The sequence below is a fragment of the Pelistega indica genome (assembly GCF_000506865.1).
Lineage (GTDB): Bacteria > Pseudomonadota > Gammaproteobacteria > Burkholderiales > Burkholderiaceae_B > Taylorella > Taylorella indica.
On sequence record NZ_AYSV01000091.1, the window covers coordinates 1 to 57,671 of the forward strand.

Here is a 57,671-nt window from a genome sequence, read left to right on the forward strand (position 1 = left end):
CCATAACGTTCTCGCCATTTGTAGAGAATGTGGCAGAAGAAATGCCATGTTGACGGCATAACTCTTGAACAGGGGTGCCTGCCTCGGCTTGTTTAAGAATGTTGATAATTTGGCTTTCGCTAGTACGTTTACTCATGGTAAAACTCCTTTGAAATAAGTTTACGGTAACGTTCAAAAAAGTTCTACTTTCTTGTTGTCTTAATTTAGGGGATGGTTACACTTCTTCAACGTCAAAATAGAGAATATTGGGGTATTTATCACAAATTTCTTTTGCTATCTCAAAGGATTTATAGCTACGTGTAAAGTTTTCTTTAGATAATGATCTTAATGCTATTCCCTCACGAATTTTTTGTTGAATATCATGAACCATAGCTATAATTTTTCAGTGTATTGGTGTTTATCAAAAATTAAACTTAATTGAATATTTTCCGTGAAGTTTTCTAGTCTAATAATATCTTCGTAATCGTTTATATTCAGAGTCAATGCAGTAGAAGTATTTGTACTAGATATAATTATAAACCCTGTGATACCAACATCTTCAGGGTCATCGCATTCACAAGTTAAGATATATAGCTCTCCTTTATTTGTGAGACTATTTAAAATAGTATTTAAACGAATAACACACAATCATCCTTAACATCATTGTTTGTTATACGTAGTAAAGTCAGGTGTACAAGCAATGTATACATATGGAGAATTACCATCGTCGATAAGCATTGCGACATGAACGTTGTAATTAAAAAAGCCTTCTTTTTAATAGCTATCATTTATTTTTTATCACCCTTTACTTTATTAGAAAAAACAGTATTATTTTTTATTAGATTCAAATAAAGTATAGAATGAAGATAGGATTTATGCTGAAGATAAGTATTGTTATAAAACAGTAGAAATTTTCTAAAATAAAAAGAATAAAAATTGATTAGCAGTGTTTTATTACTTTATTATGAGTACAAAAATATCATTATTCAAAAGGTGATTTCATATATCTAAGTTAAAAAATCATAAACAATAAAAAAACAGGGATATACAGTAATAAATACCACCAAGTGAATATTATCCCTAAATAAAGTGGTAGACCAAGAAGTGCCATGATGATTAGAAGATATAATAGCGGGGGAAGTAAAAAAAATAAAAATAACAGCCCTATAAGGACTAACATTCCACAACCTATTATTAAGAAAAAAGTGTCCATTTTAATAAAATCCTAGGCAGCCTTTACGGTTTTAAACATAAGATTTCTTACTCGTTCTTCTATTTTTCAGTTTATCATAGAAAAGCCAGACCCTAAGGTCTGGCTCATGTGCTAATTGCTAAGGGAATATGACAATATCAACGATGAGTTAATATCTCTTCATTAGCCGCTTTATTTAAATTACGAGTAATAAACCATTGTTGAATAATTGATAAGATGTTATTTACTACCCAGTATAGAACTAAACCTGCTGGGAACATAAACATCATAGCACCAAATACTAATGGCATAATCATCATAATACGTGCTTGCATTGGATCTGGTGGCGTAGGATTCATCTTCATTTGGAAGAACATAGTCGCCATCATAATAGCAGGTAAGATGTAATATGGGTCATGTACTGAAAGGTCAGTAATCCAACCAATCCAAGGAGCTCCGCGCATTTCTACGCTTGCTAATAGCACGCGATATAAGGTCAAGAATACTGGTATCTGTAATAGGATTGGTAAACAACCCCCAAGAGGATTAATCTTCTCGGTTCTATACATTTCCATCATGGCAGCATTTAATTTTTGGCGATCATCACCGTATTGCTCACGTAAAGCTTGCATACGTGGGCTAATATTTTTCATTTTCGCCATTGATTTATAACTAGCTGCAGATAATGGGAATAATAAGAGCTTAATAAGGATAGTTAAGACAACAATAGTCCAACCCCAGTTACCAATCCAGCTATGCAACCAACTCATTAGGGCAAACATTGGGCGAGCCAAAAAGGTTAACCAACCGTAGTCCACTACAAGGTCAAGTGTAGGGTCAATTTTTGATAATGCTTTTTGATCTTGCGGACCCACCCAAAGAGTTGCCGCAGTATTTGCTGAGGCACCTGGTGCAATATTACCTAGGGATTCAACTGTACTTATGGCATAAAGGTTTTGTCCTGCTTTACGTATTTGTACCGCATGATCTTTGCCTTGTTGAGGAACCCAAGCAGTGACAAAGAAATGTTGTATAAAACTAATCCAACCATCAGGTGCTGATTTTACATAGTCCGCCGAGTTTTTTTCGATTTCATCAAGTGTCACTTTTTGGAAACGCTCAGCATCGGAATAGACAGCAAAACCATTATAAGTAGGTGCCATGGCAACACCACCAGTTGGTTCGTGATGATCACGAGTGATTTGTAAATATTGTGATGGTGTTTGTGTCTGTGTAGATTTATTGACGATATTATCTTTTACCGCAATAGCATAACTACCTTTAGTTAAAGTATAGGTCCGAGTAACCTCTAAACCATCAGCTTCTGCTTTAAAAATCACATCAAGCGTATCACCTGATAATGTTTTTTGGTCAGAAACTAGAGTAAATACAGTGTCTTGTTTTGGATAAGACTTTTGTAAATTAGCAGGGCCAATTAAACCACTTTGTACTGTATAGGTTTTTTCCCCACTTTCTAAAAGAATTGTTGGTTTAGTTTTGTCCTCTGCATCATGATATTTAACCAACTCTGCGCGAACTAATTGAGCACCTAATGTATCAAAAGTTAGGTTGAATACATCGGTTGAAACAGTAATTTTTTCCGATGCTTGCTGAGTTGCTGCAGCGTTTGATGGAACAGTGGTATTTCCTGCCATTGTGGCTGGAGCAGAAGGATGCTGTTCAGTAGTGCTAGTAGTACTAGCTGTTGTGACTGGCTTTACTGGCGCATTGTACATTTGCCAGTTGTTCCAGATCATGAATACTGAAAAAATAAATATCATCCAAAGGATGGAGCGTCTAATATCCATTTAAGTTATTCTTAAAAAACAGGGTTACGAAAGTCATAAGTTTACCTTAGAAAAGCCTTATATAGATAAACTTATGGTTTTTTTGCTATAGGAGGTACAGGATCATGTCCCCCAGGTGACCAAGGATGGCATCGACAAAGGCGACGCATTCCTAGATATAGTCCTTTAGCTGATCCATGAGTTTCAATCGCTTGTATCATATACATAGAGCAAGTTGGTGTGAATCGACACGATTGCCCTGTCCATGGACTGATAAAAAAGCGAATAAAACCGTATAGGAGCAATAAGAATTGATTTAAGCAAGTCAGAAATGCTCATTACTTACCCCCTAATTTTGTCACGAGAATATCTATATCCTGCCTAACCATTTTTTTTAACTCAGTTAGTGAACAAAAAGGGATATTTTTATGCAAACGAAAAATAATATCCTGATGTGGCAGTTGCATCCGAATATGACGAAAATATTCACGAATAACGCGTTTAATCGTTGCACGAGTGACTGCTCTACGAGCATTACGTTTGGCAATAACCAAACCTAAACGAGCATATCCTTGTTGATTTGGACAAAAATGCAGGGTAAATAAAACCCCTCGGATTGCACGTTTATTTGAAAAAACTTTAGCAAATTCAGAGGGGCTATGTAGGCGCGCCTCTTTGGGATAGTTGGCGCTTGACATGCTTTTTAGCCTATTGGATAAATCCAGTAGGAATTTAAAGGGTTAAACAGCTAAGCGTTTACGACCTTTTGCACGACGTGCATTAATAACTGCACGGCCACCACGTGTTTTCATACGCACACGAAAACCGTGAGTGCGTTTACGGCGAGTAACTGAAGGTTGGAAAGTACGTTTCATGATAATCCCAAAAATAAAGAGCTTAGTTAATTTAGATGCTTAAAAAGCACCATAGATTATAAAAATTGTTTAGCAAGCCTTACATTTCAACAAAAAAAATCACTTTAGTCAATAGGTGTTTGATTTTATTTTAATATTTTCGCTAAAAGTGTCTTATTTAAGTTAGAAAATAGAAATAATTGATAGAAGATCATAAAAAAATAGCTTTTATAAATGATGGTAAGTTCAAGGTAAGTTGAATTGAAATCGGTTAAAATAAGCAGACTTTATAAACAATAAATCGGACTGTTGATAAAATAATATTGCTAACGTGCAGGTATTTATAATCAAGCATAGGTTATTGCTTTTTTGTGCTCTAAGCCGAAAACTTGCATGTCAACATTAAAATAAAGGTTAGTCAACAGCCTGCTTTATAACAATAAATCACTACGATTAAATGAAAGAATTTTGGCAACAATGTATTGAATATCTCTCAGATGGATTAGCTCCTGAGCAGATAAAGCAATGGATTTTACCGTTAAAGCCTATAGGTTTTAATGATGATGAAACAGAATTTCATATTTCTGCCCCTAGTATATTAAAACAGAGCTGGGCGACGGAGTATTATGCGCCTAAAATTCAGCAATTAATTAAAAATCGTTTTAATCACGATGTTATTGTTAAAGTTTTAATTAAAAAACCGACATCAACACCTGTAACAACTTCTGTTGAGCCAATTAGTTCGTCTAGCGCTGAACAGGAAGCTGCTGAATTACCAGAGCTTATGACTGCCCCTACTTCTTCAGTTACAACTGTCGATGCACATGAACCTATCGCTGAGCCTGAAATTATTTCAGGTATTGAAGTTAGTATTGAAAATGAAGATGATACTGTAGTCGTAACTCCCCCTTCTATTTCCAAACAAGAAACTAAACCTCTATCTACAGGTAGATTACAAGTCAATACTCCCAATCTTGAAGTGGTTGTTAAGGAAAGCTATAAATTCACTAACTTAAATCCTTATTTAACGTTTGAGAATTTAGTGGTAGGTAAATCTAATGAAATGGCGCATGCCTCAGCTGAGAATGTGGTGAGACACGTAGGTCAGAAAGGTTATAACCCTTTGTTTATTTATGGTAGTTCTGGTTTAGGTAAAACGCATTTAATGCACGCAATAGGCAATGAATTATTTAATAAATATGGCTATGAGCGTATGCGTTATATTCATGCTGAGACGTATTATACGGATTTTGTAAAAAGAATGCGTAATGGGGAATTAGTCGATTATCGCATGCAGGATATGCAAGAATATGAACAACTAGACCTATTATTAATTGACGATATCCAGTTTTTCACAAAGAAAGGATCAACGCAAAAAGAGTTCTTTTATTTATTTGATGCGATGATCAATAAAAATAAACAAGTGGTGATAAGCTCAGATACATATCCACGAGAGTTAGAAGAAATGGATTCGCGATTGATTACGCGATTTAACTCAGGATTAGTGATTGCTATTGAACCTCCAGAGTTAGAAATGCGCGTAGCAATTTTGTTGAAAAAAGCAGACACTCATTATTCTCACCTGACCTTAACGGATTGAGGCCGCTTTTTTTATTGCGAAGCATATTCAAAGTAATGTCCGTGAATTAGAAGGTGGATTAAATAGGGTTGTTGCTTTTGCACAGTTCAGAAATCAAAAAGAAATTACTGTTGAAATGTGCAAAGAAGCCCTAAAAGATCTGCTTCGAGTTGCTAACGGTTTGATTACTGTAGAAAATATACAGAAAACTGTCGCAGATTTTTATAAAATAAGAGTATCCGATATATACTCTAAGAGTAGAAAAGCGAGTATGGTAAGAGCAAGACATATCGCTATGTATTTGTCCAAAGAATTAACTCGTCAAAGTTTGCCTGATTTAGGGGAGGCTTTTGGTGGGCGAGATCATTCAACAGTTCATCATGCGGTTAGTAAAATTGCTAGTGATCGTTTGACTGATCGACAACTCAATCATGAATTGAAAGTGTTAGAACAAACCATAAAAGGATAATGATGCAATTATTCCAAGCAAGTACTGATGCATTACTAAAGCCACTACTAACTGTAGTTGGTATTGTGGAGAGGAAAACAACAATGCCTATTTTGTCGCATGTTCTTCTCAAAAAAGAAGGCGATAAAATGGCTTTTGTGGCAAATGACATGCTGATCCAAATCACTACCCATGCAAACTTTGGCGTGGGTGATGATGTGGAAGCAGTAACAGTTGCTGCACGTAAACTACAGGATATTTTGCGTGCACTTCCAGCCGCTGGTCAGGTGAGTGCCAATGTTAAAGATCAGAAAATGACTTTACAATGTTCTGGTAGCCGTTTTTCACTTCAAACATTACCTGGCGTTGATTTTCCATTATTACCAGAAATTGAAAATTGGCATCATCATTTTACGATGACGCAAAGTGCACTTCGTCGTTTATTGAACATGATTCACTATGCGATGGCACATCAGGATATTCGTTATTACCTTAATGGTATGCTATTAGTATTAGAGTCAGGTCTTGTACGTGCAGTATCTACTGATGGTCACCGTTTAGCACATGCGGCAGAAGAAGTAGAAAGCGTTAATAGTGAGGCGAGTGTTATTATTCCTCGTAAAACGGTGGATCAAATGATGCGCTTGCTAGATGATAGTGATGCTGAGGTTCAGATTAGTATTGCTGATTCTCAAATTCGTTTTCGTTTTGGTGATGTGGAGCTTATTTCTAAATTGGTAGAAGGTAAGTTTCCAGATTACAAACGCGTTATTCCAACAGATTACTCTATCCATTTACAAATTAATCGCGAAGAGTTTTTACAAAACTTACAGCGAGCAGCGATTCTTGCGTCTGATGATAAGCTAAAAAGCATTAAATTGCATTTTGGTGAAAATTTATTGAGTATTTCCGCCTCTAATCTTGAGCAAGAAGAAGCCAAGATGGATTTAGCACTTGATTATACAGGTGCCCCAATAGATATTGGTTTTAATGTTAGCTATTTACTAGATGTACTTAATATGGCTAAAACTGATAGCGTTGTGATTTCTCTCAAAGGAGAATCGAATTCATCAGTACTCATTTCTTTACCAAATAATGAGCATTTCCGTTATGTGGTTATGCCATTGCGTATTTAATACCTGCATTAAATATCTGCGTACATCCGTCACTAAGCGAAAACAATGAGTAGTTAGTGACGGTCAGTTTATTATTTATTAAAAAGTTACTCTACTATGACTGATTCTACACATACTCCAGGCTATGGTGCCGATTCTATTAAAATGCTTAAAGGACTTGAAGCAGTACGTAAACGTCCTGGCATGTACATAGGAGATACATCTGACGGTACAGGTTTGCATCACATGGTATTTGAGGTGGTTGATAATGCCATTGACGAAGCTTTAGCAGGCCATTGTGATGAAATCGTAGTGACAATTCACTCAGATAACTCTATTTCTGTGCGAGATAATGGACGTGGTATTCCAACAGATATTCATAAGGACGATGAGCATGGACGTAGTGCAGCAGAAATTGTTATGACTGAATTACATGCAGGCGGTAAATTCGACCAGAATTCTTATAAAGTTTCAGGTGGTTTACATGGTGTGGGTGTTTCTTGTGTGAATGCCTTATCTGAATGGCTTAAATTAACCATTTATCGTGATGGAAAAATTCATGAAATGGAGTTTAATCGTGGTGTAAGAGTTGAACCGTTAAAAGTAGTTGGAGCTACTGATAAACAAGGAACCACTGTTCAATATTTAGCAGATAGGGAAATCTTTGGCAATATTGAATATACGTATGAGATTTTTTCAAAACGTTTAAGAGAATTATCTTTTTTGAATAATGGTGTTGGCATTCGTTTAGTTGATGAACGTCAGGGCAAAGAAGAGGATTTTGCGTTTTCAGGTGGAGTAAAAGGCTTTGTTCAGTACATCAATGAAAATAAAAATACATTAAATAATAATATTTTCTATACTTCTAGTTCATCAAGTGCGGGTGGTACTGAAGTGGGTGTTGACGTTGCTATGCAATGGAATGATGGTTATAGCGAATTAGTTTTATGCTTTACCAATAACATTCCTCAGCGAGATGGAGGTACACACTTAACCGGTTTACGTGCAGCAATGACACGAGTACTCAATAAATACATTGCAGATAACGAACTGATTAAAAAAGGTAGGGATAAGGTCGAAACTTCTGGTGATGATATGCGTGAAGGACTAAGTTGCGTATTATCGGTCAAAGTACCAGAGCCAAAATTTAGTAGTCAGACAAAAGATAAATTAGTGTCTAGTGAAGTTCGTGCGCCTGTAGAAGAAGTGGTAGCAAATGCCTTAGAAACATGGCTTTTAGAAAACCCTAATGATGCCAAAATTATTTGTGAAAAAATTATTTCGGCTGCACGTGCTCGGGAAGCTGCTCGTCGTGCACGAGAAAAAGAGCGTAAGAGTGCCTTTTCTGGTAATACGTTGCCAGGTAAATTAGCCGATTGCCAAGAACGTGATCCAGCGAAATGTGAATTGTATATTGTCGAGGGTGACTCTGCAGGAGGTTCCGCAAAGCAAGGTCGTAGTCGTGAGTTCCAAGCAATCCTTCCTTTACGAGGTAAGGTATTAAACGTAGAAAAAGCACGGTTTGATAAATTGATGGCTAGTGATGCTATCACAACGTTAATTGCCGCTTTGGGCACAGGAATTGGTGAAACGTTCAGCCTAGAAAAATTACGTTATCATCGTATTATTATCATGACCGATGCCGACGTTGATGGAGCTCATATTCGTACATTGCTATTAACGTTCTTATACCGTCAATTACCGCAATTAGTTGAATCAGGTCATATTTATATTGCACAACCACCGCTTTACAAAGTAACAGTGAAGGGTAGCAAAACAGAACGTTATCTCAAAGATGAGATAGAGGAAGCTGTATTTATGCAAGAAATTGCCCTAAGAAATGCAGGGGTAAGAGTCGGTGATAAAGAAATTAAAGACGAAGAGTTGAATCAATATTTTGATCTGTATGTTGCTGCTGACAAAGTGATTAAGCGCTTATCTCGAATCATGGATGAGGATACACTAACAGCTATTAGTGAAGGGGTTAAAATAGACTTATCTTCGCTAGAGGCCGCACAAGTAAGTGCAACAACATTACAAGAAGCTTTATTTGATGAACGTAATCCGAAGGCAGTTACGGTAACGGCAGAAGTTGAGCCTAATACAGATGCGTTGCAACTAGTGGTACGCCGTATCCACCATGGTAATGTGCGTATCACATTATTAAATAATAAATTCCTAGCCAGTGCTGACTTCCGTGTGTTATCACGTGCAGCAGAAACATTTAAGGGCCTTATTACTGAGGGAGCAGTTGTCTATCGCGCTAAAGGTGATAAGCTTGACGAGGAAAATGTGGATAACTTCCGTGATGTTGTTATTTGGCTTAGAAAAATGGCTGAAGCAGCGGTAAATAAACAACGTTACAAAGGTCTAGGTGAGATGAATCCTGATCAGTTGTGGGAAACAACAATGGATCCTAAAGTTCGTCGCCTATTAAAGGTAAAAATTGAGGACGCTATTGCGGCAGATCAAATTTTTGAAACCTTAATGGGTGATAAAGTAGAGCCTCGTCGAGAGTTTATCGAGACAAATGCGCTCAGCGTAGAAGAACTAGACGTCTGATTTAAACAACCTATGGAAAATACGGATATATCTTTACGATTGCACTCTGTACAATAATGTTTTGTTGCATTGCAATATTGAAGTTTTATCATGTATTTTCCTTTATTTGTTTATGGCACCCTAAAAAAAGGCTACCAAAATTATCCTCGCCACTGTGCCACTGCTATTAAAATTGAAAAGGCGTATTGCTGGGGCAGATTATTTGATCTGGATGCTGGCTATCCAGCTATGGAAATCCCTGCCGAATCTATTCAGGCTAGAGGAACAACCGCTTACAGTTTGGATGGCAATAACAAAGGAAAATTACTGAATTTTGATCAGCCGAGAGGTGATTGGGATATGGTAGCAGGCGAGTTGATGTTGTTTCAATTTCCTGAAAAAGAGATTCCTCAAATTGATCTATTAGAAGATTTCGATCCAAACAAACCAAATAATTTATACGAAAGAGTGTTGATTACGGTAAAAACAGAAGAAGGTTTATCAAATGCTTGGACGTATATCATGCGTGCTGGTAAACATGAGGGACGCAGAATCTCTTTGAATGAGCAAGGGGTAGTGGAATGGGAAAAAACTCATTCTGGGTATATTCCCCCTACACATAATGCTTCAGGCCACTTGAAATAATAAGTTCCTAATCGTACGAGCATGGAGGGCAACCTCACTCGCAGTGAGACCTATTTGGCCTTGAGTGAAATGTTGTGAGCAATAGTCAGCACTGGCACCATGTAGCCATACTCCCCCACGGACGGCTTGCTCTATAGGTATGCCTTGGGCAATTAAAGCACCTATCATACCAGCCAAGACATCACCTGTCCCTCCAGTTGCTAAACTAGGATTACCACTGTTGTTGAGAGTGGTTACTCCGTTAGGTGAGCAAATCACACTTTGATATCCTTTTAATACCACCCATGCATTGAATTTAGTCGCTAAGGCTTTTGCTGTCGCTTCTCTATTATTCTGAATATCTATGGCAGATAAATTAAGCAATCGAGAAGCTTCTAAAGGATGAGGAGTAATAACAATATCACCCTCCTCATGTGGTAAATCTATATTATTTTTAGCTATCAAATTAAGTGCGTCAGCATCCACTACTTTTGGAATAGATGGATGTAGAGTTAAGGTTTTTTCTAGAATCTCTAACGAATGATTATCAACGCCAAGTCCACATCCAATCACCCATGCAGTTATATGGTTTAAATTTAAAATATCAGAGGCAGTCCTTAACATTAACTCAGGATAATTGAAATCAACAGCAAAAGGTAAGGATGGTTGGGCAAAGCCAATATAAATACGCCCTGCTCCTTGATATAGAGCTGCTCTAGCAGATAACAATGCAGCACCTGTCATACCTTGTGCGCCTCCAATAATACCTATGCTACCAAATGACCCTTTGTGGCTATCCAAGGATCGAGGCTGGATTAATGCAGGAAAATGTTGTTTTGCATACGTGAGCATTTGTTCAATAGACATAATAGTAAATAGTAAGGCCAGTAATGCGTATGAATATTACGAGTATAAGTATTTTAAACGTTAGAAAAATTCTATGGCACTAAGTCACTAGTTTAAGACATAATATGACTAAAGGAGCGAATATGCAAACAAAAGTATTGATACTTGGCATGGGGTATGTAGGTACAGCACTCGCTAGAGTGCTAGTAGAGAATTGTTCTGTGCTAGGAACGTATCAAACATATAACCCACATCTTGTTCATCCTCAGTTTATGGCTATGCCGTATAGCTTAGGAGATAAATTTCCATCACAATGGGCAGATTATTCTACATGGGTCTGTTTATTGCCACCCTCTTCTTCAGATTTATATGTCAGTCTATTAAGAGAATGGATTCAATATGCACAGCAAAGTAACGTAAATCACGTAATTTATACTAGTAGTAGTAGTGTATTTGGTCAGCAGGAAGGACATTATACGGAACATGATGTAGTTTATCCTGTGACGGAAAGTGCTCAAAAAATTGCGCAAGTAGAGCAGGCTTTTTTAAATTAGTCAGATTGAACATATCACTATATTACGGCTGGCAGGTCTATTTGATGATGAAAGACACCCTGTTTATCGTTTAGCTAAACAGGTATCACTACCGAATGGTTCACAATACGTTAATATGGTACATCGGGAAGATGTTGTGAATGCCTTACGATATGCTATAAAGAATCCTAAAGGAAAACTGATTCGTCATATCGTGAATCCCCACCACCCTACTCGCCAAGATTTTTATCAAGCCGAGGCAAAACGACTTAATATTGGATTAGCAGATTTTCAGTATACCTCTCGGATAACGGGTAAAGTTTTTGCAACTGCCTATGATGATTTTCCTGTGCCAAGTATAGGGATGTAAAGTATCTCTAAGCAATAAAATTACTAGATAAAAATAGAGCGTAATTAGCTTCTAGCGTAGTCCTAGTTTGTCAATAGGTATCGGATAGTTATACAATACCCTACATAACGATTAGTAGAGTGACTGATGCAAGCAAATGATATTCTTTTCTTCGGAGATACGCATGGAGGGTTTTACCACTGCCTAGATATTGTGCAGCAAGTAAAACCTAAGGCAATTGTATTTCTTGGAGATTTGCAAGCACCACAGCCCCTTGATGAAATTCTCCATGATGTGATTAAACTGACAGATGTCTGGTGGATTCCGGGGAATCATGATACCGATAACGAAGAGTATTATGATAATCTTTTCTCAAGTCAATTAAAAGATAAGAACTTACATGGTCGTGTAGAAACGATAGCAGGAATTAGAATTGCTGGTTTAGGAGGCGTTTTTAGAGGACGTATCTGGTCACCGCATAAGGATGAGTGGAATTATTATTCTCAAGAAGAATTTTTTAAAAAATCACATCCTAGGACTCATTTTCGAAATGGTTTAAGTTTAAAGCAAAGAAGCTCTATCTTCCCAGAAACGTATATGATGATGAGAAATATGCAGAGTGATATTTTGGTGACTCACGAAGCCCCCTCTTGTAATAAGTTTGGTTTTTATGCGATAGATCGTTTAGCTCGGCAGATGGGTGTTAAAAAAGTTTTTCATGGGCATCATCATGATACTTATGCTTATCAGGCACACTTTCCAAGAATGCATTTTGAAGCTTATGCTGTTGGTTACCGTGGTGCTTGTAATCTAGCTGGCGAAGTGATTCGTCCGGGCGAAATGGATGGTGAATTTGCAGATAGAGTTGCGGTCTTAAAAGACAGAAGTTGTCATCCCAAATCTTAGTTAGTTTTTATTGATAGAGTAATTATTTAAAAAGTTCTAGTCCATTTAACGCTTGTCGGCTTTCAAAAAAGCGCTGATTGCCTGTTATTGGGTCAATAAACTCTATTGATTTAGCAAGTAATTGTAAAGGATTACTAAAATCATCTTCTTTTCTCGCAGGTAAAAGATCAGGATAAAACTCATCGTTTAAGATAGGCAAGCCTAAGCCGTTCATATGTACTCTTAATTGATGTTTTTTGCCTGTATGAGGTTTGAGTCGATAGTGAGCGAAATAATCATTATGGTGAATTAGTTCAATTTCGGTGCGACTATTCCAATTATTATTAAAGAGATTATTATCTAACTGTTTTTCTTGCATAGTAAAGTAACTAGAACTTTTTTCAATATAACTTTCTCTAATTAATGGAAAGCGTAATAGCTCAGAAAAAGGGGCTATACATTCATATATTTTTTTTACCATTTTTGACTGAAAAAGGCTTTGGTATTTACCTCGGTAAATAGGATTCACACAAAAAATTAACACGCCTGCTGTATCTCTATCAAGACGATGAATTGGAGAAATATCATAGTTGTTTAATTGTGTGCGCAAACGGATCAATGCAGTCTCTTGTAAATACCTTCCCCCAGGGACGCTAGCTAGAAAATGTGGTTTATCGACAGCAATTAAATATTCATCTTGGTACAAAATAGGCATGTCAAAAGGGACGACAACTTCCTTTTCTACCTCACGGTAGTACCAGAGCCAAGACTCTGCAGGATAAGGGCTATTTTCTTGATAAGCTAAGCCATTACTGTCGAGTATATCCCCTTTACGTAAGCGCTCGAGCAAAATCTCTTTTGACATATGAGGAAAACGCTCTACTAAGAAATCAAAGAGAGTATGCCATTGCCCCTTGGGTAGGTATAAACGACTGGCGGTAATACCTTGTTTAACGGGTAAAGGGTTTTTCTGCATAGTGTAATTTTCTTAGTAGAATTGAGGTAAAAAGAGGGTATAACTTTTCGGCAATCAGTTAGAATAAACGTTTCAAATATTTTAGCGTTAAAAATATGACTGAAGCATTAGTTTCAATTAAAAATATTAGTAAAACTTTTGACGTAGGGCATCATCAAAAGGTTAAAGCATTGAGTGACTTCAGTCTGGATATCTTTCCAGGCGAAACAGTAGGTCTGGTAGGTGAGTCAGGATGTGGTAAATCTACGGCAGGAAGAGTTATTTTAGGTCTTTATCGCCCAGATGCTGGTGAGGTATTAATTGATGGTAAGAATATTCATGCCATCAAAGGAGATGAAAAAAAAGCCTTAATTCGCCAAGCACAAATGATTTTTCAGGATCCTTATGCTAGTTTAAATCCACGCTCTACAGTATTTGAAATTATCGCTGAACCTTTAGAAATTCACGGCTTATATAAAGATGAAAAGGCACTGGAAGAAAAAATTTATGCCTTATTAGAGGAGGTTGGTTTGCGTAGAGAGCATGCTAATCGATATCCTCATGAGTTTTCAGGTGGGCAACGACAGCGTATTGGTATTGCTCGAGCATTAGCACTCGAACCAAAATTTATTGTAGCGGATGAACCTATTTCTGCGCTAGATGTTTCTATACAAACCCAAATCGTATTACTCTTGCAAAAATTACAAGAAGAAAAAGGACTTACTTATTTATTTATTGCTCATGACCTATCAATGGTTAAATATATCTCTAATCGGGTAGGAGTAATGTATTTGGGTAATTTAGTAGAGTTAGCGGATAGTGATGAGCTTTATGACAAGCCACAGCACCCATATACACAAGCGTTATTATCTGCCATTCCAATCGCAGACCCTCGATATAGAAGATCAACGTCATCGAGTATTGTTGCATGGAGAGTTACCTAGTGCGATGAATTTACCAAGTGGCTGTGTGTTCCATGCACGATGTCCTCAAGCAATGGATAGGTGTTATCAAGAAAAACCTAAGTTAAAGGAATATGGCAATAGGCATTATGTTGCATGTCATCTAATGGATAAGAGGGTGTAGTAATGAAAAAATATATAGTTAAACGATTCCTCTTAATGTTATTAACCATTCTAATCATTGCATCATTAACGTTTATTTTGATGCATTTTATTCCGGGTTCTCCGTTTGATTCGGACCGTTCATTTAATCCTGCGGTAGAGCAAAATTTAAAAGCATTCTACAAATTAGATCAACCGTTATATGTGCAGTACTTACATTATATGAGCAATATTTTTACGTTAGATTTTGGGCCGTCAATTAGTAATCCTGATACAAATGTAGTTGAGTTATTAAAAAGAGGTTTTCCAGTCTCTTTTCACCTTGGTATATTAGCGATTATTGTTGCCATTCTATCGGGTATTACATTAGGGGTACTAGCGGCATTACGACATAATGGTTGGATTGATTATGCGGCGATGGCAATTGCTGTGGTTGGTATCTCTATTCCGAATTTTGTATTAGCTACATTATTAATACAAGAGCTTTCAGTAAACTTGGGGTGGTTTCCTGCAGCAACATGGCGAACACCTAAACATATGGTTTTACCCGTCATTGCCTTGGCAACAACACCAATGGCGGTTATTGCACGTCTAACTAGGGCAAGTATGTTAGAAACATTAACACAAGATTATATAAAAACAGCAAAAGCTAAGGGGTTGAGTATGTGGCGAATTGTCGTTAGACATGCGCTTAAAAATGCCTTAATGCCCGTTGTAACACTATTAGGTACTCTAATGGCGGCTATTTTGACTGGTACTTTTGTGATTGAAAAGATTTTTGCTATACCTGGTATGGGACGTTATTTTATTGACTCTATAAGTAATCGGGATTACCCGGTTATTATGGGTACGACAGTATTTTATAGTAGTGTGCTAGTGCTGATGCTGTTTTTGGTAGATATGGTTTATTGTTGGCTAGATCCTCGGATTCGTTTAGATAAGGCAGGGGAGTAATATGCAAAAAATACCTAATGATTGGTTTACCCCCTTAACCGTAGAAGAACGAAAGTCCGCCCCAAGTATTGTGCGTCCTAGCTTATCGTATTGGGCTGATGTATGGGTTAGATTACGTAAAAATAAATTAGCCATGTTGGGATTGTTTATGTTAACTATTCTGATTTTGATGGCTATCTTTGCGCCAATGTTATCTACACATTCAGTCACAACACAATCATTGAGTGCTCAAAATCAACCCCCATCAGCAGAGTATTGGTTTGGAACTGATGATTTAGGTAGGGATGTATTTGTACGGACTTGGTATGGTGCACGGATCTCTCTTTTTGTCGGCTTTATGGCAGCGCTAATAGACTTTTTTATTGGTGTTATCTATGGAGGCTATAGTGGTTTAATGGGTGGACGTACCGATGCCATTATGATGCGTATTGTGGAAGTGTTGTACGGCTTACCTTACCTGTTGATTGTGATTTTATTAATGGTAGTGTTAGGGCCCAGCTTATTGACAATTATTGTGGCACTTTCTATTACTGGCTGGATAAGTATGGCTCGTATTGTAAGAGGGCAGATCCTTCAGCTTAAGAATTATGAGTATGTTACTGCAGCACGCCTATTTGGGGCAAGCCCATGGAGGTTAATACGTAAACATTTACTTCCTAATACGATGGGACCCATTATTGTTCAAATGACCTTAACCATTCCGAGTGCGATTTTTGCAGAGGCTTTTTTAAGTTTTTTAGGGTTAGGTATACAAGCACCATTTGCGTCATGGGGCGTAATGACAAATGATGCTTTAGGCGTTATTTTATCAGGTGAATGGTGGCAATTATTTTTTCCTGCTTTGTGTATTTCTTTAACCATGTTTGCATTTAATGTGTTGGGTGATGGATTACAAGACGCATTAGATCCTAAGTTAAGGAAGTAATCATGGTTCAAAATCCTTTATTAACGATTAAACATTTATCGGTTCAATTCAAAGTTCATGGTGGAATTGTTCAGGCTGTTCGTGATTTAAACCTGACCATAGAAAAAGGTAAAACGTTAGCGATTGTTGGTGAATCAGGCTGTGGAAAATCGGTCACTTGTCATGCCGTTATGGGGTTAATACAAAAGCCAAGTGGCTTTATTCCTCAGGGAGAAATTATTTTTGATGGTCTAGATATTACCCAGCTAGAGAAAAATAATACGATCCGTGGAAATCGAATTGCTATGATTTTTCAGGATCCTATGACAGCGTTAAATCCCACCCTCACTATTGGTGAGCAAATGATTGAAGGGGTGATGAAGCATAAGAAACTTAGTAAGCAGCATGCGTTGGATAAGGCGAGTGAGATGCTAACTTTAGTCGGTATTGCTGAGCCTGAAAAACGTTTGTCACAGTATCCGCATCAGTTTTCTGGCGGCATGCGTCAGCGCATCGTAATTGCAATGGCGTTGATGAGTGATCCTGACTTATTGATTGCTGATGAGCCTACAACTGCTCTAGATGTGACAATTCAAGCACAGGTATTAGAATTATTCGAAAAAATTCAACAGCAAACAGGTGTTTCAATCATTCTTATCACTCATGATTTAGGTGTTGTAGCCAAGATCGCAGATACGATAGCAGTAATGTATGCCGGTCAGTGTATTGAAACAGGAAATAGAAGAGATATTTTTTATCATCCTCAACATCCGTATACACAGGGGTTGTTGGCATCTATTCCTCGATTGGATATGCAAAAAGATAGTTTAAAGCCAATTGAAGGTCATCCCCCCGATTTATTTGCTCCTCCTAAAGGTTGTGGATTTTTTTCACGTTGTAAAAAAGCTATGAGGGTTTGTAAGGAAATACCCCCGGAGCTTAGTGTATTAACAGAGGAACATACGGTTTTATGCTGGTTGCAAGATTCTCGGACTCAGTGTAACGTATAGTAAAGCAACTATTAATTTCTATGGAAGCAAAATTATGAAACCTACCTTACTTCGTTTAACTTTAGTGTCTTGTTTATTTGGTGTTACATCGTTAGCACAGGCTGAGACAACGTTATATCTTAATAACCAAGAAGAACCAACGTCATTGAATCCTTCACAAGGATTTAATGCTATTTCTTGGGAGCCGTTGAATAATCTTGTAGAAGGTCTTGTTCGACTAGATGAGAAGCATGTTGCTGCACCTGCCACGGCTGAAAGTTGGACGGTTTCTCCAGATGGTAAAAAATATACATTCAAACTACGTCAGAATGCTAAATGGTCTAATGGTGATCCTGTAACTGCCAAAGATTTCGTTTATGGTTGGACGACAATGCTTAGCAAAGATACTGCTTCACCAGCCGCTTTTTTGGCTTACGATATTGCTGGTGCTAAAGCGTTTAACGAAGGTAAGGGAACAGAAGCTGATTTAGGCTTAAAAGCAGTGGATGACCATACGCTTGAAGTAACGTTAGCGAATCCTAGCATCGCATTTTTAAATATTTTGACTAATCCTAATTTTGCACCAGTCAATCAGAAAGTAGCTGAGGCAAATCCTAAGTGGTATGCAGAGGCAAGTAGCTATGTTGGTAATGGTCCTTTTACATTAAAAGAGTGGAAACATGCGGAGAACTTAGTTTTTGTTAAGAATCCAAATTATTGGGATGCAGCTAATGTGAAAATTGACAAAGTTGAGTTTGCAATGGTGAATGACCAAAATACGTTCTACCAAATGTATAAAACGGGTGAACTCGATGCGACTCCTACCACATTACCAGCAAGTATTTACGACAAGATTAAAGATGGAAAAGACTTTAATAATATCCCTCAAGCGGGTGGATATTTTTATCGCTTAAATACCAAAATTGCTCCTTTCCAAAATCAAAATATCCGTAAGGCGTTTGCATTAGCTGTTAATCAAGAGGATATTGCAAATTTTGTCGTGAAACAAGGTCGTAAACCATCATTTGGCTTTGTTGCTCCTGGATTTACAGGACCAAATGGTAAAGACTTTCGTGAAGAAAGCGGCGATTTAATTAAACAAGATAAGGCAAAAGCTAAAGAGCTTTTAGCTAAGGGTATGGAAGAAGAAAAATATACAACGCTTCCTGAAGTGACGCTGACCTATATTAATAATCCTAATGATAAGAAAGTAGCTGAAACCTTGCAAAATATGTATAAAGAAGTGCTTGGGGTGGATGTGAAATTGCAAAGCATGGAAAGTAAAGTATTTTATGCAAAACAACGAGGTCTAGAGTTACAATTCTCACGAAGTTCCTTTTTAAACGACTATGCGGATCCTTACAACTCTTTAGAAAGCTTTATCACGGGATCTTCAATGAATCGTACCGGTTGGTCTAATGCCGAATATGATAAGTTGATTAGTTCTGCTCAACAAGCAACAGATGCCCAAGCGCGTTGGGATGCGTTATTAAAAGCAGAGAAAATTTTAATTGATGAAGCACCTATTTTCCCATTGTATTTCTATAATCAAATCTTCCTACAAAAAGAAAACGTAAAAGGTATTTTACGTCATCCAGTAGGCTACCTCGATTTGAAAAATGCAACAAAAGAACTAACTATAACAATTAGTATAGAGTATGATGCCATTCACCATGTTATTTATGGTGAATGGCATTAAGCTATGAATAAGGGTAGCATTTTCGGCATGCAGTTTTTGCTAAAAAACTGCATGTCAAAAAATAAAAAAAAGCATGCTTAATAAGGGTAGCATTTTCGGCATGCAGTTTTTGTTAAAAAACTGCATGTCAAAAAATAAAAAAAGTACGCAATGTCATTCATGGTGAATGGCATTAGGTTTTTGAAAGAGTTGAAAGCTTACTTTTTTTCATCCTTAATACCAAGATGATTGGCCACACTACGCTCAAAAAATAATTGATTATCTGGTAGTGCATTAACGCGGTTATGATTAATAATCATTGTGCTACTGCCACCACCATCTAAGTTAATTGCATGTGGCACATTAAGTTGCTTAAATAATGTAGCTAATTGTGTAAGGGTATAGCCTTGAAATTCTTCTCGTCTACCTTCTACCACCACCATATAAAGGAAACGGTTATCAGCGGTAAGTCCTATGGCGGTACGAGGATGTTTTGTCTGTGCATTACGATAGCAAATACCTGTACTACTTGGAGCACATAGGAACTTACCATTCTGCAAGCTTTGCCAACCACTGATGACTAAATCCCATTGTGGCTGATATATAGTGCTTTTATTATAGGATTCAATAAAACATTGATTATTTTTTGTGCAGGCAAAAAAAGCATATTGTCGGTAATCCTTACTCCTGTGCCATGTATGCTGATGAGAATAGTTTAATCCTAAAGGATTTCTTTTTTCATCATAAAAAGCGCCATTAATCGCTACGGTTGCTTCATTATCACGAGCAAAATTACTGGTAGTATCACTATGCTGTGGCAATGTACCAATCAGCTTAATGCTTGGGCAGCTTAAATCTACCTTAGTAATGTGAATAGGCTTTTGATTGTCATAGGTAATACAAGGAGAAACCTGCTCAATAGCGTGCACATTAGGTATTAACGAAAAAAAAAGCGATAAATAAAGTAAGCAGTAGCTTAACAAACATGCAAAGACACTCAAAATAAGATGATAAAAAAATCTAGTTTAAGTATGAGTATAACGGTTTCTATGCTAATCTTTTGTGAACAGTAAATGATTTGATTGTGTTTATGAAATATACGCTGGTAGAAGGTGTGGCAGGTAGTGGTAAAACGAGCTATATCGCCGATTATGTGAAAAAGAGCCTGCAACCTAAAAAAGCTTTATTGCTAACATTTAGTCGCACTGGTAAGGATGTCATGCAGTTTTATATGGAAAAGCGTGGCTTTCCTCAATTATCTATTCATACAATAGATGGATTTGCGGCAGGAGTACTTAATCAACTTGGTGATACACGTTATACCGTTAAACGTAATCATGTCGAAAGAGAGTTATTGCCTCAATTATATGAATATGTTATCGAACAGGCGCAGCAATACGCACTAATTACAGGCACAGAGCCGATTGATGCTCCTCAGATTACACCGCATGCCATGCAAGAGATGATGAGCGATATCGATTTTTTCCGTGCATCAGGTGCTTATGAATACGATGATGATGATATTTTGCAAGAAATTCTAACAGGTAAGCTCAATCATGATTGGCGACTGGTCAAGCGAATGTTTTATGCCTATGATCACTATCGTGAAACGTGGAAACCTCGAGTTGTGGATAATCATGATTTATATGAGGAGGATACTTCAACGTCTATTTATCAGTCAGGGGAACAAGGATTTAGATTATTAGGTGAAGCTGTTTTTGATCTATTAGACTATACTGATGATAGTGATATTTTAGAAAAAATAGGGCGAAAATATTCTCTGATTTGTATCGATGAATTTCATGATACGACTCCTTTACAATTAAAATTTTTATTTAAATTAGCGCACTTTGTGCCAGAGGTTATTGCCGTAGGCGACCGGTTTCAGAATATTTTTGCGTGGCGTGGTACAAATACTGAAGTTGTGTTTGAACAATTTAAACAGCGCTTCCATGCTGAGACAGTGTATCTAAATCACTCCTATCGTTATGCTCAGAATTTGGCGAATATTGCGACTAATATTATTCATAGACCCATTGACTCAAAAGCCACTCATAAAACTACGGTGAAGCAACTAACCGAAAATGATTTAGGTAAACTTGGAAAAGAAGAGGTAGTCATTACTGAGGATTATCCAGAGCAAATTAAAGCTGCTTTTGATATTGTTAGCAGGACTAAGCAAAAAATCAGTATCGGTATTCATCATACTATGGGACCAGTGATATTGAATGTACTTTGTGCTCTTCGTTATGGTTATTTGTTAGATGGTAAATCTACAAAATTTCTAAAAAATTTTGCGCTTGATTTAGCACAGTTTTATCAGTTATCAGCGTGTCGTTTAAGTGAAGAAATTCAGCAAGATATACTGAATAAAATAAGCTTAGAAAATTTTGTTAAAAATACTATGATGCAATTACAACAAGAGGGTAATATTGCATTTGAATCAAGATTTAAAAAATCGCTATTAGAATGGTGTGCTAGTAATAGAGAGCATCAGAACGTATATGATATTATGCAGTGGTTTGAGCAAAGTTCGGGGCTCTGGGCTATACAATCAAACCGGCTTTATGATCAAGTAGCTAAGGCATCTTGGGATGCGTTAAAACAAGATGCGTATCGCCATCGTTATCTATGGAATCAGTGGCCGCAACAGGCTGAATTATTACGCAAACGTTGGAATATGACGCAAGGCATACGGTTTGTAACGATTGCACAAGCCAAGGGACGTGAGTATGATAATGTGCTGATATATGGGGCGACACAAGAGGGTTTTACTCATTCACTATTGCACCAACAAGAAGATCTACAACGTAATTTATTTTATGTTGGCATAACACGTGCACGAAAGCAGCTTAATTTTTATGTAGATAATACGCCTGATTTAAAACCTATCATGCCTATTACTGAGGATGAAGATATTGAGCCTCAAGGACCATCCAACATGATAGATACGAGAAAAGAAGATGCGCTAAAAGAGCTTGTACAGATTAAGCAACAGCTACTTAAAAGAATTCAACATTAATGATAAAAGTAGCTGTTATAAACTGACCTGTTTATTAAAAATAATTGTTCAAAAATTAACCCCTTTATTTAAAATAAAGGGGTTATTCACAAAGCTGATACCTTGAGAGTCATTCACACAAGATTTGTGGAAGAAGAATCTATTCGATTTTCAAGAAAATATTATTGACTAACGAATGCACGCTCAATCACAAAATCGCCAGGAGTAGAGGTATTTCCTTCTTTAAAATTACGCTCTTCACACATTCGTTTTAAATCCGCTAGCATAGCAGGACTACCACAAATCATCACGCGATCTTCGGCAGGATTTAATGGAGGAACACCCAAGTCAGTGAATAATTTACCATTTTCAATAAGAGTGGTAATACGACCTTGGTTACGGAAAGGTTCGCGAGTGACAGTTGGGTAATACTTTAGTTGTTTACTTACCATTTCACCTAAAAATTCATCCGCTTGTAGATCTTTGGTGAATAAATCGTAGTAAGCTAACTCATTTACTTGGCGAACGCATGAACCAAAATAACCTCTTCATAACGTTCATAGGTTTCTGGATCACGACAAATGCTCAAGAATGGCGCTAGACCAGTACCAGTACCTAATAAATATAGACGTTTGGCAGGTAAGAGATAATCAAGCAATAATGTACCCGTAGGCTTACGACCAACGATAATGGAATCGCCCACTTTGATGTGTTGTAAGCGAGATGTTAAGGGACCATCTTGGACTTTAATACTGAGGAACTCGAGATGTTCTTCGTAGTTTGGGCTAGCGATACTATAAGCACGCAATAGAGGCTTACCATCAACCATTAAACCAATCATGGTGAAGTGGCCATTACTAAAACGTAGTGCAGGGTCGCGAGTAGTAGTAAAACTAAATAAACGGTCAGTCCAATGGTGAACACTAAGTACTTTTTCTTCTAAAAATGCTGACGCCATACTAAAACCTAAGAATTAAAAAGAGAAGTTTCATCAGGAAATCTGATTATGCTAAATGAAATTATAGTATTTTTTGGTATATTAAAGGTTTATCAAACTAATCTTTTGGGATAAAAGTTAAATGCGAACATTTATTAGAAAATCATTCATGATGTGTAGTGCAGTATTAACCATTTGTTCTAGCACTGCTGTTTATGCGGAAAATGTCATTAGAGTTGGGGAAATTAATTCTTATAAAACAATCCCCGCTTTTTTAGAACCATATCGTAAAGGAATTGAGTTAGCTGTTGAACAAGTTAATGCAGATAATGGCATTAATGGCAAAAAACTTGAAGTGATTTTAAGAGATGATGGTGGTACGCAAAATAATGCCATTCGAGAAGCCCAAACCTTATTACGACGCGATAAGGTTGATTTATTGGCAGGTGGTTTTTTATCCCATATTGCTTTAGCGCTTGCTGATTTTGCTAAGAATAAAAAGGTTTTTTTCTTGGCGGGTGAACCACTTACTGACAAGATGGTGTGGGAGAATGGTAATGAGTACACTTTTAGGTTACGTGACTCAACGTATATGAAAGTGGCGATGCTTATTGACGATGCTGTTGCGTTGAAGAAGAAACGTTGGGCATTGGTCTATCCTAATTATGAGTATGGACAGTCAGCGGTAGAAAGTTTTAAAAAAATGATGAAAGAACGTCAGCCAGATATTGAGTTTGTTATGGAACAAGCTACTCCATTTAATAATATTGATGCGAATAGTGTTGTTCAAGCGTTAGCTGATGTAAAACCAGATGCTATTTTCAACGTACTTTTTAGTACTGATTTGACCAAATTTGTAAGAGCCGGTAATACTCGTCAGCTATTCAAGGATGTTTCCGTCGTTAGTCTCTTAACTGGTGAGCCTGAATATTTGGATCCTTTAGGTAGCGATACGCCTAAAGGGTGGATAGTGACAGGATATCCTTGGTATGCCATTAATACACCAGAACATGATGCTTTCTTAAAAGCCTATCAAGCAAAATTTAATGACTATCCACGCTTAGGTAGTATTGTTGGTTATATGACTATACAGTCATTAGCAGCTGGTCTACGTAAGGCGAAAAGTACTAAGGCGGAAGATTTAATAGAAGCGTTTAAAGGGCTTGAATTGAGTACGCCATTGGGGCAGATTTCTTATCGCTCTATTGATCATCAATCAACGATGGGCAGTTATATTGGTCGTTTAGATGTTAAAGATGGCAAAGGAATTATGACTGATATTCGCTATGTAGACGGAAAAGACGTGCTACCAAGTGATGAAGAAGTATTAAAGTTAAGGCCACAAGTAAAATGAATGTAGAGGCGTTGTTACTACAATTACTTAATGGGCTAGCAAGTGCTAGCTCATTATTTATGGTCTCTGCTGGTTTGTCATTAATTTTTGGCGTAACTAGAGTGGTTAATTTTGCCCATGGCTCTTTTTACATGCTTGGTGTTTATTTAGCCTATTCATTAACGCATTATTTTGGGGTAACTTCTGGTCTTGGGTATATTACAGGTATTGTCTTAGCTTCATTATTAACCGGTGTGGTAGGCGGTTTAATAGAAATAATTATTCTTAGGCGTATTTATAAAGCCCCTGAATTATTCCAATTATTAGTTACGTTTGCATTAGTGATGGTAATTAGTGATGGTGTGTTATGGATTTGGGGGGCAGAGGACCTATTAGGGCAACCAGTCCCTTATTTAAATGGTTCTATTAACATTTTAGGACAATTATTTCCTATTTATCAGCTGTTTCAAATTTTTATTGGCTGGGTAGTGCTATTTTGTTTATGGTTTTTATTAAATAAGACGAAATGGGGAGTTTTTGTAAGAGCAGCACAACAAGATAAAGAAATGCTTGGTGCTTTGGGAGTGAATCAAGCTTGCCTATTTACGGGGGTATTTACCTTAGGAACTTTTTTAGCAGGATTAGGAGGAGCATTAGAGTTACCTAATGAGCCTGCGAGCCTTAGTTTGGATTTACGTTTAATCGGAGATGCTTTTGCTGTTGTTGTTATTGGAGGTATGGGCTCAATACCGGGTGCTTTAATTGCGGCATTATCTATTGCTGAAATTAAAGCATTAGCTAATTGGTTAGGAGCGGTTGATTTTTGGGGAGTCACGGTAAATTTTAGCCGTTTAACCTTAATATTAGAATTCGTTTTAATGGCTGTTGTGTTAGTCATCAAACCTTGGGGATTTTTTGGTAAAGCACAAGAGAAATCACGCAATATAGGCATTGTAGAAAAGCCTTTGCAACCATTACAAGGATTAACTAAGCTTTTATATATTATCGGAGCAACCCTTATTTGTTTGGTTCCCGTCATTGATAGTGACTACACTATGCTGTTAGTCCAAGATGCTTTAATTGCTGTTCTATTTGCGTTTAGTTTGTTTTTTATGGCGGGTACGGCTGGAATGCATACCTTTGGACATGCTGTCTATTTCGGTATGGGGGCCTATGCTGTAGCTATTGGTATTCAGCAGCTAGGTCTACCTTTGTCAGTTAGTTTTATCTTAGCACCGATAGTATCTAGTTTATTAGCTGTCGTGATTGGTTGGTTTTGTATCCGTTTAACTGGTATTTATTTGGCTATGCTGACATTGGCATTCGCTCAATTGATTTGGTCAATCATGTTCCAATGGGATGGTTTTACAGGGGGATCAAATGGTATTGTTGGTATATGGGCTGATGGTTGGTTAGCAGATGAAACGCATTATTTTTATTTCACTGCATTAGTCGTATTCATTTGTATTTTTGTACTAAGGCAACTTATTTTTTCTAGTTTTGGCTATGCTATTCGGGCAAGTAGGGACTCCGTCACAAGAGCACAGGCAATTGGTATTCCCATACGTCGTGTGCAATGGACTGTCTTTATTATTGCTGGTTTTTTTGCAGGGTTGGCAGGTGCTTTATTAGTCTTTTCTAAAGGAAGTATTTCTCCTGAAGAATTAAGTGTGGCTAAATCTGTGGATGGGTTGGTGATGGTATTACTAGGCGGTATTCAATCGCTTACTGGGCCTATTGTTGGTGCTATTGCTTATACCGTACTACATGACACAGCTATTCAATTAACCTCGTATTGGAAAGCTTTACTCGGTGCGATGATTATCATACTGGTGCTGATTTTCCCTATGGGTATTACTGGGGTGTTTGAACAATTCCGATTCTTCAAAAAGCGAAAACAAACCACATTACATGGTTAAGGGATTTATTCATGAGTTTGTTAAAAATAGAAGATATTAATAAATCCTATGGTGATTTTTGGGCAGTTAATCATGTTAGTTTTGATCTTCAAGAGGGTGAAATGCTTGCCTTGATTGGTCCTAATGGAGCTGGTAAGTCCACCACCTTTAATATGATTGGAGGTCAAACTCAACCCAATAATGGTTCGATTTTATTTAAAAATCGTAGTCTGCTTGGCTTAAGTGCCGATAAAATTTGGGCTCTAGGTATTGGAAGAACATTTCAAATAGCGGAGATTTTTTCATCACTTACTGTATTAGAAAATGTGCAATTAGCATTGCAAATAGCGTTGAGAAACAAGATAGCCTTATTTAACCATGGTGATACAGATTTACAAGATGAGGCATTACTGTTGCTGAAACAAGTGGACATGGTGGAAAATGCTCATACAGCAGCAAGTGAAATTGCGTATGGCGATGTTAAAAGGCTTGAGTTAGCTATGGCGTTAGCTAATCATCCAACGTTATTATTAATGGACGAACCAACAGCGGGTATGTCTCCAACAGAGCGAATAGCTATGATGGCGTTGACTAAGAAGATCGCTCAAGAAAAAAATATGGCCGTGCTATTTACTGAGCATAGTATGGATGTGGTATTCAAGTTTGCTGATCGAATTATCGTGATGGCAGCAGGTAGCATTGTGGCGACAGGGACACCTGAAGAGATAAGAAATAATGCTTTAGTCAAAGAAATTTATCTTGGCAATAACAAGGTCTAGAGGGTTATTAATGAGTGAATTACTAAAAGTAAGCCATTTAAATGCATGGTATGGGCAAGCACAAATTTTATTTGATGTTGGCTTACAGGTTAATCGTGGCGAAGTGGTCGCCTTGATGGGGCGTAATGGAGCAGGTAAGTCTACTACTTTAAAAACAATTATGGGGTTGGTGGAGCATAAGCAAGGTGACGTCGTATTCATGAATAAGCCTATACTCGGTTTACCTGCTTATAAAATAGCTCGCTTAGGTCTAGGATATGTCCCTGAGGAGCGAAGAATTTTTGCTGATTTGGATGTACAAGAGAATTTATTAACTGGAAAACAATCTGCAAGAGTTTGGGAAGATGGTCGCCCTGTAGTGGAGTGGACACCTGAAAAATTATTTACGCTATTTCCAAATTTAGGACGTATGCTAGATAGACCTGGTACTAAGATGAGTGGTGGGGAGCAACAGATGTTAAGTGTTGCAAGAACATTGATGGGAAATCCCTATTTAGTATTATTAGATGAACCTAGTGAAGGTGTTGCTCCTATCATTGTTGATCAGTTAAAAAATATGGTATTAACCTTAAAAGAGCAGGATATTGGCATTTTACTGTCTGAGCAAAATTTGGATTTTGTACGAGATGTGGCGGATAGGGCCTATGTCTTAGAAAAGGGTGAGATTAAGTTTTCGGGTAGTATTGAGCAGATTTATGCTGATGAGACGATTAAAGCACAGTATTTGGGGTTGGAAACAGCTTCTTAGGAGTACGTAGGAAGTGTTGATTTTAAGTCTCAGGTAGCTACTAGGTAGAGTCAGAGCTAAAAGGGTGGATAAGTTAATAAAAGGTGTTTCTTTATACATAAAGAAACACCTTTTCGTCTAAAGCATTATTGTACTTGGAAAGTTTGGTTAGAAAGCTTGATGAATTTACTGTTTTTCATCACTAGTTTCATCAGGTATGTCTTCATCCTTGATAAATTTACTTGATAAAAGGGTAAGGCGTTGCTCAATATTTGTTTGTTCCAATAAGGTAGTAGCCTTTTCAGCTTTTGTATTAAGATCCAAGAGTAATTCAGTCAATGGTAATGATGTGCCATTAAAATTAATAGTTTCTACTTCTTTAATTGATTTGCCATTAGGTGCTTCGGCTTGAATAGTGAAAGATAATGCATTCCCTTTTTTTTCTGCCAACTTAGCTTCTAATAATGCTTTCTCAATGTCATGGGTAATTGCATCTAGTTCTGTTTTATCATCTTTGGTTGGGAGATTTAGATGGTTTATTTTTGCACTAAGTGTAAATGAATCAAATAATAATTGACTCAGCGTAGAAGGTTCTACTTGAATATCAAGGTTGATTTTTGACAGCATGGAAAAAACAACGTCTTCAGTCACCGTTTTGTTTAGTTCAGGTAAAATCATTCCTACATCAGCAGTAATACTAGCTTCCCCGCCTTTATTACGAATACGGATAGGACCATAATTAATTTCTGGCTTTTGGTTAAATAATGCAAGGGAGGATGCTCCTAATCGTAGAGCATTTTTTGCAAAAATATCCTCACTATTGCCCATCTCACTAGGATTCTTGAGTGCCAAAATGAAGTTCTCTTTTAAGATTTGCGCTAGTTGAGAGAATAGTTGCTTGGTTGCGGCAGAATCTAGGCGGTTATAGCCAATATTAGTGGTTAATTGTCCAAAAGGTACATCATTAATAGCGATTTCTTGGTACTCATCTTGTAGCTGAACTGAAATTTGTTTACCATCGTCGTTCATATTTGAATGGCTTTTCAATTTCTTATAGGCAACATCAATTTCATCGAATTTGAGTTGCATACCATCTAAGTCAGTATTACTTAGATATAACTTACCCTCTTTCGTTGCATGACTCTGTGAAGAAATTGTTCCTGGACTAATGATAAGACTGAAAGGGTTTTCTTTATCAAGAGATGAAAGACTCATTCCTGAAAAATTTAGCGAAACACTTGAGTCCGTTAGCTCACGGTTGGTGTTAAATGATAGTTCATGTTGTTCAGAAGTAAGTTTGAATTTTTTCTCTGTGTCATTAATGCTCAAAGGAGCAATCGTAGCTGTTCCTTTGATTTTTTTATCATAACCATAACGATAATTAATAACGATAGGATTCTCTTGTTGGAAGGCGTTAAAGAAAGGTTCAGTATTGCTATTTCTGATAAGTTTTAACTCACTACTATAGCTAACAGGGGCAAGTAGTCCCTGTTTAAGTCGACTAAATGGTAAAGGACCATGCTCAATATCTTGTTCAACTAAATCAATGTTTTTTCCTTGATAGTTAACACTCCAGATATAGTGGGTAGAAAAAATATCAGATTCGGTTTTTTTGTAGGTAAAAGAGAAGTCTTTGATGTTCAATGTATTTTGAATGTATTGATTAACTTCTGCTATTTCGTTTTCTAGGCGAGATTGAGTCTTATCGCCATGGACTTTGCTGGCTAACGGGTAGATAGCACCTAGAGCTAGTATAAGACCACCAATGATAAATTTTACACGCATGGATAAACCTATAAAAAAATAGAATCGAGCTAATTATAATCTAAAATACTCGTTGTCTTTTCTATAGAGAGAATAGAGAGAAAAATGAACATTTATTTAGCAGGCTTTGATGTATTTAGGATAGATGCGATTAAACATGGTGAACATTTGCAACAACTCTGCACACAGTATGGGTTCACTGGATTATATCCGTTGGATAATCATGCACCAGAGGGATTATCAGGTGCTGAATTAGCTCATTGGATTTACCAAGCAAATATAAACCTAATTAATCAGTCAGATATTGTGGTGGCGAATGTAAATCCATTTAGAGGGTTTGAGCCAGACTCGGGCACTGTTTTTGAAATTGGTTATGCTAAGGCAAAAGGGAAAACAGTGGCTGTTTACACACAACAGCAGATTACACTGCGTTCACAAATTCCTCATCAGCATGGTAAGGATATTCAAGGCTATGAAGTTGAGGATTTTGGTTTAAATTTAAACTTGATGATCGCTTGTAGTGTTGATTATCAAGCAGAAACTTTTGAGCAATGTTTACAATGGCTTCAAAAACATGTTTAAGTAGTGAGGTCTACACGATTAATTAGTTAGATTTTTTTAAGGCTAACATGGTACCTCGGCAGTTAGGTGTCCCACATAAGCACCGATATTCTGCTTTACGTTTTTTAGTGATACGTCCATCAAGGATAAGGCTATAGTCATAGAATAACTCTTCTCCTTTTTTGATATCTTTGATGGCGTAGATAAAGACACGCGTACCTTCTTCATTTTCTTGTGTTTCACAGTTCGGTGTACAACTATGATTAATCCATCGTGCATCATTACCTTGTTGACCGCCGTCAATAATCAAACCATTTGATGTAGCAAAAAAGAATGTATGAAAAGGATCATCGGGATTCACAGGAAAAAGAGCATCAGCCTGTTCAGTGGTAATTCTTTTGCCACCATATTCAATAATTTTTGTACCAGCTGGAATATCTTTAAGGGCAAAAACCCCTTGCCCATGTAATGTTGATTGGCGGACACTATGCATGGTTCTCCTACTATAGGAAGAGGTTTAAGCGTTTTAGGCATTTTTCTTTGCTACTCCAAAACAATGATCAAGAGTAGGGAATGTTTCGTTGCGTACTTCTTCTGCATAGGCTTTGACTCCCTCGCGAATGATTGCTTGCGCATCAGCAAATTGTTTGGCAAATTTTGGGATGCGTGGGCCACTTAAGTTGAGAATATCTTCTGTGACTAAAATTTGACCGTCACAAGCGGGTGATGCTCCTATACCAATGGTTGGAATAGCAATATTCTCAGTAATACGACGACCAAGAGATTCAGCACTTCCTTCAATAACAAGACTGAATGCGCCTGCCTGAGATTGAGCAATCGCATCTTGATAAATACGTTCTGCCATTTCTTCGGATAAGCCTTGAGCTTTAAATCCACCCATCGTATTGAAGTATTGAGGCATTAGTCCTACATGAGCCATGACAGGAATCCCTCGCTCCGTTAAGAAACGAGTTGTTTCTGCTAAGAAAGCGCCACCCTCCATTTTGACGGCTTGAGCATTACTTTGTTTTAATAAATAAGCGGCATTACGGAATGCCTGTTCTTTGGATTCTTGGTAGCTGGCAAACGGCATATCAACCACTACACAGGCTTTTTGGGTAGAACGCATAACGGCTTGACCATGAGCTGCCATCTGTTCAAGTGTAATGGTTAAGGTGTTTTCCATATTGTATCCCACCATAGCCGTAGAGTCGCCCACTAGAATAAGATCTACAAATTCATCTAGGATACGTGCAAAAGGGCTTGAATACGAAGTTAAACACACAATTTTTTGTTGTCCTTTCATCGCTTGAATTTGGGGAACAGTATTGCGTTTAACAATAATAGGGGTACTCATTTATATTCCTTTTGTAAGGGATGTCAATAATCTAATAGCATACCCTAAATTGTTAGTAAGATGTATAAAACAATCTCAATAGATAGGCTACAATGGTATGACTATTTTTTAAATTTTTTTTTACTATTATGTCTTCAGAAAATACTTTGTCAGGTGCTCAAGCGCTCTTAAATACCTTAATTGAACAAGGTGTAGATACTATTTTTGGTTATCCCGGTGGTGCAGTATTACCTCTATATGATGCCTTGTATTCTGAAAAACGGATTCGTCATATTTTAGTTCGTCATGAGCAAGCAGCAATACATGCTGCAGAAGGTTATGCTCGTTCAACAGGCAAACCAGGAGTGGTATTAGTTACGTCAGGACCAGGAATGGCAAATACCACTTCAGGGTTATTAGATGCAATGTGTGATTCTATCCCTGTGCTATGCATTAGTGGTCAAGTAGCGACTAGTGCGATTGGTACAGATGCTTTCCAAGAATGTGATGCGGTAGGTATTTCACGCCCTGTGACTAAATGGAATGCACAGATTAAACGTAGTGAAGATGTCGTAGGGTTAACATCTAAAGCTTATCAATTAACAACACAAGGTAGACCAGGGCCTGTATTGCTAGACTTTCCTAAAGATATTCAAATGGCGATAGTCCCAGCTGAGGGTAGTAAAGCTGTGCCATTAGATAAGCCTTTACAAGTATCTCCCTCTATTCAACAGGCAGCGATTAAGCGAGCGGCATCATTAATTGTTAATGCTAAACGTCCGGTCTTTTATGGTGGAGGCGGGTTAATTAACTCAGGTAAAAAAGCATGTGAAGTGTTTAGTAATTTGGTGAGTTACTCTGGCGCACCTTGTACGCTAACACTAATGGGACTAGGAGCCTTTCCGTCTAGTGATAAGCAGTTCTTAGGTATGCTAGGGATGCATGGTACGTTGGAAGCAAATCTAGCCATGCATCATGCTGATTTGATTGTTTGTATTGGCGCACGTTTTGATGATCGTATTACTGGGCGATTATCAGATTTTTGTCCTCATGCCGTAAAAGTTCATTTAGATATTGATCCTGCTTCTATTGATAAAGTTGTTCGTGCTGATGTGGCGCTAGTAGGAGACTGTTATGAGGTGCTTTGTGATTTATTCAATGAAGTCAAATCATTAGAGCAAGACACAGGACGCTTGACGGAATGGTGGCAGCGGATTGCCAAATGGCAGGCGAAAGAATGTTTATCGTTTAATCCTTCTACGGAAGTTATTTTGCCACAGCATTTATTGACTGAAGTAAATCAATGGGTGCAAACAACAGAGGCTATTGTTAGTACTGATGTTGGCCAACATCAGATGTGGGCAGCACAATACTTGCAGTTTAATCGCCCTAATCGTTGGCTAACCTCTGGTGGAGCAGGTACTATGGGCTATGGTATGCCTGCTGCTATTGGAGCCAAGATAGGCAATCCTAATGCAACAGTGGTATGTATTACGGGAGATGCATCAATTCTGATGAATATCCAAGAAATGGCGACAGCGATGCAGCACAAAGCAAATATTAAGGTGATTTTATGTAATAACCAGCATATGGGGATGGTGCGTCAATGGCAAGAGCTTATTCATAGTGAGCGTTATAGTCATAGTTATAATGAGAGTATGCCTGATTTTGTAGCCTTAGCTAAAGCGTTTGGTTGGGAAGGTACTCAAGTGTCTAATCCAAGTTACTTAGCAGAGGCTCTGGAGGCGTGTTTTAAAGCAACAGGACCATATTTTTTAGATGTGCGAGTTCAGGCACAGGAGAATTGTTTCCCTATGATGCCGGCTGGTTATGGACATCAACAAGTGATGTTATCAGAGGATAATTGGTACGTAGAAGAATAATCAGCTAATAAGCAAATCTATCACGCAAAGCTAATAAATGATATTGCTCGAGAATAGCCAGTTGGCGTTCTCAAGCACTTTTTTTGAATCCACCTACTTTTTTGGCAATAATTAGCTCATTCTTCATGGAATGTTCCCAACCTACTAATTCAGTGACTGTCACTTGATAGCCTCGTGCTTCAAGTTGTAGACAACGTAACACATTGGTTAAATGAGAACCAAATTCACGGGTATGAATAGGGTGACGCCATAATTCTGATAGGGGAGTTTTACCAAGAACAGAACTTTTTTCTTTTCTGAAAATGGAAGCCACCTCAGCTTGGCAACAGGGCACTAGCACCATGTAACGTGCATTATGAGCAAGACCAAAACGAATAGCATCATCAGTGGCGGTATTACATGCATGTAAAGCTGTCACAATATCAATTTTTTCTGGTAGCTCTTTGGTGATAATGGATTCTTCCACCGTCATTTGCATAAAATGCATGCCTTGACTAAATCCTAAACGATTAGCCAAATCAATAGATTTTTTAACTAAATCAGCTCGTGTTTCTATGCCGTAAACATGAGCATTTTCAAATTGTTTTAAATATAAATCATATAAGATAAAGCCAAGATAAGATTTTCCAGCACCATGGTCGACTAAATTAAGGCTATGTTTATGCTCAATAATATCTGCCATTAATGGTTCAATAAATTGATAAAGATGGTATACCTGTTTAAGTTTACGGCGTGTGTCTTGGTTTAGCTTGCCTTCACGAGTCAAAATATGTAGCTCTTTTAGTAGCTCAATACTTTGCTGTGGTTTAATTTCAGGAATAATCTGGGCTTGGCTCATGTGATTACCTACACCGTCATAGAGAAAATACGAGTTTCTGGTTGATTGCGTAACATACGGAGGTCGAAAGACATACAGATATTACGGGCGAAAGTACGACCTAAATCGGTAATTTTTAGGTAATTAGAGCCTATTTCTATTAGGCCATCGGCTTGCATTTCTTGCAAACGATTCAGAACATCAGGAAGTTCAGGAAATTGCATATCGGGCTTATCCCAATGAGTTTCTAATAAACACATGAGGTTTAGAATATGACGACGAATGATTAAATCTTCTTGATTGAGTAAGTGACCGCGATAAAGAGGTAGTTCATTTGCTTCAAGGCGTGCATAATAGTCCTCAAGAACTTTTTCATTTTGTGCAAAACCGTACCATGAGTCACCAATTGCTGATACGCCAAGACCAATCATTAATTGTGTTGATGACGAGGTATATCCCATAAAATTACGATGAATTTTTTTACTTGAGCATTGATTGATATAAGTCATCTGACGGTAAGGAAAAATGATCCATCCCTATTTCCACATAACCTAATTCTTCAAGCAAAGCTTTACCATTTTCGTATAAAGCACGTTTTTCTTCCCCAGAGGGTAAGTCGTTCTCATCGTATCCACGTTGTCCATTACCTTTAATCCAAGGAACATGAGCGTACGAGTAGAAAGCTAAACGGTCTGGCTTTTGAGCAATAGTACGGCGAATAGTATTTTCCATAGATTTCCATGTCTGGAAAGGTAGCCCAAAAATAAGATCATGACTAACGCTGGTATATCCTATTTCGCGAGCGGCATTAGTAACATTTAATACGTTTTCAGCTGGTTGGATACGATGAATAGCTTTTTGAACTATTGGATCATAATCTTGAACACCAAAGCTCACACGACGAAAACCTAGATCATAAAGTGTTTGTAAGTGGGTACGACGAGTATTATTTGGGTGACCTTCAAAACTAAGCTCTGGGTGTTCTGCTAAGTCGGCTGTGGAAAAAATAGTCGTAAGTAAATGATGAAGATTTGCTTCGCTGAAGAAAGTCGGTGTGCCTCCACCTAAATGAATTTCTTTTATTTTGGGCTTGCGACCAAGAATATCCAAATACATACGCCACTCTTTTAGGATGGCTTGGATATAAGGATCCTCTACCTCGTGTTTTTTTGTGATACGTTTATGACAGGCACAGAAAGTGCATAGGCTTTCACAGAAAGGCAAATGTAGATATAGACTAATGCCTTCATTATCATTTGATTCTTCAAAACTGCGCTTAAGCGTCTCAATATATCTGTCTTTGCTGAAACTTTCTTCATCCCAATATGGCACAGTAGGATAACTTGTGTAACGAGGGCCAGGAATATTATATTTATTGATCAATGTGTTTTTCATAAGGTAAAAACCTAAGGTAACAACTAATAGGGATAGTTTAGCAGATAGTCTAGTTTAGCTGTTTTCTTTTGTTCATGAGGAATGGCATAAGACATAAAAATACCCTGATAATGGCATATTATCAGGGTGGCTAGAGTTCAAAAATACAAGGGCTTATTCTTTCTTAGTTTTTTTCTTAGTAGCTGTAGTAGTTGTTTTTGCTGCTGATTTAGTAGCAACTTTACGCCCTGTTTTTGTTACCGATTTTGTCGCTTTTTTAGCTGCTGTTTTAGTCGCTGCTTTTGAGCTTGTTTTGGTAGCTGTTTTGCTTGCTGCCCCTCTTTCTTCAAACTCAAAACCGATTTTACCTTTATTATCTAACACCAAATAAGCTTTAAATTTACGATTTGTCCGATTAGAGACAAAGTTTTCAAGTAAATCAGTTTTGCCAGTTTCCAGTAGTTTTTGCATTTGTTCAGATGAAATTTCCTGCTGCAGAATGACTTTACCAGATTTAAAATCACAAGGCTTATCTTGATTGTTAGACTGATCACAGATATAGTTCATGCCTACATCATAAATATGACCAGTGGCACATTTTGGACATTTGCCTAATGCTTTTAAGGTAGAGAAATCAATCTCCTCTTTATCTTCATCATTATTCTGACCAAAATCAAATTCAAGTTTATTTTCATCTGTCAGGCGTAAAATAGCCGAGAAAGGACGTCCTAATTTACTAATAAAGCCTGTTAATGGTCCAATAGATCTATTGCGTAGTAGTTCTTCAGCCTCTTCTGTTTCGAGATTACGACCACCAGGGTTTTTCGTAATTGAAAAGTCACAGTGAGTACAAGCAAAACGGCGATAGTTTTCTTTTACTTGATTACCACAAACAGGGCAAGGTGCTGTTAAAGTAACATAGTCCCCTGGTATTGTGTCATGTTCATATTCTTTGGCACGTTTTACAATGACTTGAGTGTTTTGTGCAATCTCTTGCATAAATAGGTTTCTATCCAGTGACCCTTGCTCAATTTGTTTGAGTTTATGCTCCCATTCGCCTGTTAATTCAGGCGAGGTTAATTCTTTTATATTTAAACCATTTAATAGCGTCATTAATTGACGTGTTTTTGTGGTTGGGATAAGGTCACGGTTTTCACGACGTAGGTATTGATCAGTGATTAAACCTTCAATAATAGTTGCTCTAGTAGCAGGCGTACCCAAACCACGTTCAGACATTGCTACGCGTAATTCATCATCTTCAACAAGCTTACCTGCTCCCTCCATGGCACTGAGTAATGTTGCCTCAGTGTAATGTGGAGGAGGCTTGGTAGCATGAGTTTCCATACGAATATCTTCAGTATGAACCTTTTCATTTGGGGCAATGGGTACTAAATGATCATCGCCTTCTTGGGTGGTTCGACCATAGACTTCTAGCCAACCAGCAGAAACAAGTACTTTACCTTCTGTTTTAAAGTAATGCCCTGAGACTTGAGTTAGTCTAGTTGTTACTAGGTATTCTGCCGCTGGATAAAAGATTGCCATAAAGCGTTTTGTAATCAAATCATAAATCTTTGCTTCAGCTTCACTTAATTCTTTAGGTACTTGCGAGGTTGGGATAATTGCAAAGTGATCAGATACTTTCTTATTATCAAAAATGCGTTTATTTGGTTTTATCCATGACTTAGTTAAGATATTTTTAGCAAACGGTACATGTGATTTATTGATAGCAGAGCTACTTTCGCTAATCTCACCTAATGTTTGTTTGACAGTGTTGACATAGTCTTCAGGTAAATAACGTGAATCAGTACGTGGGTAAGTGATGACCTTATGGCGCTCATAAAGTGCTTGTGCTAGAGCCAGTGTTGTTTTTGCCGAATAGCCAAATCGGGAGTTAGCTTCACGTTGTAAAGAAGTTAAATCATACAAAGCAGGAGAGGATTGTGAGAGGGGTTTAGACTCTTCAGAGACTGTACCTGTTTTATTTTTGCACGCCATAATAATGGTTCGTGCTTCAGATTCAGACCATAAACGATTTTCTTTTTTCTCTGGATTGTTGGCATTCTTTTTTGAAGTCTTTATCAATCCAACGGCCTTCATAGATACCTGCTGCAGCGACAAAAGTAGCAATGACTTCCCAGTAGTCTTTGGATTCAAATTGACGAATTTTTTGCTCACGATCAAAAACAATAGCTAGTGTTGGTGTTTGTACTCGACCAATAGGCGTTTTAAAGAAACCACCGTCTTTACTATTGAAGGCAGTCATGGCACGAGTACCATTAATGCCAACAAGCCAATCAGCTTCGGCACGAGAGCGTGCAGCCGCCTCTAGAGGTTTCATGCTTTCATCTGAACGAAGATTATTAAATGCATCCAGTATGGCTTGCTTTGTCATGGATTGGAGCCATAACCGTTGGATGGGTTTATTTACTTTGGCATATTGAATAATATAACGAAAGATTAATTCACCTTCTCTTCCCGCATCACAGGCATTAATTACGGCGGATACATCTTTTCGTTTGAGTAATTTGACTAAGAGTTTTAAACGCTCCATTGACTTTTTGTCAGCTGGCTGAATATCAAAACCATTTTTAGGAATGGCAGGTAAATGAGTAAAAGACCATTTACCACGCACCACATCGTCAGGGTTAAACAGAGTTAATAAATGTCCAACACTGGACGATAAGACATATTGATTATTTTCAAAATAACCATCGTGTCGCTCAAAGCCACCGAGAGCCCGAGAAATATCTTGGGCAACAGAAGGTTTTTCGGCAATAATTAAAGTCTTAGTCATTCTTTTCTCGTGTTAGTAAAAGCCAAATTAAATAAACAATAATTTTGGATAATAAGAGAGGGAAAATGTATTTTGCAAGTGAAAATCCATAAATGCCTTAATATTCTTTTGTTAATTTTAAGATTAAAGCAAGCAAATAACATTCTAACTATTTGATTTTACATTAATAAATAGGAAAAAAATTTTTTCTATGAAATATTAGTGTTTTACAAATCGTTGTGCCCAGTGAACGACTGCTTCAGACCAGAATGCCTCAATATTTTTGGGGTGAAAAGAGTTAAACCCTAAGATTCTCCATGCTTTGTCTAAGCTTTGTAAGGCGTTGGATAAATTAATAGGATTGGCGTGATTTTGTTTAGATAATTTTCGACCCTCACTATCCATTACTAAGGGTACATGCAAATAACGAATAGAAGGAAAGCCTAGATAGTGTCCAATGCATTGCTGACGTAATGTTGAGTCTAAAATGTCTTGTCCTCGAACAATATCGGTTACACCTTGATCAAAATCATCAATAACAACGACAAATTGGTAAGCAAAAAGCTTATCAGCACGTTTAATAATAATATCACCAATCTCTTGTTGGATATTTTGTTCTTGTCGACCTAACCACCTATCTTCAAAGCTAAATAGACCCTCTGGCATAATAAGTCGCCATGCACGAGGTATGCCTTTAGCTCCTTGCCGACAGGTACCAAGGTAGGGATATTGTCCTGATTTATGTATGCCAAGTGCTATAGCATTGTCAGTAATGATTTTACGTGTACAAGAACAGCCGTAGATCAAACCTTGTTGATTGAGTAAATCAAAGCATTCTTGATACCGATTAAGGCGCTGTGATTGATAAATCACTTCTCCATCCCAATGCATACCGAGAGCTTGTAATTGTTGCATGATAACCTTATCCGCTCCTGTAACAGTGCGAGGAGTATCAATATCTTCAATGCGTAGTAACCAACGACCATGATGGGCTTTGGCATCAAGATAGCTAGCCATTGCTGCTACTAATGAACCGTCGTGTAACGGACCACTAGGACTAGGAGCAAAGCGGCCAGTGTACGCTGAAAGTGTTTGCATAGTGGGGTATAGGCAAGAAAAGATAAATTATTTTAACAGTTACCAAATAAATAACGGGTACTATTGATAGGATAGAGTTTTTATAGATAGAAAACGCACAAATATTAGCTTAAGGCTTAAAACACTTTAAAATAAGTTATTCAATCATCATTAGCTACTTTCTTACGCTTAGGAGTTTTTATGTCATCATTTAATGTGCAATCAACAAAAGCCTTAATGGATATTACGGCTCGTCCAGAACTTGTCTTTGTTAAAGGCGAAGGATCATGGTTGGAAGATCATGCTGGTAAGCGTTATTTAGATGTGATTCAAGGCTGGGCAGTAAATTGTTTAGGGCATAATCCTAAGGTTATGCTTGATGCACTCAGTAAGCAAAGTCAGTTATTAATTAATCCATCTCCAGCTTTTTATAATCAACCTTCGCTTGATTTGGCAAATTGTCTTGTTAATTCAAGTGTTTTTAATCGAGTGTTTTTTGCCAATAGTGGGGCAGAAGCAAATGAGGGAGCGATTAAATTAGCCCGTAAATGGGGTCAAAAGAAACGCCAAGGGGCTTACAAAATTATCACGATGCAAAATAGTTTTCATGGACGTACTATTGCAACTATGTCAGCGTCAGGTAAAGAGGGGTGGGATAAAAAATTTCCACCACAAGTAGATGGATTCCCTAAGGCGATTATGAATGATTTGGACTCTGTTAAGGCTTTAATTGATGAGCAAACAGTTGCCGTGATGTTAGAGCCAGTACAAGGTGAAGGAGGCGTTATTCCTGCTACACCTGAGTTTATGCAGGGGTTACGTGCTTTAACCAAAGAAAAAGGTCTTTTACTGATTGTTGATGAGGTGCAAACAGGTTACGGGCGTTGTGGTACTTTATTTGCTCACCAACACTATGGAATCGCTCCAGATATTATGACCTTGGGTAAAGGGATTGGTGGAGGTGTACCGTTAGCAGCATTACTCTCAACAGAAGAAGTATCAGTATTTGAGTATGGTGATCAAGGGGGTACTTATAATGGTAATCCATTGATGACGGCTGTTGGTGTGGCGATATTTGATGCCTTAACTGCACCAGGCTTTTTAGTAGAGTGTTAATGCACGTGCAGAACAATTATCACAAGGCTTATTAACTCTTTCGGCTAAGTATGGGCTCAAAGGTGAACGAGGTTTAGGTTTATTACGTGCTTTAATACTTGATGGTGACTATGGCAATGATTTAGTACTAGCAGCACGTGAGAGAGCACCAGAAGGCTTATTATTAAATGCTCCACGAGCTAATTTACTACGCTTTATGCCTGCTCTAAATATCTCAGAAGATGATATGAATACTATGCTGGTATGGTTGGATGCACTAATTGCTGAAGTTCGTAAATAATTAAAGAGGTGAGCAGTAATGGCAGACACATTTTTTGAACATAGTGCAGATGATGATCAACAGGAGTTACTGTTGAGTTTAGTCGCTGCGAATAATCGTCTAACTATGCAGCTAAATGCTACTCAACACGTGTTGATGAGTTTGCTGCAAACAATTGAGAGTAAAGACGAGGTGAAGTACTATGTGGAGAAATGTGCTTCTGCTTATTTGGCTTATGCTCAGGACATAGACCAGGACACTGAATTAACAGACTACTATCAAGAAAGTATTGATGAGTATCTTGATATACTAGGAGATACGAATGACTAATATAACAGTGTCTTTTTCAGCCAATGGCTGGAGAAGGTTACCAGATGGTCGCTTAGAGCATATCAGTGGATTGATGTTCAAAAAAATTCTCAATGGTGATGTAGAAATTGTTAGTGAAACCTTAGGAACATTTATTCAAAACTTAAAAAAAGAAGGCGTGCAAGCAACACAAGCACAAAAACTATTAGCTAAACTAGCACAACAGGCTCAAGAGCATTTTTTAGGTTTAAATTAAAAGAGTTCTTGATGAAATATGATAGGCTATATTCTTAGGAAGATATCTAAAGAGAATGTTCCTAGCGAATTGGGTATAAAAAAGCCGAGAGTGATATCTCGGCTTTTTTGTATTTTAGGTGCTTATTCCCCGAGTTTAATCAACTCAGCACCTTCAGTGACTTGGTCACCTACAGCATAGAAAACTTCTTCTACTTTGCCATCCTTGGGTGCTGTAATGGTATGTTCCATTTTCATTGCTTCCATAACAAGCAATGCTTGACCAGCCTTGACTACATCTCCAGTATTAACGGCTAAAGAAATGATTTTACCGGGCATAGGTGCGACTAAGCCTCCGCTATGACCTTGATCATCGCCTGCATGGTGTAAGTCGTCAGGTAGGCGTAATGTAGTCACTTTCCCTTGGTCAAAGATATAAGCTTCTTCCTTATTGAGGACAACCACAGCACTAGAGTTAACTTGATCTAGGCTAATCTTAGTCAAGTAGCGACCATCTTCCTCTTTAACAGACCATGTAAATGATTGGTGTTGCTCGCCAATAGTCATTGTCCATTGTTTATTTTCTCGGCTTAGTTTAATCTCTCGTGTTTCTTCTCCGTCTATGAGATGGATGTTTTCAGCATACTGAGAGGCTATGCGCCATGCATCTGTTAAGTCCCAAGGATCAACAGATGCTTGCTGAGAGTGTGCTGTAGAGGAAACTTGTCCTCGTTTAGCTAAGAGTGCTGCGACTAAATGAGCAAGTTTATCGGTGCTAGCTGCCTGTATAGGAGGTAGTAACTGAGCTTGATTTTTCTCAATTAAGCCTGTATCTAGGTCAGCAGTGGTGAATGCATTATTACTATATAAACGACCTAAGAAATCAATATTTGTACTAACACCTACTACTTGTGTATTAGCTAAAGCTTGTTTCATTCTCGCAATAGCTTGTTCACGATTATTGCCCCATACAATCAATTTAGCAATCATTGGGTCATAGAAAGGAGAAATCGTATCACCTTGTCTTACTCCGCCATCAACACGAATATCTCCTAACTCAAATTTGACATGGTCAGGTAAGTGGAAATACTGTAATTGCCCGATTGATGGCAAGAAACCATTGTCAGGATTTTCTGCGTAAATGCGTGATTCAATGGCATGCCCTTTAATCGTTAGATCGTCTTGTTTTGCTGGTAAAGGTTCTCCTGCGGCAACACGTAGTTGCCACTCTACTAGGTCAAATCCAGTAATCATTTCTGTTACAGGGTGCTCTACTTGTAGTCGAGTATTCATTTCCATAAAATAGAAACGACCGTCAGGTTCAGCGATAAACTCTACTGTTCCTGCACCTACATAGCCAACAGCTTTGGCAGCAGCAACTGCAGCCTCACCCATTTCAGCACGACGTTCAGGTGTCATACCCGGAGCAGGTGCTTCTTCAATGACTTTTTGATGACGACGTTGCACAGAACAATCGCGTTCGAATAGATAAACAGTATTGCCTAAACTATCTGCAAAAACTTGAATTTCGATATGGCGAGGTTTACTAAGGTAGCGCTCAACTAGAACTTTATCGTCACCGAAGCTACTGATAGCTTCACGTTTGCATGAGCTGAGTGCTTCTTTAAAGTCAGCCTCAGATTGTACAATACGCATCCCCTTACCACCGCCACCAGCACTGGCTTTGATTAAGACAGGGTAACCAATTCGGTTAGCTTCTTGTTGGAGAAAATCAGGGTCTTGATTATCACCATGATAACCAGGAACTAGAGGAACACCAGCTTTTTCCATTAGGGCTTTGGCCGCTGATTTACTTCCCATCGCTGCAATCGATGAAGCTGGAGGGCCAATAAACACGATATTTTGACTAGCACAGGCATTAGCAAAAGATTCATTTTCTGATAGGAATCCGTAACCTGGGTGTATAGCTTGAGCGCCTGTTTTTTTGGCGGCCTCTAAAATCGCATCAGCTCGTAAATAACTTTGACGAGGCTCTGATCCTCCAATATAGACAGACTCATCACATGCGGCAACATGAGCTGAGTTGGCATCAGCATCGGAGTATACGGCCACTGTACGAATGCCCATTTTTCTGGCTGTAGACGCTACTCGGCAAGCAATTTCACCACGATTAGCAATAAGAATTTTTGTAAACATTACGTGGTCTCCTTTAGATACGGAATACACCGAATTTAGTATCTTCGATTGGGGCATTTAAGGCTGCTGATAGGCTTAAAGCGAGCACACGACGAGTATCGGCTGGTTGGATAATGCCATCATCCCATAGGCGCGCCGAAGCATAGTAAGGATGACCTTCAACCTCATATTTATCACGGATAGGTGCTTTAAATGCTTCTTCGTCTTCAGTAGACCATTGTTCGCCTTTGGCTTCAAATTGGTCTCGTTTAATCGTAGACAGAACGCTTGCTGCTTGTTCGCCACCCATAACTGAAATGCGGGCATTTGGCCACATATATAGCATTCTTGGACCGAATGCTCGACCACACATCCCATAGTTTCCTGCACCAAAAGAGCCGCCAATCAGAACGGTAAACTTAGGTACAGACGCCGTAGAAACAGCAGTTACCATTTTTGCACCATGACGTGCGATACCTTCATTTTCGTATTTACGACCAACCATAAAACCAGTAATGTTTTGTAAAAATACAAGAGGGATCTTTCGTTGGCAACATAATTCAATAAAGTGTGTACCTTTTTGGGCAGCTTCAGAGAATAAAATACCGTTATTAGCAATAATACCGACTGGCATACCGTGAATATGAGCAAAACCTGTAACAAGTGTGGTCCCGAAACGCGCTTTAAATTCTTCGAATTCAGAGCCATCTACAATACGAGCAATGACTTCGCGAACATCAAATGGTTTACGAGTATCTACAGGGATAATGCCATTGAGCTCCTCAGGATTATATAGAGGCTCTCGTACAGGAATTACTCTGAGAGGATTATTTTTTTTAAGATTAAGACGTGCAACAGCTTCTCTTGCTAGTTCTAAGGCGTGTAAATCATTGTTGGCAAGATGGTCTGCAACACCTGATAAGCGCGTATGTACATCACCCCCACCAAGGTCCTCTGCGGTAACAACTTCACCTGTTGCGGCTTTTACAAGAGGAGGTCCCCCTAAAAAGATAGTACCTTGATTTTTAACGATAATAGATTCATCACTCATGGCTGGAACATAAGCACCACCAGCCGTACATGACCCCATTACCACTGCAATTTGAGCAATTCCTAATGCTGACATTTGCGCTTGGTTAAAGAAAATACGCCCAAAGTGATCTCTATCGGGGAATACTTCATCTTGACGAGGAAGATTAGCACCACCAGAGTCAACTAAGTAAATACATGGTAAACGGTTTTGTTGAGCAATCTCTTGTGCTCGAAGGTGTTTTTTTACAGTCATTGGGTAATAAGTCCCACCTTTGACTGTAGGGTCGTTACATACAATCATGCATTCAACACCAGAAACACGACCTATACCAGTGATAATACCCGCACCGGGTGCCTCATTATCATACATTCCATGGGCAGCAAGAGGAGATAGCTCTAAAAAAGCACTACCAGGGTCAAGTAAACGTTCAACACGGTCACGAGGCAAGAGTTTGCCACGAGCAGTATGTTTATCACGAGATGCTTGGCTACCACCTAGAGATGTTTTGTGTAATTGTTGTTTGAGGTCATCAACTTGTGCCTGCATACTCGCTACATTTTCAAGAAATGTTTGCGAGCGAGTATTAATTTTTGACGTAATTACTGGCATAGGTCTTTCCTAGTTATTGAATGTTTTAGTACATTTCTACAGCAAGTGCAACGGCTTCACCACCACCAATACATAGTGAAGCAATGCCTTTTTTACCACTTGTTTTGCGTAATGCACCAATTAATGTTGTTAGGATACGAGCACCTGAGGCACCGATTGGATGACCTAATGCTGTAGCACCACCATGGATATTTACTTTGGCATGGTCAAGAGAAAGGTCTTTCATTGCTGCCATAGTCACAACAGCGAAGGCTTCGTTAATTTCGAATAAGTCAACATCGTTAAGTGCCCAACCTGCTTTATCGGCACATTTTTGAATAGCACCAACTGGAGCTGTTGTAAACCATTCTGGTTCGTGTGAGTGTTGAGTGTGGGCAACTACTTTGGCTAAAGGTTTAACACCTAATTTTTCAGCTGTAGAGGCACGCATTAATACTAAAGCAGAAGCACCGTCAGAAATTGAAGATGAGTTTGCTGCAGTGACTGAACCGTCTTTTTTGAAGGCAGGACGTAATGATGGGATTTTCTCTGGTTTTGCTTTTGTTGGTGCTTCGTCAGTATCTACAACGGTATCACCTGAACGACCACTGATTGTCACAGGAGCAATTTCCCATTTAAAACTACCATCAGCAATTGCTTGGTTAGCTCGGCGTAATGATTCAATAGCATATGCGTCTTGCTCTTCACGAGTAAATTTGTATTTATCTACACATTGTTCAGCAAATACACCCATTGCCGTGCCACGTTGGTAAGCATCTTCTAGACCGTCTAAAGCCATATGGTCATAAACAGTAGAATTGCCATAGCGATAACCTTGGCGACCTTTTAATAATAGGTAAGGGGCGTTTGACATGCTTTCTTGTCCACCTGCAACCACCACATCAGTGCTACCGGCAAGTAACATATCATGGGCTAACATCACGGCTTTTAAACCAGAACCACATACTTTATGGATAGTTAAAGAAGCAACGCTTTTGGGAAGACCAGCACCAAGAGTAGCCTGACGAGCAGGCGCCTGACCTTGACCTGCTTGTAAAACATTACCCATGATAACATCGTTAACATCTTCAGCTTTAAGACCTGCACGTTCCACAGCAGCTTTAATCGCAATGGCGCCTAATTCATGTGCTGCTAGACCCGACAAACTACCTAACATAGCTCCCATTGGAGTACGTACAGCGGATACGATTACGATTGGATCTGACATAGTAAATTCCTTTAAGTTTAAAATTAACGAGGAGAATTATTTGGTTTCGTTGAATAATTCACGACCAATAAGCATACGGCGGATTTCGCTAGTGCCGGCACCAATTTCATACAATTTCGCATCACGCCATAGACGTCCAACAGGGAATTCATTGATATAACCATTACCACCTAGAATTTGGATGCCTTCACCCGCCATCCAAGTCGCTTTTTCTGCACAATATAGAATCACGGCTGCACAATCTTTACGAACTTCGCGGACATGAGCTGCGCCAGCACGATCTAGGTTTTTCCCTACGGTATAGCAGAATGCACGACACGCTTGAAGCGCTGTATACATATCTGCTATCTTACCTTGAATTAACTGGAATTCGCCAATTGATTGACCAAATTGCTTGCGATCATGGATGTAAGGAACTGTTACGTCCATAACTGCTTGCATAATGCCTAATGGTCCACCAGATAAAACAGCGCGTTCGTAGTCAAGTCCACTCATTAATACCTTAACACCACCGTTTAATTCACCTAGAATATTTTCTTCAGGAACTTCACAATCTTGGAATACTAGCTCACCTGTATGGCTACCTCGCATACCCATTTTGTCTAGTTTTTGTGCAATTGAAAATCCTTTAAATCCTTTCTCAATAATAAAAGCAGTGATGCCTTTTGAATGGGCTTCTGGATTAGTTTTTGCATAGACGACTAACGTGTCAGCGTCAGGACCATTAGTAATCCACATTTTGCTGCCGTTCAAAATATATTTATCACCTTTTTTCTCTGCTCGAAGTTTCATGCTCACAACGTCAGAACCAGCACCTGGCTCTGACATGGCTAAAGCACCTATATGCTCACCAGAAACGAGTTTGGGTAAATATTTTTGCTTTTGAGCTTCTGTGCCATTACGGTGGAGTTGGTTAACACAAAGGTTAGAATGTGCCCCATAAGATAAACCTACTGAAGCACTTGCACGAGAAATTTCTTCCATGGCAATCATATGAGCTAGGTAGCCTAAATTAGTGCCACCATATTCTTCTGCAACCGTTAGACCTAAGAGTCCCATTTCACCAAATTTTTTCCATAAATCCATAGGGAATTGGTCAGAATGGTCAATCTCTTGAGCTCGAGGAGCAATTTCCGCCTGAGCAAATTGGTAAATAGCATCACGAAGGGTGTCTAAATCTTCACCTAAATCAAAGTTTAAACCGGGCAGAGTCATAGTATTCTCCTCAGAAAAATAGGGTATATCTGCAAATGATAAATATAGCAAATGAATATAACAGTATTGTAACGGTTAGTTTACGTTAACGTAAACCTAGGGTTTTCCTTAGTACTTATATATTTTTCCTTAAGCTTGCTTATGGAATAATGTGAATAATGTTGTTTGAACGAAATTAGCTAATGAAGATAATTTACGAATGATGCTGAAGCAGAGCGAAACACTGCTTTTCTTGGTAATCAATTTCCGCTAATGTTTGCTCTATATCCGCTTTTTGTTGGAGTAGTTGTGATTTGTGTTTTTGTAAGGCATCCAGATAGGTTTTTAATTGCGTATCGGTGCTACCAGGTCCGTCATACATATCAATGAGCGAGCAAATCTCACTCAAAGGAAACCCTAAACGTTTTCCTCTTAGGGCTAGCTTAAGTCTGGTGCGATCCCTATGAGTATAGATACGTTTTTGACCTTCTCGAATAGGATTAAGAATATGGTGGTCTTCATAAAAGCGCAGCGTACGAGGTGTCACACCAAATTCCTGCGCCAGTTCTGAAATGCTCCAAGTTTTGTTGCTCATAGTAGCCTATCGAAAATACTAGTTTACGTTTGCGTAAAGTTTCCATTATTATGGTCATATTGTCAATAGAGGATGTTAGTGATAATGAATCAGAATGAATTAAAACTTAGTTATCCATTCGATGGAATTGAACCTAGTCCAGGCAATGCATTTGAAATTTTGCCGGGGGTGAAATGGATTAAAATGCCACTCCCTTTTGCTTTAAACCATATTAATCTTTGGTTAGTCAAGGATGAGTTTCAAGGGAAAAAGGGTTGGGCCATAGTTGACTGTGGTATAGCCAAAGATCCTGTAAAGGAATTATGGGAAAAAATATTTGAGCAAGAACTAGAAGGCTTGCCTGTCACACGAGTTATTGTGACTCATATGCACCCAGATCATGTTGGACTTGCTGGGTGGTTATGTGAGAAATGGCAAGTGCCTCTATTTATGAGCATGACGGATTATATGGTATCCAAGCTTTGGACGGCAAACTCAACAGCAGGTGCAGGGACTGGTGGAGAGATGGCTGTTGAGCATTTTGCTAGACATGGTCTTATAGATAAAGAGGCTCAGGAAAAAATTAGGCAGCGTGCAAATTATTACCCAGGATTAGTATCAAAACCGCCAAGCTCTTATTATCGGTTGATGGATGGTCAGCAGATTAAATTAGGTGATTTTGTATGGGAGTTGATTTCGGGTTATGGCCATGCACCAGAGCATATAGCGTTATTTTGTCCATCACTCAATTTATTGATTTCTGGTGATATGATCTTACCGAAAATATCTACTAATGTGAGTGTATTTGATTATGAGCCTGAAGCAAATCCATTACCACTTTATTTGGAATCACTAAATAAATATGACCATATACCTGAAGATGTGTTGGTGTTGCCTTCACATGGTCGTCCCTTTAGAGGCATCCATGAGCGTATTCGTCAGCAACATGAGCATCATAAAGAGCGTTTGGAAGAGGTATGGAGTATGTGTGAGACACCTGCGACCGTCAGTGAAATCGTACCAAAAATGTTTAAACGTGAATTGGATTTACATCAATTGACATTTGCTATGGGTGAGGCGCTTGCTCATTTAAATGCACTTTATTTTGAAGGTAAATTAAAACGTTTGGTTGATGAACAAGGCATTTACAGATTCCAACAGATTAATTGACTTATTTTATCGTATGGGGAAATCAGATTTCTTATCTTGTAGTAATAGGAAATCTGATAATTATTAGAAAAATAACTTTATAGCTAATCCTACAAACACAATCACGGTAACAATATTTAATATATATTGTGCTTTTGGTGATTGTTTAATGATGCGTCCAAACGTGCCACTGAAGTAAGCAATCGTATTAAATGTAATAAAGGTTGCTAACATAAAGAGGGCACTTAGTGATATTAATTGTTGAGTAGCAGTAATACTGGATGAATATAGGAATTGGGGTAAAAAAGCTAAGAAAAATAGGGTTACTTTGGGATTAGTCACATTCATCAAAATACCACGACGATAATATTGCCCATAAGACAGTGGAGAATTTGTTTTCTGGGATGAACTATCTAGTGTCATCGGTTTAGATTTTGCTGTTAAATAAGCAAGGTACAACAGATAGGTTGCACCAATAATTTTTAGTATTAAAAAGGCTGTTGGAGAAGTTTTAATAAGTGTAGCAACACCAAAAGTCACTAATAATGTGTGAAAGATTAACCCAGTACATAAGCCTAGGATAATAAAAAACCCCACTTTAGCACCATACAGAGCACTTTGTAATAATACAAAAATATTGTCTGGGCCGGGAGAAAGAGCCAGCAATATGCTGACACCGAAAAAGCTTATAAGAATATCTAAAGGCATAAAAACTCTTTTGCTAGTATACTGAGTAGTGTTACTGTTTTGATTAAATTAAGCAAATAATTATGTCTAAATCCTTATTCACCAAACTTTCTCATCTTGGTACCGCCCCTTGTGATGAACAACATCCTCGTGCTCCAGTTGCATTACCTGCTATTAGAACGAGCACAGTTCGGTTCAATACCATTCATGACTTATATGATACATATAAACGCCAATCTAGTGGTGAAAGAATTGTAGGATATGGACGAATGGGGATGGATACCCATGCTGCATTCGAAGAAATTATGTGCGAGCTTGAGGGAGGACAAAGAGCCTTTTTAGCGCCCTCAGGGTTAAATGCGATTGCAATGGTACTGTTAAGTTTCTTAAGTGCTGGCGATCATATGCTAGTTGCTGATTGTGTGTATGGACCAGTTCGTCAAATGGATAAAACCGTTTTACAACGGATGAATATTGAAAGCACTTTTTGCTCTATGCGTAATGCTGATGAAATAGAAGCTCAAATCAAGCCTAATACCAAAGTATTGTATATCGAGTCACCCGGATCGTTATTGTTTGAAATGTTAGATTTACCATCTATTGCAGCTATTGCTAAAAAACATAATATTTTGCTAGTTACGGATAATACATGGGGATCAGGAATTGCTTATCGTCCTTTAGAGCTTGGAGCTGATATTTCAGTGGTTGCTGTCACCAAATATATTGGTGGACATTCAGATTTATTAATGGGTGCTGTAGTTGCCAAGGATGAGAAAGTTATTAAAACATTAGATATTAATCAATATGCTTTAGGTTTCTCAACCAGTGCAGATGATGTATGGTTAGCAATTAGAGGGGTGAGAACAATTGATGTTCGCATGAAACGTCATGCAGAAAATGCTTTAAAAGTATGTGAGTTTTTTGATCAACAGCCAGAAACCTTGCAAATTTTCCATCCGGCTTATGAGAAAGATAGTCATCATGCATTATGGAAAAGAGATGCCCTGGGGTCAAATGGCATGATGTCTGTTGCCTTGAATTTCACTCCCGAACAAACAAAGGTTTTTGTGGAGACACTAGAGTTATTTAGTATTGGTTATTCTTGGGGAGGATATGAAAGTCTGGTAGATATGGTTGATGTGAGTTTCCTTAAAAATCATGCCTACTGGAACGCTTCTTACCCTAGTCTGGTCAGATTACATATTGGTTTAGAGTCAGTGGAGGACTTGATTGCTGACTTATCACAAGCGTTAGATAAGGCTCGCCACCACAAGGTGTAAAAAATACAGTGTCAAAAATATAAGCTCCCTTTATCATTGAAATTGATAGAAAGGGAGCTTATTTGTATGTACAGAATTAAAGTGAAGGTGAAGGCTAGTCGTTTTGCTAGAGAGCCTTCCACTATCTACAGTGCTTATGTTGAGGATTTATTTAGCTTCTTTTTCTACAAGTTGTTTGACTAAAACAATAGCACTTTCATAATCACCTGTCATACCAGGAGATGTTAGATATTTACCCGCTACAGCAAAAGATGGGGTGGCATCCACTTTGTATTGATCTGTCATTTCAGTTGCTCGGCGAACTTTGGTGTTTACCCCAAAAGAGTCATATGTTTCTTCAAATGTTTTTTTGTCAATACCTTGCGATACAGCCCAATCTACAATCACATCACGAGTAAATAAACGCTTTTTGTCCTTATGTATAGCCTCAAATACTTTGGGATGTAAGTCTTTGCGATCAAGTGCCATTAGGGTATAGAACAAACGTTGCATCGGTTCCATAGAGGCATTAAAAGCAACAGGTACTGGCAATAATTCAGCGGATGCAGGTAACTCCTTGCTTAAGTTTTCAACCATTGGTTCCATAGCCGCACAGTGGGAACATGCATAGGAAAAAAACTCTAATACTTCTGTTTTTGCTGGTGTTTGAGAAGCAAAAGCTGGATTAAATGTAATGTATTTTTCTTGAGCCTGTGCTGTAGAAAATGTAGATAAAGCGACAAAACCAAGAGCTGGGATTAAAGTCTTTAGGGTTTTTAGGGTTAACATCTTTTATCCTTAGGAAATTTTTTATTGATTCCTCTATGATGACATAAAAAATTATCCCTGTAATGCAACCTACATCACAGGGATATGTTTTGTATTTCAAATTGTTACGGATGAAAAGGCTTGTTGGGTTTTAGCGAATAAGCGTTGAATTAATATTTTTAGATTTCAATAAATTTTGCATTTTTTTAAGCTCACTTTCACTAGTGAAAGGCCCAATTCTTACTCTAGTAAACTCGGTATTATTAATAGTTGTTTGGCTGATAGTTACATTGGAAATGCCGTGCATTAATAGCTCAGCACGTTTTGCATCAGCCTCATTAGCATCTTTAAAGGAACCAATTTGTAAGAATGTCGCTGATGGTTTTTTATTGATTTCTGTGGTTGCCTGCGAAGTGATGGCTTGTGTTTTAGGTGCCGCTTTAGCAGTACTACTGCTTTGCGAGTTATTCATTGATTGAATTAAATTACCGATAGCATCATCTTTTTTGGGGTGCTCAGGTTTTGTGTTTGGTGTGACTGTAGTTTTTAGGTTCAGCTGTTTTTTGAGGCTGAGTAGGCTCCTTGGGCACAACTGGAGTGGTTGGTTCCGTAGTGGGTTTTGTACCAGTTGACTGAGCAATACTTTGAGGAATTTCCTCTGTTCTTAAAGGTATGTTTGAGCTAGTTTGACTCGTTGTGTTATTTATAGGTTGAGTGGGTTGAGCCGGTTGATTTTGGAGAGTGGATACACTAGGTTTTTGCTCAGTGACAATAACTTTTGGTGGTGTTTTTTCCACGGAGGTTGCTGCAGGACTAGTTAGCTTTTGAGCAGGCTCTTGTGGTGGTGTGGTTGTATGGTTTTTTTCACGCAAATAGTATGCGAGAGCAGCAGCAAGCCCCAACCCCATTACAATACCAAAAATGATATAGCCGAATGGGGTTGTAGCTGATTGAGAATTTGTCTTGGTTGAGCGTCGAGTAGCTGGTTTACGTTTTGTTGTTGCCATAAGTTTTACTACATTTGTTCGGGTGCAGAAACACCTAATAAATCCAGTGCATTAACAATCACTTGTCTAGTGCTGTCAGCCAAGGCTAGGCGAGCTAATTTTAATGCTTCATCGTCAATCATAATACGTTCAGCGTTATACCAAGAGTGGAAGTCTTTAGCTAAGTCCAGAACCCAGAAAGCAATATAGTGAGGTGCTAAATCTTTTGCTGCTAACTGAATCATACTTGGTAGTTCAGCAAGACGCTTTAACAGCGTAATTTCACTTGGAGCCGTTAATAAACTAATGTCTGCTTGCTCCACTTGATGTGCTAATTCTGCGGCATCACGCAGTATTTTACAGATACGAGCATGAGCATATTGCACATAATAAACAGGGTTTTCTTCGCCTTTTGATAGAGCTAAGTCAATATCAAACGTAAACTCTGTATCGGCTTTACGTTGGATAAGGAAAAAACGGGTGGCATCTTGTCCTACCCAGTCAATCAAGTCACGCATAGTTACATAAGAACCTGCACGCTTAGAAATTTTGACTTCTTCGCCATTACGAGTTACTCGGACCATTTTATGTAAGACATAAGAGGGGAAGTCTTTTGGAATACCTAATTCTAAGCCCTGTAAACCGGCACGGACACGTGCGATAGTCCCATGGTGGTCGCTTCCTTGAATATCAATTGCATGTTTAAAACCACGGTTCCATTTGCTCAGGTGATAAGCCACATCAGGAACAAAATAGGTATAACTACCATCGGTTTTACGCATAACACGGTCTTTATCATCACCAGTACCTAATTCTGTCGTGCGTAACCAAAGGGCGCCATCTTCTTCGTAGGTGTGACCATTTTTAGTTAATAAAGATACAGCTTCTTCAACTTTACCATCTGTATAAAGAGAGCTTTCTAGATAATATTGGTCAAAAACGAGATTAAAGGCTTTAAGGTCTAAATCTTGTTCATTGCGTAAGTAGGCAACAGCAAAACGGCGAATATTCTCTAAATCATCAAGATTACCATTCGCTTGTACATTTTTACCATCGGCAAAAACTGTTTTTTGAGCAATAAAGTCATTTGCAATATCAACAATATAATCACCACGGTAACCATCAGCTGGGTATGAGGGGTCATCGGGATCTATTCCTTTGGCACGAGCTTGTACGCTAATGGCTAAATTGTTAATTTGATTACCAGCATCGTTATAGTAAAACTCACGGTGTACCTTATAACCTGCAGCAGAGAATAAACGACAGATACAATCACCTAATGCCGCTTGTCTTGCATGACCTACGTGTAATGGACCTGTAGGGTTTGCAGAAACAAACTCAACCATTAATGACTCACCATTACTTGGTGATTTAGCAAAATCTTTATTTGATTCTTGAATGTAATTAATTACTTCTTGGTGTACGGCAGGGGTGCATCGAAGGTTAATAAAACCTGGGCCAGCAATCTCAGCTGAAGCGAGAAGCTCTTTTGCCAAGGGATTGCTCATTAGTGTATCTACAATGTCTTGAGCTAGCTCTCTGGGATTACGTTTATTTGGCTTAGCTAATTGCATAGCAATATTGCTTGCGACATCCCCATGTTCTGCTTGTTTTGGACGTTCAAGTTTGATGACTGGCTCTTGTTCTGGTAGAAGAGTTTTTACAGCATCAGCTAATAGCTGACTGAGTTTATTCTGGAGCTCTGGGAGCATACGTTGATATTACCTATTAAGCCCTATCGTATATAGGGGGTTGTTTTTAAAAAGAAATAAGCTAAATAATACCATATTATTGGTCTTGCTAAGGGGAGCTTTTAATAGGAGCAGTCCAGTTTAGGGTGTTTTCTAACCAGGATAAATATTTCTGTGCATTGACAATGCCATAGATGCCAACACTACCCATATGTAATTCAGAATTTTTGGTGTCAATAAATTTAACTTCACCAGCGGTTAGATGTTTTTTTCGAACATCATCGCCAATATGTACCGTTGTACCTTGTTTTTCTTGGGTAGTAATTGATCCAGCCGTTTCTATATTTCTATCACGAGTTCGAATAGCTTGTGTTGAGCTTAATCCCCCAATATCTATACCTTTTTGACGAATTGGAGACTGTGTATAGTATTCGCCATAAGTGTTATGCATAAGGGCATTATGGATTTCATCTAATGGCATATTGTTTTTGTTTGTAATGGAAGAAAGAGGTTTTAAGTCAATGCCTAGATTTTTTGCTTGAGTGTATGTCCATGCAAGAGGAATATGACTTAGATCACCATAGAGTTTATTTTTATGAGGGTTTTTGGGGCTTGCTGCATCACCTTCAACATGAACACCTCCTGCTTCGGTATGACTACCTAAAAAACCTTGTTCAATGACATTTGTATTGTTATTGTTTTTTTCAGAGATTAGAGGAGCATAGCTAGTTAATGGTAATAGATAGCGGTATTCATTAAGTGCTACGGCATGGCTAATCAATTCCCATTCAGGAGCAGCTGTGTAGTTATAGTTAAAATTGCCAAGTCCATTGGCACCAAATTGAGCAACAGTATCAAATAGTCCAATAAAACGTAGATCTACACAGGTTTGTATATCTTGGATATATTCAAGTCCATTGACTTCATATTGTTGTCGGTAGTGAAAAAGTCCATTTTTCACTAAGCCTTTCACATAATTGGAAAATATCATGCCAATAGCGGCACCTCTTGAAAACCCCACAATATCAATTGGAATTGGGTCATCAAACTGCTGGTTTTTGCTACGCATATAGTTAATTAAATTCTGCTTATGTTCATCTAGAATTTTTTCTGTAGTCGTTGAAAATAATGCACCACCTACTTTGTCTAAAAAGCTTTCTCCAGGAATGCCTCCCGGACCTTCTTTATAAAACTTTGGGCCATTATAAAGTTGATAGAATTTCCATACATTGGTATTGGATGCAATACTATTAGTGGTGCCATCAAAGGCAAATAATAGCAATCCTAGTGGATCAATAAAATGGCGTGGTTGTTGTCTGACATAACCAAAAGGATCATTGGCATAAGTAGGACCCATGGGATCTGGCTCTAAATAGTGCCCAGCTTTGGGGTCATAGGTACGTAAATAATTATCGTGCCACCCTGTTTCTTGATCAAAATATTGCCCAGGCTGGCGAAGGTTAAAGACAATTTTGTTCACAAAAATTGTTGCTTCTCCAGTCGGTGAATAATGGGCTGCCCAAACTATGTGTTGCTGCTTGTCTGTGTAATTAATTCACTTGTCCAAGATGATCATTGTGCACATAAAACAGTTGCTGTGTACGTTTACCTTCTTTATCGATGACTGTATCTGTAAAAGCAACAAGCATTAGTCCTGAATAAATATAGTCTCTTTGTCGTGTGAGTGTGGAGCAAGGTTGCTTATTATGAGTAGAACAATGATTGATTTGTTTTTCGCTTACAAGTTTACCGCTAGCATAGCTAAATGTAGTCGTGGTATTTGATGTTTCTTTTTGAATACGACGCCCTAATTTATCATAGTCATAACGAGCATATAATTGATTATTTTTTGATACTTCACTAATACGCTTATGACTGCCATATCGTAGCTGCCAATCATTATAAACAAGTGGTAAACCCTGCTTATCTCGTATGATTACTGGCACTGTTGTTTGTTTATCAATCGCATAGGCATTATTTTGTCCAGACAGTGCCCACTGGTAATAGAAGTGCTGAGTAATGCCATTAATTGTTTGTTCACTAGCTACTAATCTATGTCTGTTGTCATATAGATAACTATTGTGAATAGTTTTTTTTAGCAGAGGAAAGTCAAAATCTTCTTTTAACAATAAACCCTCTTGACTATAGTGGCGTTGTTGCGACCATAAGTGTTGATTTTTTGAGGTATTACTCAATATCAATGTTTGCTGTAAATTATCTTTACTGTTATTTTGGTTTAAATTTAAATTATTTTTAAAGATAAGCGCTTTATCTTGGATTTCTAAATAGAGTGAAGCATCAGCAGTAGGTTTATCCGTTAATTCATAAGTATCAGGAAAGCGGATATTTTGTTTGTCTGTGTATTGACTATGCCATTTTTGAGGGATGCCATTTAAATCATAGTCTAGTTGAATAATTCCCCATAAAGGATGCTCAAAACGGATCTGTTGAACCTTGTTTTGGCGATTGCGTTGAATATGGTAGCCATTAATAAATGTCATAAATCCATCTTCATTATAGCTAGCTTTTGTACCAACTCTAGGGCATAGATAGCACCCATCACCAGTAACTTCTGTGAGTAAAAAATGCCCTTTTTTTATAATGCCTTTTATATGGGTTTGAAGACCTTGTTGGCTACGGACAATAGTATGAGATTCCTGATTATGCTGCTTTGCTAGTTTTGCATAATCAATAAAAAGAGCATCGTATCCAAGAGTGTGACTATAGTTGGCTAAACCCTCGGTATTGTATCGCCACTCATTGATACGAGTAGTTTTGTTAGTGGGTGTTGTGATGCTAATTCCTGTCAGTAAGTAAGGATTGCCCGCCTGTTTCTCGGGTTCATAAAGATACTGTTTTATCCATCCATCTGGGCGAGTGAGTTTAGTTAAACGATAATGTTGGTGACCTACAGGAATATCATA

The 57,671-nt window shown here is 38.1% G+C and carries 48 protein-coding genes and 6 pseudogenes (1 of these 54 running past the window's edge); 25 read left to right on the forward strand and 29 right to left on the reverse strand.

Features of this window, described 5'->3' with window-relative positions; genetic code table 11:
• From V757_RS22960 to rpmH, 5 genes and pseudogenes are all read right to left on the reverse strand, one after another.
• Positions 1 to 136, reverse strand: a pseudogene (locus V757_RS22960) (transposase); the annotation flags it as partial.
• A gap of 1,193 nt (positions 137 to 1,329) precedes the next feature.
• Positions 1,330 to 2,979 (reverse strand): membrane protein insertase YidC, encoded by a 1,650-nt coding sequence (gene yidC, locus V757_RS22970; RefSeq protein WP_023951585.1) that lies wholly within the window; start codon positions 2,977 to 2,979, stop codon positions 1,330 to 1,332.
• Between the two features lie 71 nt (positions 2,980 to 3,050).
• Positions 3,051 to 3,297 (reverse strand): annotated as a pseudogene (gene yidD / locus V757_RS28040) (membrane protein insertion efficiency factor YidD).
• Positions 3,297 to 3,656 carry a ribonuclease P protein component gene (gene rnpA / locus V757_RS22975; RefSeq protein ID WP_023951587.1) on the reverse strand — a complete coding sequence of 120 codons (360 nt, stop codon included), beginning with the start codon at positions 3,654 to 3,656 and terminating at the stop codon, positions 3,297 to 3,299. Before rnpA ends, yidD begins: the two are co-directional and overlap by 1 nt.
• Positions 3,657 to 3,698: 42 nt before the next feature.
• Positions 3,699 to 3,833 carry a 50S ribosomal protein L34 gene (gene rpmH, locus V757_RS22980; RefSeq protein WP_023951589.1) on the reverse strand — a complete coding sequence of 45 codons (135 nt, stop codon included), beginning with the start codon at positions 3,831 to 3,833 and terminating at the stop codon, positions 3,699 to 3,701.
• Positions 3,834 to 4,269: 436 nt separating this feature from the next.
• Here rpmH and dnaA point away from each other — a divergent pair.
• From dnaA to V757_RS23000, 4 genes and pseudogenes are all read left to right on the forward strand, one after another.
• A pseudogene (gene dnaA, locus V757_RS22985) lies at positions 4,270 to 5,860 on the forward strand (chromosomal replication initiator protein DnaA).
• Positions 5,861 to 5,862: 2 nt separating this feature from the next.
• Positions 5,863 to 6,975 carry a DNA polymerase III subunit beta gene (gene dnaN / locus V757_RS22990; protein ID WP_031274683.1) on the forward strand — a complete coding sequence of 371 codons (1,113 nt, stop codon included), beginning with the start codon at positions 5,863 to 5,865 and terminating at the stop codon, positions 6,973 to 6,975.
• A gap of 96 nt (positions 6,976 to 7,071) precedes the next feature.
• Positions 7,072 to 9,516, forward strand: a complete 2,445-nt coding sequence (gyrB, locus tag V757_RS22995; protein ID WP_023951593.1) for a DNA topoisomerase (ATP-hydrolyzing) subunit B — start codon at positions 7,072 to 7,074, stop codon at positions 9,514 to 9,516.
• Between the two features lie 90 nt (positions 9,517 to 9,606).
• Positions 9,607 to 10,140 (forward strand): gamma-glutamylcyclotransferase family protein, encoded by a 534-nt coding sequence (locus V757_RS23000; protein ID WP_023951595.1) that lies wholly within the window; start codon positions 9,607 to 9,609, stop codon positions 10,138 to 10,140.
• Here the strand turns inward: V757_RS23000 and V757_RS23005 are convergent.
• Positions 10,123 to 10,986, reverse strand: a complete 864-nt coding sequence (locus V757_RS23005; RefSeq protein WP_023951597.1) for an NAD(P)H-hydrate dehydratase — start codon at positions 10,984 to 10,986, stop codon at positions 10,123 to 10,125. The genes V757_RS23000 and V757_RS23005 overlap by 18 nt on opposite strands.
• Positions 10,987 to 11,108: 122 nt before the next feature.
• Here V757_RS23005 and V757_RS0114405 point away from each other — a divergent pair, with 122 nt between their 5' ends.
• The 3 genes from V757_RS0114405 (at position 11,109) to V757_RS23010 (ending at position 12,753) form a co-directional block, all read left to right on the forward strand.
• Positions 11,109 to 11,519: a Rossmann-fold NAD(P)-binding domain-containing protein gene (locus tag V757_RS0114405; protein WP_031274687.1), complete on the forward strand. Its 411-nt coding sequence runs from the start codon at positions 11,109 to 11,111 to the stop codon at positions 11,517 to 11,519.
• A 115-nt stretch (positions 11,520 to 11,634) separates the two neighbouring features.
• The gene (locus V757_RS0114410) at positions 11,635 to 11,868 is read left to right on the forward strand and encodes a Rossmann-fold NAD(P)-binding domain-containing protein (protein WP_031274689.1); all 234 of its coding nucleotides are present in this window, start codon (positions 11,635 to 11,637) and stop codon (positions 11,866 to 11,868) included.
• 126 nt (positions 11,869 to 11,994) lie between these two features.
• Complete coding sequence (locus tag V757_RS23010; protein ID WP_023951599.1) at positions 11,995 to 12,753, forward strand: metallophosphoesterase family protein; 759 nt, start codon at positions 11,995 to 11,997, stop codon at positions 12,751 to 12,753.
• 22 nt (positions 12,754 to 12,775) lie between these two features.
• On the opposite strand, the gene V757_RS23015 is transcribed toward V757_RS23010, so the two are convergent.
• On the reverse strand, positions 12,776 to 13,708 hold the full coding sequence (locus V757_RS23015; protein WP_023951601.1) for a pseudouridine synthase: 933 nt from the start codon (positions 13,706 to 13,708) through the stop codon (positions 12,776 to 12,778).
• A 95-nt stretch (positions 13,709 to 13,803) separates the two neighbouring features.
• Between V757_RS23015 and V757_RS23020 the strand changes: the two genes are divergently transcribed.
• From V757_RS23020 to V757_RS23040, 6 genes are read left to right on the forward strand one after another with little or no spacing between them, the layout of a single operon-like run.
• Positions 13,804 to 14,631, forward strand: a complete 828-nt coding sequence (locus tag V757_RS23020; protein WP_173391506.1) for an ABC transporter ATP-binding protein — start codon at positions 13,804 to 13,806, stop codon at positions 14,629 to 14,631.
• 4 nt (positions 14,632 to 14,635) lie between these two features.
• Positions 14,636 to 14,773 (forward strand): oligopeptide/dipeptide ABC transporter ATP-binding protein, encoded by a 138-nt coding sequence (locus V757_RS28730; protein WP_245587017.1) that lies wholly within the window; start codon positions 14,636 to 14,638, stop codon positions 14,771 to 14,773.
• A 2-nt stretch (positions 14,774 to 14,775) separates the two neighbouring features.
• Positions 14,776 to 15,705: an ABC transporter permease gene (locus V757_RS23025; RefSeq protein ID WP_023951603.1), complete on the forward strand. Its 930-nt coding sequence runs from the start codon at positions 14,776 to 14,778 to the stop codon at positions 15,703 to 15,705.
• Position 15,706: 1 nt separating this feature from the next.
• Positions 15,707 to 16,630 (forward strand): ABC transporter permease, encoded by a 924-nt coding sequence (locus tag V757_RS23030; RefSeq protein WP_023951605.1) that lies wholly within the window; start codon positions 15,707 to 15,709, stop codon positions 16,628 to 16,630.
• A gap of 2 nt (positions 16,631 to 16,632) precedes the next feature.
• Complete coding sequence (locus V757_RS23035) at positions 16,633 to 17,619, forward strand: ABC transporter ATP-binding protein (protein WP_023951607.1); 987 nt, start codon at positions 16,633 to 16,635, stop codon at positions 17,617 to 17,619.
• A 34-nt stretch (positions 17,620 to 17,653) separates the two neighbouring features.
• On the forward strand, positions 17,654 to 19,297 hold the full coding sequence (locus tag V757_RS23040; RefSeq protein WP_023951609.1) for a peptide ABC transporter substrate-binding protein: 1,644 nt from the start codon (positions 17,654 to 17,656) through the stop codon (positions 19,295 to 19,297).
• Positions 19,298 to 19,494: 197 nt separating this feature from the next.
• On the opposite strand, the gene V757_RS23045 is transcribed toward V757_RS23040, so the two are convergent.
• A complete protein-coding gene (locus V757_RS23045) occupies positions 19,495 to 20,205 on the reverse strand; it encodes a phosphodiester glycosidase family protein (RefSeq protein WP_245587014.1) in 711 nt (236 codons plus the stop codon).
• A gap of 161 nt (positions 20,206 to 20,366) precedes the next feature.
• Here V757_RS23045 and V757_RS23050 point away from each other — a divergent pair, with 161 nt between their 5' ends.
• Positions 20,367 to 22,298 (forward strand): UvrD-helicase domain-containing protein, encoded by a 1,932-nt coding sequence (locus tag V757_RS23050; protein ID WP_023951613.1) that lies wholly within the window; start codon positions 20,367 to 20,369, stop codon positions 22,296 to 22,298.
• A 161-nt stretch (positions 22,299 to 22,459) separates the two neighbouring features.
• Here the strand turns inward: V757_RS23050 and V757_RS23055 are convergent.
• Positions 22,460 to 23,235, reverse strand: a pseudogene (locus V757_RS23055) (ferredoxin--NADP reductase).
• A gap of 148 nt (positions 23,236 to 23,383) precedes the next feature.
• Here V757_RS23055 and V757_RS23060 point away from each other — a divergent pair.
• Genes V757_RS23060 through V757_RS23075 form a run of 4 tightly spaced genes read left to right on the forward strand, consistent with a single transcriptional unit; the run spans position 23,384 to position 27,972 of the window.
• Entirely contained in the window at positions 23,384 to 24,568 is a 1,185-nt protein-coding gene (locus V757_RS23060; protein ID WP_023951615.1) for an ABC transporter substrate-binding protein, read from the forward strand.
• On the forward strand, positions 24,565 to 26,466 hold the full coding sequence (locus tag V757_RS23065; protein WP_023951617.1) for an ABC transporter permease: 1,902 nt from the start codon (positions 24,565 to 24,567) through the stop codon (positions 26,464 to 26,466). The genes V757_RS23060 and V757_RS23065 overlap by 4 nt, the downstream gene beginning before the upstream one ends.
• Positions 26,467 to 26,477: 11 nt before the next feature.
• On the forward strand, positions 26,478 to 27,224 hold the full coding sequence (locus V757_RS23070; protein ID WP_023951619.1) for an ABC transporter ATP-binding protein: 747 nt from the start codon (positions 26,478 to 26,480) through the stop codon (positions 27,222 to 27,224).
• A gap of 10 nt (positions 27,225 to 27,234) precedes the next feature.
• Entirely contained in the window at positions 27,235 to 27,972 is a 738-nt protein-coding gene (locus V757_RS23075; RefSeq protein ID WP_023951621.1) for an ABC transporter ATP-binding protein, read from the forward strand.
• Positions 27,973 to 28,137: 165 nt separating this feature from the next.
• Here the strand turns inward: V757_RS23075 and V757_RS23080 are convergent, their stop codons facing one another.
• Positions 28,138 to 29,736: a DUF945 family protein gene (locus tag V757_RS23080; protein WP_023951623.1), complete on the reverse strand. Its 1,599-nt coding sequence runs from the start codon at positions 29,734 to 29,736 to the stop codon at positions 28,138 to 28,140.
• An 84-nt stretch (positions 29,737 to 29,820) separates the two neighbouring features.
• On the opposite strand from V757_RS23080, the gene V757_RS23085 reads away from it, so the two are divergent.
• A complete protein-coding gene (locus tag V757_RS23085) occupies positions 29,821 to 30,297 on the forward strand; it encodes a nucleoside 2-deoxyribosyltransferase (protein ID WP_023951625.1) in 477 nt (158 codons plus the stop codon).
• Positions 30,298 to 30,319: 22 nt separating this feature from the next.
• Here V757_RS23085 and V757_RS23090 read toward each other — a convergent pair whose 3' ends face one another.
• Positions 30,320 to 30,769: an SET domain-containing protein gene (locus V757_RS23090; RefSeq protein ID WP_023951627.1), complete on the reverse strand. Its 450-nt coding sequence runs from the start codon at positions 30,767 to 30,769 to the stop codon at positions 30,320 to 30,322.
• Positions 30,770 to 30,802: 33 nt separating this feature from the next.
• Positions 30,803 to 31,633, reverse strand: a complete 831-nt coding sequence (gene panB, locus V757_RS23095; protein WP_023951629.1) for a 3-methyl-2-oxobutanoate hydroxymethyltransferase — start codon at positions 31,631 to 31,633, stop codon at positions 30,803 to 30,805.
• 128 nt (positions 31,634 to 31,761) lie between these two features.
• Here panB and ilvB point away from each other — a divergent pair, with 128 nt between their 5' ends.
• Positions 31,762 to 33,495, forward strand: a complete 1,734-nt coding sequence (ilvB, locus tag V757_RS23100) for a biosynthetic-type acetolactate synthase large subunit (RefSeq protein ID WP_023951631.1) — start codon at positions 31,762 to 31,764, stop codon at positions 33,493 to 33,495.
• Between the two features lie 70 nt (positions 33,496 to 33,565).
• On the opposite strand, the gene V757_RS23105 is transcribed toward ilvB, so the two are convergent.
• The 5 genes and pseudogenes from V757_RS23105 to gluQRS form a co-directional block, all read right to left on the reverse strand.
• The gene (locus V757_RS23105; protein ID WP_218184500.1) at positions 33,566 to 34,333 is read right to left on the reverse strand and encodes a class I SAM-dependent methyltransferase; all 768 of its coding nucleotides are present in this window, start codon (positions 34,331 to 34,333) and stop codon (positions 33,566 to 33,568) included.
• Positions 34,334 to 34,341: 8 nt separating this feature from the next.
• Positions 34,342 to 34,773, reverse strand: coding sequence for an oxygen-independent coproporphyrinogen III oxidase (locus tag V757_RS29960; protein ID WP_245587015.1), 432 nt, complete (start codon positions 34,771 to 34,773; stop codon positions 34,342 to 34,344).
• A gap of 19 nt (positions 34,774 to 34,792) precedes the next feature.
• Positions 34,793 to 35,707 (reverse strand): coproporphyrinogen-III oxidase family protein, encoded by a 915-nt coding sequence (locus tag V757_RS23110; RefSeq protein ID WP_245587016.1) that lies wholly within the window; start codon positions 35,705 to 35,707, stop codon positions 34,793 to 34,795.
• Positions 35,708 to 35,860: 153 nt separating this feature from the next.
• Positions 35,861 to 38,480, reverse strand: a pseudogene (locus tag V757_RS23115) (DNA topoisomerase III).
• Positions 38,481 to 38,678: 198 nt separating this feature from the next.
• Positions 38,679 to 39,557 carry a tRNA glutamyl-Q(34) synthetase GluQRS gene (gene gluQRS / locus V757_RS23120; protein WP_023951633.1) on the reverse strand — a complete coding sequence of 293 codons (879 nt, stop codon included), beginning with the start codon at positions 39,555 to 39,557 and terminating at the stop codon, positions 38,679 to 38,681.
• Between the two features lie 180 nt (positions 39,558 to 39,737).
• Here gluQRS and V757_RS23125 point away from each other — a divergent pair.
• The 3 genes and pseudogenes from V757_RS23125 to V757_RS23135 all read left to right on the forward strand — a co-directional run bounded on the left by V757_RS23125 (position 39,738) and on the right by V757_RS23135 (position 41,476).
• Positions 39,738 to 40,932, forward strand: a pseudogene (locus V757_RS23125) (acetylornithine transaminase).
• Positions 40,933 to 40,950: 18 nt separating this feature from the next.
• The gene (locus tag V757_RS23130; RefSeq protein WP_023951635.1) at positions 40,951 to 41,241 is read left to right on the forward strand and encodes a hypothetical protein; all 291 of its coding nucleotides are present in this window, start codon (positions 40,951 to 40,953) and stop codon (positions 41,239 to 41,241) included.
• The gene (locus V757_RS23135) at positions 41,234 to 41,476 is read left to right on the forward strand and encodes a hypothetical protein (RefSeq protein ID WP_023951638.1); all 243 of its coding nucleotides are present in this window, start codon (positions 41,234 to 41,236) and stop codon (positions 41,474 to 41,476) included. The genes V757_RS23130 and V757_RS23135 overlap by 8 nt, the downstream gene beginning before the upstream one ends.
• A 122-nt stretch (positions 41,477 to 41,598) precedes the next feature.
• On the opposite strand, the gene V757_RS23140 is transcribed toward V757_RS23135, so the two are convergent.
• From V757_RS23140 to V757_RS23160, 5 genes are all read right to left on the reverse strand, one after another.
• Entirely contained in the window at positions 41,599 to 43,611 is a 2,013-nt protein-coding gene (locus V757_RS23140; protein ID WP_023951639.1) for an acetyl/propionyl/methylcrotonyl-CoA carboxylase subunit alpha, read from the reverse strand.
• 13 nt (positions 43,612 to 43,624) lie between these two features.
• The gene (locus V757_RS23145; RefSeq protein WP_023951642.1) at positions 43,625 to 45,232 is read right to left on the reverse strand and encodes a carboxyl transferase domain-containing protein; all 1,608 of its coding nucleotides are present in this window, start codon (positions 45,230 to 45,232) and stop codon (positions 43,625 to 43,627) included.
• A gap of 25 nt (positions 45,233 to 45,257) precedes the next feature.
• On the reverse strand, positions 45,258 to 46,439 hold the full coding sequence (locus V757_RS23150) for an acetyl-CoA C-acyltransferase (protein WP_023951644.1): 1,182 nt from the start codon (positions 46,437 to 46,439) through the stop codon (positions 45,258 to 45,260).
• A 36-nt stretch (positions 46,440 to 46,475) separates the two neighbouring features.
• Positions 46,476 to 47,654 (reverse strand): isovaleryl-CoA dehydrogenase, encoded by a 1,179-nt coding sequence (locus V757_RS23155; protein ID WP_023951646.1) that lies wholly within the window; start codon positions 47,652 to 47,654, stop codon positions 46,476 to 46,478.
• A gap of 193 nt (positions 47,655 to 47,847) precedes the next feature.
• The gene (locus tag V757_RS23160) at positions 47,848 to 48,228 is read right to left on the reverse strand and encodes a MerR family transcriptional regulator (RefSeq protein ID WP_023951648.1); all 381 of its coding nucleotides are present in this window, start codon (positions 48,226 to 48,228) and stop codon (positions 47,848 to 47,850) included.
• An 84-nt stretch (positions 48,229 to 48,312) separates the two neighbouring features.
• Here V757_RS23160 and V757_RS23165 point away from each other — a divergent pair, with 84 nt between their 5' ends.
• Entirely contained in the window at positions 48,313 to 49,377 is a 1,065-nt protein-coding gene (locus tag V757_RS23165) for an MBL fold metallo-hydrolase (RefSeq protein WP_023951650.1), read from the forward strand.
• A 63-nt stretch (positions 49,378 to 49,440) separates the two neighbouring features.
• Here V757_RS23165 and V757_RS23170 read toward each other — a convergent pair whose 3' ends face one another.
• On the reverse strand, positions 49,441 to 50,064 hold the full coding sequence (locus V757_RS23170; RefSeq protein ID WP_023951652.1) for a LysE family translocator: 624 nt from the start codon (positions 50,062 to 50,064) through the stop codon (positions 49,441 to 49,443).
• A gap of 62 nt (positions 50,065 to 50,126) precedes the next feature.
• Here V757_RS23170 and metC point away from each other — a divergent pair, with 62 nt between their 5' ends.
• A complete protein-coding gene (gene metC / locus V757_RS23175) occupies positions 50,127 to 51,323 on the forward strand; it encodes a cystathionine beta-lyase (RefSeq protein WP_023951654.1) in 1,197 nt (398 codons plus the stop codon).
• 147 nt (positions 51,324 to 51,470) lie between these two features.
• Here the strand turns inward: metC and V757_RS23180 are convergent, their stop codons facing one another.
• The 6 genes from V757_RS23180 to V757_RS23205 all read right to left on the reverse strand — a co-directional run.
• Entirely contained in the window at positions 51,471 to 52,091 is a 621-nt protein-coding gene (locus V757_RS23180) for a thiol:disulfide interchange protein DsbA/DsbL (protein ID WP_023951656.1), read from the reverse strand.
• A 130-nt stretch (positions 52,092 to 52,221) separates the two neighbouring features.
• Positions 52,222 to 52,542: an SPOR domain-containing protein gene (locus V757_RS23185; RefSeq protein ID WP_023951658.1), complete on the reverse strand. Its 321-nt coding sequence runs from the start codon at positions 52,540 to 52,542 to the stop codon at positions 52,222 to 52,224.
• A gap of 43 nt (positions 52,543 to 52,585) precedes the next feature.
• Positions 52,586 to 53,077, reverse strand: coding sequence for a hypothetical protein (locus V757_RS23190; protein ID WP_023951660.1), 492 nt, complete (start codon positions 53,075 to 53,077; stop codon positions 52,586 to 52,588).
• Positions 53,078 to 53,085: 8 nt separating this feature from the next.
• Positions 53,086 to 54,768, reverse strand: coding sequence for an arginine--tRNA ligase (gene argS, locus V757_RS23195; RefSeq protein ID WP_023951662.1), 1,683 nt, complete (start codon positions 54,766 to 54,768; stop codon positions 53,086 to 53,088).
• Between the two features lie 88 nt (positions 54,769 to 54,856).
• Positions 54,857 to 56,302 (reverse strand): phospholipase effector Tle1 domain-containing protein, encoded by a 1,446-nt coding sequence (locus V757_RS23200; protein ID WP_315970382.1) that lies wholly within the window; start codon positions 56,300 to 56,302, stop codon positions 54,857 to 54,859.
• Positions 56,298 to 57,671, reverse strand: the 3' portion of a protein-coding gene (locus V757_RS23205) for a DUF6531 domain-containing protein (RefSeq protein WP_023951666.1). Its footprint extends 663 nt past the window's final position; 1,374 of the gene's 2,037 nt are visible here — the last part of the coding sequence; the start codon falls outside the window, past its right edge; its stop codon occupies positions 56,298 to 56,300. Before V757_RS23205 ends, V757_RS23200 begins: the two co-directional genes overlap by 5 nt.

What these genes read in the sequence shown, in the direction of transcription:
- yidC (WP_023951585.1), bottom strand. Translation starts at nt 2,979, where the DNA reads ATGGATATTAGACGCTCCATCCTTTGGATGATATTTATTTTTTCAGTA.
- rnpA (WP_023951587.1), bottom strand. Translation starts at nt 3,656, where the DNA reads ATGTCAAGCGCCAACTATCCCAAAGAGGCGCGCCTACATAGCCCCTCT.
- rpmH (WP_023951589.1), bottom strand. Translation starts at nt 3,833, where the DNA reads ATGAAACGTACTTTCCAACCTTCAGTTACTCGCCGTAAACGCACTCAC.
- dnaN (WP_031274683.1), top strand. Translation starts at nt 5,863, where the DNA reads ATGCAATTATTCCAAGCAAGTACTGATGCATTACTAAAGCCACTACTA.
- gyrB (WP_023951593.1), top strand. Translation starts at nt 7,072, where the DNA reads ATGACTGATTCTACACATACTCCAGGCTATGGTGCCGATTCTATTAAA.
- V757_RS23000 (WP_023951595.1), top strand. Translation starts at nt 9,607, where the DNA reads ATGTATTTTCCTTTATTTGTTTATGGCACCCTAAAAAAAGGCTACCAA.
- V757_RS23005 (WP_023951597.1), bottom strand. Translation starts at nt 10,986, where the DNA reads ATGTCTATTGAACAAATGCTCACGTATGCAAAACAACATTTTCCTGCA.
- V757_RS0114405 (WP_031274687.1), top strand. Translation starts at nt 11,109, where the DNA reads ATGCAAACAAAAGTATTGATACTTGGCATGGGGTATGTAGGTACAGCA.
- V757_RS0114410 (WP_031274689.1), top strand. Translation starts at nt 11,635, where the DNA reads ATGGTACATCGGGAAGATGTTGTGAATGCCTTACGATATGCTATAAAG.
- V757_RS23010 (WP_023951599.1), top strand. Translation starts at nt 11,995, where the DNA reads ATGCAAGCAAATGATATTCTTTTCTTCGGAGATACGCATGGAGGGTTT.
- V757_RS23015 (WP_023951601.1), bottom strand. Translation starts at nt 13,708, where the DNA reads ATGCAGAAAAACCCTTTACCCGTTAAACAAGGTATTACCGCCAGTCGT.
- V757_RS23020 (WP_173391506.1), top strand. Translation starts at nt 13,804, where the DNA reads ATGACTGAAGCATTAGTTTCAATTAAAAATATTAGTAAAACTTTTGAC.
- V757_RS28730 (WP_245587017.1), top strand. Translation starts at nt 14,636, where the DNA reads ATGAATTTACCAAGTGGCTGTGTGTTCCATGCACGATGTCCTCAAGCA.
- V757_RS23025 (WP_023951603.1), top strand. Translation starts at nt 14,776, where the DNA reads ATGAAAAAATATATAGTTAAACGATTCCTCTTAATGTTATTAACCATT.
- V757_RS23030 (WP_023951605.1), top strand. Translation starts at nt 15,707, where the DNA reads ATGCAAAAAATACCTAATGATTGGTTTACCCCCTTAACCGTAGAAGAA.
- V757_RS23035 (WP_023951607.1), top strand. Translation starts at nt 16,633, where the DNA reads ATGGTTCAAAATCCTTTATTAACGATTAAACATTTATCGGTTCAATTC.
- V757_RS23040 (WP_023951609.1), top strand. Translation starts at nt 17,654, where the DNA reads ATGAAACCTACCTTACTTCGTTTAACTTTAGTGTCTTGTTTATTTGGT.
- V757_RS23050 (WP_023951613.1), top strand. Translation starts at nt 20,367, where the DNA reads ATGAAATATACGCTGGTAGAAGGTGTGGCAGGTAGTGGTAAAACGAGC.
- V757_RS23060 (WP_023951615.1), top strand. Translation starts at nt 23,384, where the DNA reads ATGATGTGTAGTGCAGTATTAACCATTTGTTCTAGCACTGCTGTTTAT.
- V757_RS23065 (WP_023951617.1), top strand. Translation starts at nt 24,565, where the DNA reads ATGAATGTAGAGGCGTTGTTACTACAATTACTTAATGGGCTAGCAAGT.
- V757_RS23070 (WP_023951619.1), top strand. Translation starts at nt 26,478, where the DNA reads ATGAGTTTGTTAAAAATAGAAGATATTAATAAATCCTATGGTGATTTT.
- V757_RS23075 (WP_023951621.1), top strand. Translation starts at nt 27,235, where the DNA reads ATGAGTGAATTACTAAAAGTAAGCCATTTAAATGCATGGTATGGGCAA.
- V757_RS23080 (WP_023951623.1), bottom strand. Translation starts at nt 29,736, where the DNA reads ATGCGTGTAAAATTTATCATTGGTGGTCTTATACTAGCTCTAGGTGCT.
- V757_RS23085 (WP_023951625.1), top strand. Translation starts at nt 29,821, where the DNA reads ATGAACATTTATTTAGCAGGCTTTGATGTATTTAGGATAGATGCGATT.
- V757_RS23090 (WP_023951627.1), bottom strand. Translation starts at nt 30,769, where the DNA reads ATGCATAGTGTCCGCCAATCAACATTACATGGGCAAGGGGTTTTTGCC.
- panB (WP_023951629.1), bottom strand. Translation starts at nt 31,633, where the DNA reads ATGAGTACCCCTATTATTGTTAAACGCAATACTGTTCCCCAAATTCAA.
- ilvB (WP_023951631.1), top strand. Translation starts at nt 31,762, where the DNA reads ATGTCTTCAGAAAATACTTTGTCAGGTGCTCAAGCGCTCTTAAATACC.
- V757_RS23105 (WP_218184500.1), bottom strand. Translation starts at nt 34,333, where the DNA reads ATGAGCCAAGCCCAGATTATTCCTGAAATTAAACCACAGCAAAGTATT.
- V757_RS29960 (WP_245587015.1), bottom strand. Translation starts at nt 34,773, where the DNA reads ATGGGATATACCTCGTCATCAACACAATTAATGATTGGTCTTGGCGTA.
- V757_RS23110 (WP_245587016.1), bottom strand. Translation starts at nt 35,707, where the DNA reads ATGAAAAACACATTGATCAATAAATATAATATTCCTGGCCCTCGTTAC.
- gluQRS (WP_023951633.1), bottom strand. Translation starts at nt 39,557, where the DNA reads ATGCAAACACTTTCAGCGTACACTGGCCGCTTTGCTCCTAGTCCTAGT.
- V757_RS23130 (WP_023951635.1), top strand. Translation starts at nt 40,951, where the DNA reads ATGGCAGACACATTTTTTGAACATAGTGCAGATGATGATCAACAGGAG.
- V757_RS23135 (WP_023951638.1), top strand. Translation starts at nt 41,234, where the DNA reads ATGACTAATATAACAGTGTCTTTTTCAGCCAATGGCTGGAGAAGGTTA.
- V757_RS23140 (WP_023951639.1), bottom strand. Translation starts at nt 43,611, where the DNA reads ATGTTTACAAAAATTCTTATTGCTAATCGTGGTGAAATTGCTTGCCGA.
- V757_RS23145 (WP_023951642.1), bottom strand. Translation starts at nt 45,232, where the DNA reads ATGCCAGTAATTACGTCAAAAATTAATACTCGCTCGCAAACATTTCTT.
- V757_RS23150 (WP_023951644.1), bottom strand. Translation starts at nt 46,439, where the DNA reads ATGTCAGATCCAATCGTAATCGTATCCGCTGTACGTACTCCAATGGGA.
- V757_RS23155 (WP_023951646.1), bottom strand. Translation starts at nt 47,654, where the DNA reads ATGACTCTGCCCGGTTTAAACTTTGATTTAGGTGAAGATTTAGACACC.
- V757_RS23160 (WP_023951648.1), bottom strand. Translation starts at nt 48,228, where the DNA reads ATGAGCAACAAAACTTGGAGCATTTCAGAACTGGCGCAGGAATTTGGT.
- V757_RS23165 (WP_023951650.1), top strand. Translation starts at nt 48,313, where the DNA reads ATGAATCAGAATGAATTAAAACTTAGTTATCCATTCGATGGAATTGAA.
- V757_RS23170 (WP_023951652.1), bottom strand. Translation starts at nt 50,064, where the DNA reads ATGCCTTTAGATATTCTTATAAGCTTTTTCGGTGTCAGCATATTGCTG.
- metC (WP_023951654.1), top strand. Translation starts at nt 50,127, where the DNA reads ATGTCTAAATCCTTATTCACCAAACTTTCTCATCTTGGTACCGCCCCT.
- V757_RS23180 (WP_023951656.1), bottom strand. Translation starts at nt 52,091, where the DNA reads ATGTTAACCCTAAAAACCCTAAAGACTTTAATCCCAGCTCTTGGTTTT.
- V757_RS23185 (WP_023951658.1), bottom strand. Translation starts at nt 52,542, where the DNA reads ATGAATAACTCGCAAAGCAGTAGTACTGCTAAAGCGGCACCTAAAACA.
- V757_RS23190 (WP_023951660.1), bottom strand. Translation starts at nt 53,077, where the DNA reads ATGGCAACAACAAAACGTAAACCAGCTACTCGACGCTCAACCAAGACA.
- argS (WP_023951662.1), bottom strand. Translation starts at nt 54,768, where the DNA reads ATGCTCCCAGAGCTCCAGAATAAACTCAGTCAGCTATTAGCTGATGCT.